Here is a 54,100-nt window from a genome sequence, read left to right on the forward strand (position 1 = left end):
CAATCTGCTTGATGGCATCGGCTTTGCCATTCTCGGGCCACGGCTGCTCGATACCCTGCTCGGCTGCCTGATCTCTTACGGGCTGGTGGCCTGGCTCTGGCCGGACTGGCAGTACAAGCGGCTGCCGACGCTTATCGCCAATTCGCTCTCGGCCAACGCCCGCTACCTCTCGGCGGTGCTGGCGAGCCTCAAGCAGCAGCGAGACGAGTCCATCGACTATCGGGTGGCGCGCAAGAGCGCCCATCTGGCAGACAGCGAGCTGGCCACCGCCTGGCAGAGCATGCTGGTGGAGCCGCAAAAGCGCCGCCGCTTCCTCGATCTCTGCTTTACCCTCACCTGGCGCAACCATGCCCTGCTCTCCTACATTTCGGCGCTGGGAGCCCATCGCGACAAGCTGGAGGCCATCAGCGGGCTGGATGAGGTGCGCCACCACATCTGCCACACCTTGGAGCAGGCCGCCGGACATCTGGCGGGCAACCCCTCCAGTTCCATCGGTGGTCAGTGCCCCATTCTTTGCACGGACAGCAGCGAGGAGCAGCTGATGCTGACCCAGCAGCTCAACCTGATCAGCGAGCTGGCGGATCAGCTGCTGCATCTGGCCAACGAGAGTCGGTTGCTCACCGGGGATCAAGGCGCTACCATGCCCGCCCAATCCTGATAGCCCCATTAGCGAGGAGCCCCCATGTCTGCGTCCGAAAAACATCAGCTGGAATTCAACGGCCAACTCATCGAGACCGATGCCAAGGGCTACCTGCTCAACAGCAACGACTGGAGCGAGGAGCTGGCGCTGGTACTGGCTGCGCAGGAGGGGATCACGCTTGAGGAGCCGCACTGGGAAGTGGTGCGCTTTGTGCGCGCCTTCTATCTGGAGTTCAACACCTCCCCCGCCATCCGCGCGCTGGTCAAGGCGATGGAGAAGCAGTACGGCCCCGAGAAGGGCAACAGCCGCTACCTCTACAAGCTGTTCCCGGAAGGGCCCGCCAAGCAGGCGACCAAGATTGGCGGCCTGCCCAAGCCGGTAAAGTGCATCTGATCCCATGCATCTCATCCCATAACAACGGGGGCCGCAACTGCGGCCCCCGTTGTTTTTCATGCGTCTTTCTCACGCACCGCGCATTCATGCCACGCGCACTTCCAGCCAGCCTTATCCCCGCTTGTCAGCCAGCACGACCAGCTGCTCCGCCAGCCGGTGACCGTGCAGGTAGGAGGCGATCAGCTCGCTATCCGCCTTGCCGATTTCAACCTGCTGATACCAGTGCGCCAGCATGGCGGCAAAGCCGCGCTGGGCCAGCACCGGCTGCCAGTCGTTGGGGCTAAGCATCTCGGCCTGCTTATCGCGGGCGATGATGCCGCGAGTGCAGTTCTCAAGGTGCAGGGAGAGGTTGTCGCCGTAGGCATCGATGCGCTCCTCGGTGATCCCGGCGCTGCGGTTCATGCTGCCGCTGATGGCACGATCGCCGCTCTGCCAGCTGACGCTTACCCCAGCCAGCAAGCTGTTGTCCTTCGTATCAGGTCGCAATACCGCATGAAAGTCGCCGCCCGGCACGCCGCCATAGAAGCAGAGGCTGTCGAGCACATGGATAAAGTCGTCGAACAGGAAATCCCGCGCCTTGCCCGGCAGAGCGAAGCGGTGTTTTTGCCAGTTAAGCTCGGTGAGCGGCTGGGCACGGGCAGCATCCATGGCGGGCAGATAGCGGCGGTTAAAGCCGGTAAAGAGGGCGCAATCTTGCGCAATGGCGAGGTTGGCCAGTCCCTCGGCCTCGGCCAGATTGTCGCACAGGGGCTTATCGACAAAGGTAGGGATCCCTGCCCGCAGGCACTGCTCGACCAGCTCGCGGTGAACGGCGGTAGCGGCGTGGATCATCACGGCGTCGGGGCGACTGGCCAGCATGGCCGCCACATCGGTAAAGCACTCGGCGACCCGATACTGGCGGGCCAGCTTTTCCAGCACTGCCGGATTGCGGGTGCAGAGCAGCGGGGTGACCCGCTCGTCGCTCGCCAGCAGCGGCAGATAGGCTTTCTGGGCGATATCCCCCAGACCAATCATGGCAATGCGCATCTCAACTCCTTTTCACTCGATAACGGACAAGCGGATAACTGCCCGCACCATCGCAGGATTTGTCCCGCAGATCCAGCCTGCCGTTAGCGCACTGGCTGGTGGCGGCCGCTCTGTGCAAACGGCGGCGTTATCCGGGCATGGCAAGATCGCTGACCGACTTGATCACCTCGGCCAGCCACTCGATAGCGAGATTGCCCTGGCTTTTGCGATGTCTGCCAACCACCACCTCGAACTGCTGCGGCGTTCCGGTCAGTTCCACGTTGCGAAAATCGCCGAGGGCGGCGATGGCCGACGGAAGGAATCAAATTGGGACACCCACCTTTTGGAGCGGGAGAAATTGGGACACCCATCTTTGGAGCAAGCCACTACTAGGCTACTTGCAGGCCCAATAAGAGGAGGTATCCGAACTGATGCCTGCAAAAGTTGGCTGGTGGGAGAGATTGCCAGGTTTAGAAAGCAACAGCCCCTGCACAGCCATTTATTGGACTATGTGCAATACCCGGAGCTATCAGCAGGGTGGATGCAAATCTATCACAGCCTTGGTTGATGGCATCGTCGCTGGCCACAGTGGCGGGCAAACTGCTGACATTGATCTCTGTCTCCCACCACTCTGATCCCTTGTCGCCTGAACAGCGTCACCTGCTTCAACCAGCGAACAGCATCGAGTCCCAATCGTTCCAGAATGGGTCCAAATTGGGCCGGAATATGACCCAGCTTGTCGGGCCGAATAGCACGACCAGTCCAATCAACCAGCATCAGGTAGTCGCTGAAGGCATAAGGCAGCTCTTCAGGCTTACCCTGGCGGGCAAACGGCAGCAAAAGTGGTGGCAAAACCTCAGTAGTAGCAGGCGCGTCAAGGCGCTGTTTGATACTGGTGTATTCACTCTGCTCTGGCCGATCGGTCAACGCAGCTCGTATCGGATTGAGGTCAACATACGCCATACAGGCCAACAAGGCGGATTCGGTGAGCAAAGCCTGACTCTTGAAGCGCCCCTCCCAGAAATGGCCCTTGCAACCATCTTCCTGATTGGCCTGACGGGCCAGATTTTCATTGAGTAGCCGAATAAACCAACTTATGGAGTGAAGCCGCTCCCGCCATTGGGCCAGCAATTGCTGCACGACAGCCAGCTCAGGCTCGATCAACATCTCCCCCTGATACCAGCGCCTGACCAAATGCGGCCACTGGAATAGCGCCGCCCAGCGCTCAGCCACCTCCCGCTCACTCCAGTTGGCTGCGGTATCGGGCTCCACCTTGAGCACCAGATGATAATGATTGCTCATCACCGCATAAGCACAAATGCCAATTGCAAACAGCCGCGATAGTTGCCCCAACTTGTCGACCACCCACTGACGCCGATGCTCATAACTCTGGCCAGAATGGGCATCGTCACCACACAGAAAGGCTCGCCGCACACAGCGGCTGACCACATGGTAGTAAGGCGTATCCTGCAAGCTGATTTGACGTGAACGGGCAATGGTCATGGCACATCCCTCAACGGTGACCTCTTAAGTCAAGAACAGCCCTACGCCACTGTCAAAAAGGTGGGTGTCCCGAAAAAATGAAGTGCTCTATGTCGATGCCTGATACGGTTCAGGTGTGAACCGAATGCCTTTGTAATGCCTTGTCGATGTTTTTCCTCTTCCCCGAAAGCGCCAGCTCTCGGGGCTTTTTGCATCAACAGGGTGGGGGTTCCGAAAAAGAGATTCTCTCCCTTTGCTTACTGCTTTATCAGAAGTCATCAGCCTGTCATCTGGCTGACATCCCGCGGTCATTTTCAAGCCATAGAGTTTTTCACTTATTTTTCATATGGATAGATAAGGAACATCATGACTTTCCCGCGCTCTTCTTATGTGGCTTTGGCCGTCTCGCTGGTCTTGCTTGGCGGCTGCCAGTCAGAGAACGAATCGTCTGCCGACAGCCAGGGCAAAACCGCCTACCAATACAGCACCAAAGCGGTCTACAGCCCGCAGCAGCAGGCGGAGAGCTACGAGCCAGCGCCTCAGGGGTTCAGCCCGGTCTTTACCGAGATGGTGGCGCGCCATGGCTCGCGCTCCCTCTCCAGCCCGAAATATGACGTGCTGACCAAGCTGGTATGGGAAGAGGCGCAGCGTCAGGGGGCGCTCACCACTCTCGGGCAGGGGCTGGGAGGCAAGGTCGATCTGGTGACGGCCGCCAACCAGAAACTGGGTTACGGCCTGCTCTCGGCGCTGGGCAAGGAGGAGCACGCCAATCTCGCCACCCGGCTGGCGGCGCGGCTGCCGACCCTGCTCAACAGCAGCGAGCCCCACTGCATCAAGGTGGTCACCTCGGGCAAGGACAGGGCCAACGAAAGCGCCTTCTACTTTATGGAGAGCCTCAAACGCAACGTGAGCTATGTCAGCGACTCGGCGCAGTGCTACCTCACGCAGGATGACCCCTCGAAGATCGACAAAAAGCTGGTCAACAAGTTCGAGCTCTACTTCCACAAGACCACGCCCGAGGGGGATTACGCCCGCTACCTGCCCGCCTATGAGAGCTACCAGCGCTTTATCGGTGACGAAGATGCAGGAGTCGCCCCGGCCCCCGAGCTGGCCAGGGCGCTGGATCAGCTTAAAAACCTGAGCAAGACCAAAGAGATGGCCCGCAGCATGCTGGAGCGTATCTACAGCAAGGGCTTTGTCGACTATCTGGCGGGCGGCGTCGAGTTTGTCGCCGTCAACCCGGAGGATGGCGGCATGACCTATGTGCGCGACGAGGTGGATGCCGCCCTGATGCTCTACAACCTCTTTATCATCGGCCCCGGCATGATCCGCGAAGCACAGGCACAGGGCAGCGAACCCTGGGCGCTGGAGCAGTTCCTCACCCCGGAGGAGTCTGCCTGGTTCTCCTACCTCTCTGATGCGGAAGATTTCTACGAGAAGGGGCCGAGCTTTGCCAACCAGAGCGCCCCCTACGCCATTGCCCAGCCGCTGCTCGACGGCCTGTTTGGCGAGGTGCAACGTCAGGTCGTGGAGGGTGAGCAGAGCCGACGGGCCACCCTGCGCTTTGCCCACGCCGAAGCCATTATCCCCCTCGCCGCCCTGATGAAGCTGGAAGGGAGCCGTCAGGGGGCCAGCCCGGATCAGCTGTTCAGCCAGCAGAACAACGAGTGGCGCGGCGGCTGGGTCTCCCCCTATACCGCCAATATTCAGTGGGATATCTACCAGAACGGGCAGCGGCAGGTGCTGGTCAAGATGCTCTACAACGAAAAGGAGATCGCCTTTAAAACCGGCTGCCAGCCCTACCAAAGCGGCAGCCACTACTACGACTTCGAGGAGCTCAAGCGCTGCTACGGCTATAACGGCTAACCCTTCGCACGCCGGATATGGCAATCACCAGGGGCGACCAGCAGGTCGCCCCAATTCACTCCCCTTCCCTGCCTGCCTGCCAAAGCGGGATATGGCTATAAAGCTGCCTTCCGGCTCCATTTGCTGATCAATCTCAAAAAATGATTAATTTCTGATAGTTAAGTCACTTTAAGGCTCGCCTACACAGTTTCGTTTGGCTTACCATGGTCATTCAGAACCTGCTGACCTGCGATGGGTTGCTGCCAGCGCGGGTGAAGGGAGCATATTGGAAGCTGTAATCCATGGGCGGTAGCATTGCTCATTGCTCATTGCTCACAAAGGTGGGTGTCCCAGATTTCTCCGTATTCTATGGTGAATTATGAGTTTAAATTTCATTGTTATTGATCGTGGTCAGCACAAGCCAACACCTGTTTTTAATACCGCCTATCTTCGGATTGATTATTGGAATGATTATTCCTTTGTCACTATGTTTTATCTAACTGTGTTTGATCAAACAGGGGCCGAGCATGACATTGGGAATATTAAAATTGCATTCAAAGGTCAGACAGAACAAATTAGCACACACTCCACACTAGAAAGAAATTTTTCTAGCCTCACAGATGAATATTTTTCGCTTGGAGTTGATCTGGATTTTTATGAGAATTTAGGTCGATTAGATACGACTATTAAAGATAATATTTTGAGCTCTTTACAGGACATTGTATTTCTACCAGGAAGATTACCTGAACTTGAAAATGAGCGAGTATTAAACATATCTTTATTACGTGGTGTGTCCCTTTCCGATATTCACGGTCAATTTGCCAGAGTTTTGAAAGGATTAGTAGCATTATCGGATTTTCACTTTAACTTTATTCGTAGTGGCGTTAATGGGCTATGTGATTTGCGAATAACTTTCACAGTTAAAGTTGATGCCATTCCGAGCACAAATATTCACGCATTAATTGGCCGTAATGGCTGTGGTAAAACAACCATATTAAATGGCATGATTGAGGCTATAACTGACCCCACTAATAACACTCTTTACTTTACTGAAAAAAAAGGTCTATTTACTGAACCCAAAATACCAAATGGATATTTTAGATCTCTTGTTTCTGTCTCCTTTAGTGCTTTTGACCCTTTTACACCACCAAAAGAACAACCAGACCCAGCTAAAGGAACCAGATATTTTTATATAGGTTTAAAAAATAAAGAAAACAATCAACAGCTAAACACACTTGATGATCTTCGTTTAGAGTTTGTTACGGCATTGATCGGCTGCTTGAGCGCTGAAAAGAAAAAAGACATTTGGATCAACTCTATTAACAAACTAAGTAGCGACCAAAACTTTTCCAATATGGGGTTGAGTGTTCTATGTGATAAATATTTAGAACTTAAACAAATGCATGTCAATCTCCAAGTCGATAGTAATGACTTTAGGGATTTGTTTTATAATAATATATATCGCTATTTGTCCAGAATGAGTTCTGGTCATGCAATTGTATTATTTACTATAACTAGACTCATTGACACTGTCGGTGAAAAATCTCTGGTGTTACTTGATGAACCAGAAGGGCACCTACACCCCCCACTACTATCAGCATTTTTAAGAACATTAAGCGACCTTTTATATACAACAAATGGAGTCGCGATAATAGCTACACACTCACCAGTTGTCTTGCAAGAAGTACCCAAGTCTAATGTTTGGAAGGTTATACGCTCTAGAGAAGCTATAAGTGTTGAACGCCCAGATATTGAAACGTTTGGCGAGAACTTAGGGGTTTTAACACGTGAAGTTTTCTCCCTAGAAATAATTAATTCTGGATACCATTTTTTATTAGCAAAATCTGTCGACACAGGAATGTCATACGAGGATATCCTAACTAAGTATAATAACCAGATTGGCTTGGAAGGACGAACTGTTTTAAAAGCAATGGTATTGAATAGGGAGGCTAACAAAAATAAATGAAAAAAATAGTCCCTCATGAAATTTCGTTTCAAGATATGCTGCTTAAGTGTGCCGAAGGCATGGAGCAAGTCAATGTACAGTCAGATTTTAAAAACCAACTCCCTATTTTTATAGCTCGAGAAAATATCTACCGAGAACTGGGGGGGAATGGAGTACTTTTTAAATATCCTAAAATAGAGCCGCTAACTGATACTACTCTCGTTGTTGGGCATTTGACAAAGTCAAAATTAATTAATCTTTATGAAAACAACTTAAGAAATAAAAATAAGCCTGCTAGAATATACTATGATGAGCTACTTGTCTCATCTGGTGAAAGATGTCCATTTTGTGGTGATATTGGATATACTAGAAATCTAGATCACTTCCTACCAAAGGCTCATTTTCCTGAATTTTCAGTTATGCCTCTCAATTTAGTCCCTTCATGCCGCGATTGTAACATGGGGGAAAAAGGACAAAAATATGCTCAAAGGGAAGAAGAACAAACGATTCATCCATATTTAGACAAAGATATTTTCTTTAAAGAACAATGGGTTTTTGCTAATTATATTGATGAGAATGAAGGTGCGCTAAATTACTATGTAGAATGCCCTATATTTTGGCGACAGGAGGACAAGTATAGAGCAATCAATCATTTTAACAATTTGGGACTTACTAATAGATATCAATTGGAAGCGGGTAAACATCTTAGTGAATTAATTGATCAGAAAAAATCATTTAAAAAAATGATACTAAAAATCAACCCCCAAATAGACCCAATATACATGCAAAATGCTTTTATTGAGGCCAATCTTCAACCATTGATAGATTCTAGTCAATTTCCAAACCATTGGAAAAAAGTTATGTATCAATGCATAGCCAAGTCAAATGAATTCTTTAAAGACTATCAACTACGGTAAGTTAATATTAAAAATTCATTATATAAATAACATCAAAAATTATTTACATATTTTAAAAAGGCGACCATCTGGTCGCCTTTTTATTTTCTATCGCTTTCCAATCAGCAAATATTACCGCGCCGGTCGCTTGGCACCATTCCCTTTGGCCGCTGGCTTGCCGCCTTGAGCGGCGGGTTTGGCGGAGCCGGCACGGGTCGGCGCCTTGCCCTTGTGGGCGGGTTTGCCGGTCGGTTTGCCCTTGCCAGCACTCTTGCCAGCACTATGACCTGCGCCTTGTCCGGCGGGCTTGCCGTTCCCCAGCTTGAGCTCGGAGCCCAGCGGCTTGCCATTGCCCTTGCCGCTCTTGTTGGCGTTGCCGCTAGCGTGCTGGCCGTTGCTCTGGCCCGCAGCCTTGTTGCCTGCGCCGTTGCCACGCTGATGGGCAATGTTACTGTGGCGAGTCAGGGCCGGTTTCATCCCCTTGCCGCTGGCGGCGCGCTCGTTGCGACCTTCTGCTGGCACCAGACAACCCGGGCCACTGCCAATCAGGTGGCCCTTGCCCATGGCGAGCAGGGCTTCACGGATCATCGGCCAGCCTGCGGGGTCGTGGTAGCGCAGCAGCGCCTTGTGCAGGCGACGACGACGCTCGCCCTTGGCGACAAAGACATCGCCCCCTTCTCGGCCCACCTTGTTTAACGGGTTTTTCTCCGTGTAATACATGGTGGTGGCGTTGGCGAGCGGCGACGGGTAGAAGTTCTGCACCTGATCGAGCTTGAAGCGGTTCTCTTTGACCCAGAGCGCCAGATTGACCATGTCTTCATCGGTGGTGCCCGGGTGGGCGGAGATGAAGTAGGGGATCAGGTACTGCTGCTTGCCCGCCTCTTTGGAGTATTTGTCGAACAGCTCCTTGAACTGGTAGTAGCTGCCCATACCCGGCTTCATCATCTTGGAGAGCGGCCCCTCCTCGGTGTGTTCTGGCGCGATCTTGAGGTAGCCGCCGACGTGGTACTTGGCCAGTTCCTTGATATAGCGGGGATCTTCCACCGCGATGTCGTAACGCACGCCGGAGGCGATGAGGATCTTCTTGATCCCCTTGAGGTCGCGCGCCTTGCGATAGAGGTTGATGGTCGGGCTGTGATCGGTGTCCATGTGCGGGCAGATGGTAGGCCAGACACAGGATGCGCGACGGCAGGTCTGCTCGGCCTTGGGGCTCTTGCAGCGCAGCTTGTACATGTTGGCGGTGGGGCCGCCGAGATCAGAGATGACGCCGGTAAAGCCCGGCACCTTGTCGCGGATATCTTCGATTTCTTTCAGGATCGACTCTTCCGAGCGGCTCTGGATAATGCGCCCTTCGTGCTCGGTGATGGAGCAGAAGGAGCAGCCGCCAAAGCAGCCGCGCATGATGTTGACCGAGGTCTTGATCATGTCGAACGCCGGGATCTTCTCCTTGCCATAGGCGGGGTGCGGCACCCGCTGGTAGGGCAGGCCGAATACGCCGTCCATCTCCTCGGTTTCAAGCGGGAAGGCGGGCGGGTTGACCCAGACGATGCGATCGCCGTGGGCCTGCGCCAGCGCGCGGGCACAGCCGGGGTTGGTCTCGTGGTGCAGAATGCGCGAGGCGTGGGCGTAGAGCACCTTGTCCTCTTTCACCCGCTCGAATGCCGGCAGCTTCACATAGGTTTTTTCCCACGGCTTGGGCTTGGGCGGCTGCACCAGCACAGGCTGGGCTTCCTGCGCGGCAGGGGCCGCTTCGGTCGCATCGTCAGAGCATGGGGCCCCTTCCATATAAGGGTTCATGATGGGATCGATGCGGCCAATCTGGTCGAGCTTGCTCGAATCCACCCCTTTCCAGCCCGGCAGCGGCTCCTTGCGGATAACGGCGGTGCCGCGAATATCCTGCATGGTGTCGATGGTCTCCCCCGCCGCGATGCGGTGAGCCACCTCCACCAGCGGCCGTTCGGCGTTGCCGTAGATCAGGATATCGGCCTTGGCATCGAGCAGGATGGAGCGGCGGATGGTCTCGGACCAGTAGTCGTAGTGGGCGATACGGCGTAAGGATGCCTCGATGCCGCCGATAACGACGGGCACCTCCTTGAAGGCCTCCTTGCAGCGCTGGGTATAGACCAAGGTGGCGCGATCCGGTCGCTTGCCACCCACATCCCCCGGGGTATAGGCGTCGTCGTGGCGCAGCTTCTTGTCGGAGGTGTAGCGGTTGATCATGGAGTCCATGTTGCCCGCGGTCACCCCGAAGAAGAGGTTCGGTTTGCCCAGACGCATAAAGTCATCCTTAGATGACCAGTCCGGCTGGGCGATGATGCCGACCCGAAAGCCCTGCGCCTCCAGCATGCGGCCGATGACCGCCATGCCGAAGCTCGGGTGATCCACATAGGCATCCCCCGTCACCAGAATGACGTCGCAGCTGTCCCAACCCAGCTTGTCCATCTCTTTGCGGGACATGGGCAGGAAGGGCGCCGTGCCGTAGCACTCGGCCCAATAGCGGGGATAGGAGAAAAGGTTGGGTACCGGCTGCATTTTGAACACCTGGAAAAATTCGGGTCGCGCATTATACCGGTTGCGGCCAAGGGGGGCGATGGCTTTTTGTCCCCAGCATTCGCACGGGAAAAGGCGCTTTGCCATCCAACACCCGCATCACGCCACCACAAACAAGCACGCCCGCAGGATGAGTGCGGGCGATCTTTGACTGCAACTGCCGCACGGTGAGCCGGGCCAATGCGGGGGGCTCACCGCCTGAATGGTTACTGACTCAAATCCTTGTCGATCCAGTATTTGGAGCCGGAGATGTTGGCATCGAACAGCAATCCCTTCTCGCCGATCTGGTAGATGGCCATGCCGCCGTTGTATTTGGCGGTAAGCTCGGCGCTCTCCTTGCCAGCTACCACGCCCACTTCGGAAGTGGCCTCCCAACCCTGGGTCACGAAGGCATCGAATCTGGCCTTGTCTTCAAACAGGATCACCTGCTGATAGAACTTGCCACCGATACCGGCCGCCAGCCCCGCGCCAAACATCTTCATATAGGTGTGTTTGCCACTCTTGCGATTGATGGCCACCCCGGCGCCCTGATTGGTATGCAGCATCAGGGAGAACTTGCGCGAATCGAATACTGCGTAGCCATACGCCTTGTCAAACAGCAACTTGGCTGAAGGCTGTTCATTGAACAGGCGCACCAGTGCCGTGTCGGCCATGGTGTTGAGCGCCACCCGCGCCTCCTGCGGGGTTTTGGGCTCCAGCATTTCGTCGAGCTTCTTGTCGGCTACCTTCAGCCACTCCTTGCCAGTGGCGATGCTCTTGTCGGTCCAGACCCCGGCGGTATTGAACGCCTCTTCACCCCAGGCAGAGATGGAGGCCCAGCTCTTTTTGGAGAAGTCGCTGACATCCTGCCATACCTCCTTGCTAGTCTCACTCACGGCGGTGCCGAGATCGGCGGCGGCAGCCTTCAGTTTCTCCCAGTCGGCATGGCTGGGTGACACCACCAACGTCAGTGACAGGGCCAGCAACCAGTTACGCTTGTTCATTTTTTCACTCCCGTATTGTCGAGTGTCTGGGTTACCCGGTGCGATCCCCTACAACGGGCTACCCGGTGAAAATCACTCCCGCATTATCGGAAGGGGAATCCGGTTAAGCAATCATTGAGTCCTGTTTATCCCGCCAAAGCGCGACAGCCGTTAATAAAAAGGCTGCTCATCAGAGAGGAGCAGCCTTGTTGAACACTGTGAAACCGGACGGGCTTATTCGACCATCATCACCTTGCAGGTGTTGGTACTGCCGACGGTTTCCATCTTGTCACCGTGGGTCAGCAGTACCATATCGCCGCTTTGCAGCAGCCCCTTCTCCTTGAGCACGGCCAGCGCGTCGCGGCACACTTCGTAGACCGGTTTGGTCTCGTCACCGTCGAACAGCACCGGGGTCACGCCACGGTAGAGGTTGGCCCAGGCCAGGGTCTTGTTGTGGGGGGACATGGCAAAGATCGGCAGACCGGAGCTGATACGGGACATCAGCAGCGGAGTAGTGCCCGATTCGGTCAGCGCCACGATCGCCTTGACCCCTTCCAGGTGGTTGGCTGCGTACATGGTGGACATCGCAACCGCCTCTTCCACCGACGTGAAGGTGTAGCTCATGCGGTGGTTGGAGACGTTCAGGCTCGGGTGCTTTTCGGCACCGACACAGACGCTCGCCATGGAGGTCACTGTCTCGATGGGGAACTGACCGGCTGCTGTTTCGGCAGAGAGCATCACCGCATCGGTACCATCCAGCACGGCGTTGGCGACGTCCATCACTTCGGCACGAGTCGGTAGCGGCGCGTTGATCATCGATTCCATCATCTGGGTAGCGGTGATCACCACACGGTTGAGACGACGGGAGTGACGGATCAGCTTCTTCTGCACGCCAACCAGCTCGGGGTCACCGATCTCGACGCCCAGATCGCCACGGGCAACCATCACGGCATCGGAACCGAGGATGATATCTTCCATCGCCTCATCGGTGGCGACGGTCTCGGCGCGCTCGACCTTGGCCACGATCTTGGCATTGGAGCCAGCTTCGCGAGCCAGTTCGCGGGCGTAACGCAGATCATCACCGCAGCGCGGGAAGGAGACGGCCAGATAATCCACGTTCATCAGCGCGGCTGTCTTGATATCTTCCTTGTCTTTCTCGGTCAGGGCTGGCGCGGAGAGACCGCCCCCTTTCTTGTTGATGCCCTTGTTGTTGGAGAGCGGGCCCGCCACGGTCACAGTGGTATGGATGCGGGTGCCTTCCACGCTCTCGACTTTCAGTTGTACACGGCCATCGTCCAGCAGCAGGATGTCACCCGGCACCACATCATTTGGCAGGCTCTTGTAGTCGATACCAACCTGCTCCTGACAGCCTTCACCCTTGCCCAGGGCTGCATCCAGCACGAACTTGTCACCGATGGCGAGATAGATCTTGCCATCCTTGAAGGTGGATACACGGATTTTCGGGCCTTGCAGGTCACCCATGATGGCAACGTGGCGGCCGAGCTTGGCAGCAATGTCACGCACCTGATTGGCGCGCTGGATATGATCTTCAGGAGTGCCGTGAGAGAAGTTCATCCGCACCATGTCGGCGCCAGCGCGGATAATCCCTTCGAGGATCCCTTCGCGGTCGGTGGCCGGACCAAGTGTGGTTACAATCTTTGTACGTCTAGGCATGAAAGACTCCAATATGAAGTTGAGATAACTTGAGATTCTGCCCCATCAAACCGATGGCTCGATGCACCCGCTTGCAAACCATCCGGGTGGTTTTTGTTATTAAGTTACAATACCACATCAAGACTACACCAAGGAGGGTGGCATAGACAGTCGGGGGCCAAAGCCCCCGACGATTCAGGAAGAGTGTGGTGTTTCAAAGCGGGATTCACGCAATCCCTCTTTTACCTTCTTCAGGTTTTCACGAAATTTCATCCCCCGGCGCAGGGTAAATCCGGTTGCCAGCACATCCACCAGCGCCAGTTGCGCGATGCGGGAAGCCATCGGCATGTAGACATCGGTATCCTCCGGAACATCCATGGAGAGCACCAGATTGCACTCGCGCGCCAGTGGCGAATCCTTGGCGGTCATGCCGATGACGGTGGCGTCGTTCTCGCGGGCCAGCGCGGCGATCTCGACCAGCGCCTTGGTGCGGCCGGTATGGGAGATCAGCACCACCACGTCCCCTTCGCTGCTGTTGATGCAGCTCATGCGCATCATGACGATATCGTCAAAGCTCACCACCGGGATATTGAAGCGGAAGAACTTGTTCTGGGCATCGCGGGCAACGGCTGAGGAGGCACCAAGACCAAAGAAGCTTATCTTCTTGGACTGGGTCAGGATATCGACACAGCGGTTGATGGCCGAGATATCCAGGCTGTTCTTGGCTGCATCCAGACAAGCCATGGTGGATTCGAAGATTTTGGCCGTGTAGGTATCGGGGCCGTCTTCTGCTTCCACATGACGATTGACGTAAGGAGTGCCATTGGCCAGGCTCTGGGCCAGATGGAGTTTGAAATCGGGGAAGCCTTTGGTATCGAGGCGACGGCAAAAACGGTTGACGGTCGGTTCACTGACGTCGGCCATTTTGGCCAGGGCGGCGATGCTGGAGTGGATGGCGGTCTGGGGAGACGCCAGGATCACCTCGGCAACCTTGCGTTCTGATTTACTGAAACTTTCCAGGTTGTTCGTAATTTTATCAAGGGTATTCATCATCACCACCAGACGTTTTTGTAATTTAGCTTCAGTGTCTTTGCACTAAATCTACGGCTAAGCAGGTTTCCAATCAAGCTGATGACTATACAAGACAAGCGGTTATCGCAACTAACGCCTGCCGTACAAAGTATGACTCATCTCTAATTATTTCGTACTTTTCGTTACAAAACGTCACCTCACTGTGAAACCGCTTACAAATGTTGCAAAGCAACAACACTGTGAGCAGGCGCACGTTTGTATCGATCCGGCGGGTGAGTGAGCCTGAGCTCGGATAGAATGGGCCGTCATAATCCAACAATAATGTCGGGACACCACAGTCGTCCCCATCCTGTAACGAAGGAGTTGTTATGCAGCATACCCATGCGCTGGTCGGCGATGTCGGCGGTACCAATGCGCGTCTGGCCCTGTGTGAGCTGGCCACCGGTACTATCTCTCAGGCAAAGACCTACTCAGGTCTGGCCCATCCCAGCCTTGAAGCCGTGGTTCGCCTCTATCTGGAGGAACACAAGGTCGAGGTGGCTGAAGCCTGCATCGCCATCGCCTGCCCCATCAATGGTGACTGGGTCGCCATGACCAACCACAGCTGGGAGTTCTCCATCAGCGAGATGCAGAGCAATCTCGGGCTGGCGCGCCTGCAAGTAATCAACGACTTTACCGCGGTCTCGATGGCGGTACCGGTATTGGCCGAATCGGATCGCATCCAGCTGGGCGGCGCCGCACCGGTAGCTGGCAAACCCATCGCCATCTATGGAGCGGGCACCGGCCTTGGGGTTGCGCATCTGGTCAAGGCGGGCGATCAGTGGTTGAGCCTGCCGGGCGAAGGGGGTCATGTGGATTTTGCCGCCAACACCGAAGAGGAAGATGCGGTGCTGCAGGTGATGCGTGGCGAACTGGGCCATGTCTCGGCCGAGCGTTTCTTATCCGGCCCAGGCCTGGTCAATCTCTATCGCGGGCTGGTGAAATCCGATGGGCGTGAGCCGGAGCCGTTCGCTCCCAAAGACATTACCGAACGTGCGCTGGCGGGCGAGTGTCTGGATTGCCGCCGCACCCTGAGCCTGTTCTGCGTGCTGATGGGCCGCTTTGCCGGCAACCTGGCGCTCAATATGGGTACCTTTGGCGGCGTCTATATCGCAGGGGGCATAGTGCCGCGCTTCCAGGAGTTCTTCACCAGTTCCGGTTTCCGGGTTGCCTTTGAAGACAAGGGCCGTTTCAAATCCTACCTCAAGGATATTCCGGTATTCCTGATCACCCATGAAGGGCCTGGCCTGCTCGGCGCTGGCGCTTACCTGCGCCAGTCGATGGGGATTACCATCTGATTGTAAGGTGGAGTGAAACTGAAACATCCGTGGTTCAGCATCGATTCAGTGTGGATGGCATATAGTAATGGCACGTAACCAAGAGGGTTGTACTTCACAAGGAGTGGAAAGCGACTCTCATCCGCTGGATACGTTTGTCACCTGACAAGCCTGAACTGTTTCAACCGGCCTTTTGGCCGGTTTTTTTTATCTCTGTGCCCCGAAATTACTGGGACAACGCCTTCAGCTGTGCCTTGTCGGGCGGGTTGTTCCAGTCGATGGGGCCGTGGGTAAAGCGGTACTGCAGCCGTGGCAGGCTGGTCTCCAGCCACTCTTCCCTAAAGTAGGCATACCCCTGATTCCAGTCAGGATCATTGGCCCAACCGGTTTGCAGGAAGTAGAGGCGAGTGCCCTGCCCTTCCGGCACAAAGCGCAGACAAACCTGAGTCTTCTGCTGACGAATATGGGGCAGACTGGGCGGAAAATTCCAGCTAAAGCTGAGCAAATCATAGGGCATGACGGCCATGACCCTGCACCCTTCACTGCCCCGTTCACCCAGTGGAGCATCCGGCCTGAAGTAGATTTCGAAGGGGCCATTCGGTTCGGCTACCATCAAACACTCGGGAGCCAGAAAACTGCGCAGACCACTCTCTGTCGTCCAGGCGTGCCACACGTCATCGATATGAGCCGGAACAAAAATGTTGCCTTCAATCTGTTTATTGTCCATAAATCAACAATCCTCACGCCATCCATACAGGGGACTTCGGCAGTATAGCCCCATGACAAATGTATTGGACAGCCCTTAATCACACCCTTGTCATTTGCCCCAGATAACCTTGCCCGCGTGCAACAGGGAACAGTGACCGCCCTTGGGAGAGCATGATGATCAGGCGCATGGAAGAACGTGATATCACCCCGCTGGCCAAGCTGTTTTTACAAGGCCGCAGACAAACCTTTCACTGGGTAGACCCCTCCCTGTTTCACCTGGATGACTTTATCGAGCAGACCCGGGGAGAAGAGATATGGGTGGCTGAGCGAGGGGGGACGCTCTGCGGATTTATCGCCGTATGGCAACCCGATCACTTTGTGCATCATTTGTACGTTGCGAGCGACTGGCATGGTCAGGGGATTGGGCGAGCGCTGCTCGAACATGGTCTGGCAAATAATCCCCGCACGGCATCACTCAAGGTGGCAACCCGCAATACGGCGGCCGTGGCCTTCTATCATCGGCTTGGCTGGCAGCATGGCGACGAGGCCGGGTACTGCGAGCTCACCGGTCCCTGGTGCAAGCTGTGTCGTGAGTAGACAACAGCTCTCCAGACTGTCATGCATGGGCCCGTAAAGGGAAAATATCGATCCGGGATTGCATGGCAGAATATGAGAACACCACGACCCCCGTTGCGCGCGTGATCGCGACCACCGCTCGCACCGAGGATCCCCCGCAGGGCGTATGTGCTTTCTAGACCCGAAACAGCTTGAGCAGGGTATCGAGCTGACCGGAGAGCTGGCGCAAATCGCTGCTGGCTTCAGCCACTTGCACCACCCTGGCCGCGCTCTCGCTATTAAGGGTGGCAATCCGGTTCACGCTATGGCTCACCGCCTCTGCTACCGAGTGTTGCTCTTCCGAGGCTTGGGCAATATACATGTTCATCTCGCGGATCAGACTGACCTGGTTTTTAATTTTCTCCACCGATACCTGTACATCGGCGGCTTCGGCTCCCGCACGAGAGGCCTGCTCCTGGCTCAACTGCATCCCGGCACCGACATTCTGGGTCGCCTGTTGCAGCCGTTTGATGCTGGCACTGATCTCTTCGGTCGACTGACGAGTGCGCCCCGAGAGGGTTCGCACTTCATCGGCCACCACCGCAAAACCGCGCCCCTGATCCCCAGCCCTCGCCGCCTCGATGGCGGCATTGAGCGCCAGCAGATTGGTCTGCTCGGCAATACCATTGATCACTTCGATAATATTGCCGATGCTGCTGCTCTCGGTAGAGAGGGAGCGCATCAGCCCCGCCACCCGTTCCACCTCTCCCACCAGCTGGTGAATCGCCTGATTGGCATGACCGGCCAGATTGTAGCCCTGTTCGACATAAAGGTTGGCCTCATCGGTCGCCGTAGCAGTCTTCACTGCATTACCTGCCACCTCCTGCACAGCCTGGCTCATCTCGGTAATGGCAGTCGCGACCTGATCCAGCTCCAGTTGCTGGGCATCACTGGCGCCCCGAGTATCCGCCGCAAGGGTGTCACAACGTTCCGCTGTCTGCAGCACGCCAGCAGAGAGCTCGTTGATTTCGGCCACCATCTCCTGCAACTTGGCAATAAAGTGATTGATGTTGGTGGCCAGCGCGCCCATCTCATCCTGACGGAGGATCTTGAGACGCCGGGTCAGATCCCCCTCTCCCCTGGCCAAATCGAACACCGCCAGATTCATCTGATGAAGTGGTCTCAGCACATTGCGATGAATGAGTACCATCAACAAGGCAATGATACAGATATCAAGTACCAGGATCTGCCAGACAGTGGTGATCAACTGCTGGCGCAAGTTGGCCTGAATGGCCGCATCACTGGTTTCGACCAGCAATCTGGCCACGGTATTTTTCTGGCCGCTGTCGTCGTAGACCAGATCATACCCCCCATAGGCCGCCGTATCGGCGGGTATGGCCGCTACAGGGGAAATAGTGCCCGCTGCATCGCGGGCAAACCCGGCCACCAGCTTCTCCTTGTTGACCACCAGCAGTGTGCTGAGCATATCGGCCGCCAGCTCGGATTTGAGCGATGCCTCGATAAAGGCCGACTCATAATTCCACAAAGGGCCAGGCAAGGAGAGCTGCAGTCGCTTGATCGCCTGCTCGACCAGCTGAGCCTGTTTGCTGTAGCTCTCTTCCCTCACCGAGCTGTAGTTATAACCACCAAACAGTACCAATAGCAGACTCACCGAGAGGGAAGTCAGTACGGCAATCCTGAACTTCAGACTTTTCCAATCCATGACTTCCTCCCGGTATTAACGGCAGCAGGAACAGTACAACTTACTGGTACTTGGCGTTGATTTTCTCGATGGTGCCGTCGGCTTTCATGGCTGCCAGAACCTCGTTGAGCTTGTTGATGAGTTCATCGGGCGTATCCTTGTTAAACGCCAAACTCATCTGGGTTTCCTTGAACACGAAGACCGGCTTGGGTGAGGCCACCTTCTCCTTGCTGGCCAGATAGGGCGCCAGATACTGGCCGGTTGCCCAGAGATCGATACGACCGGCCTCCAGTTTTTTCACGTTGGCGGTGTCATTGGCTGCCAGCTGCAACTTGGCAAATCCCTGTGCCTTGAGATACTCGGCTGCCGCATCACCGTTGTAGCCCCCCACCGAATACTGCTTGGCCTCTTCCAGTGAAGAGACTGTGATATTGGCCGTCGAGCTGGAGAAGAACACCCAGTTGTTATTGACCAGCGGCCCCACCCATTTGAACAGCGCCTCACGCTCCGGGGTACGAGTCGTGGAGTAGAGTGCGGTGTTGGGAGTGCTGAGGGTATCTTCATACGCCCGCTTCCAGGGCATCAGGGTCAGCTTGTATTCGACGCCGGCACGCTTGAGCAGCTCTTCGACCACCTCGGTCGATAGCCCGACAATCTTGCCCCCCTCCCCCTGCATGTTGAACGGAGGGTAATCCTCGGTCATCACGTTCAGTGGCGCAGCCTGAACAGCGCTTATCGCCATCATGGAAGAGACTGAAAAAATTGCACTTTTCCACAGCAGTTGATAGTTCATTGCAACCTCGCTTTGCTTGCCATTCATCCCTGAACATCCGCCGTTACCGATGGCGGTGCACATCTGACCCGCTGGGGTCATGCCGGCTTTCACGGCTCGCCGCCCACCCATGTGCAGCAGCAAACAGATCCGGATTTTGCCAGTGCGCAACGAAACACAACCGGCGGGGGAGGCTCACGACAAATCGAGGTGGAAACATGCCAGGGCAGCATGAGGGGAGTGTGGAGGGGGCGGATAAACCTCTGCCATACAACAGCGCTGTGGCGAAGCAGAAGCGCATCGTTTAATGACCAGGGTCTGGGAGAGAAATGATAGAAAACGCCAACATCCATTTTCCCATACTGCTCGAGGAGACCTCAGAGCCAAACCTGTCCTTTAGCTAAGGTCACGAAAAGAGATACGTCAAATGAGAGTGCTAACCCCCTCATCTGCTTCCAAATTAGATTCCAGATGAGCTCCGCCGAGCCGAAAAGTGGCGCTAGATAACCGAAACAGAGAAGGCCACCGCGAGGTGGCCTTCTACAAGTCAACGTGAACGTCTGGTGAAACTCAATCCTTGGCCGCGTCCATCACACCCTCTTCGGAGTGCGCAGGCAGGATCAGGTTGAGCAGGATGGCGGCAACGGAGGCCAGGCCAACACCGGCCAGCGCGAAGTCGCCAATCTTCATCTCCAGCGCACCGACACCGACAGTAAGAGTCACGGCGACGATGGCGATATTGCGTGACAGCCCCAGATCCACCTTGGATTCCACCAGCGTCTTGAGACCGATGGCAGCGATGGATCCGAACAGCAGCAGCATGATACCGCCCATCACCGGCATCGGGATGGAGGTGAGCAGCGCATTGAACTTGCCGAAGAAGGCCAGAATGATGGCAAACACCGCAGCCCAGGTCATGGTGACCGGATTGAAGTTACGAGTGATCATCACGGCACCGGTCACTTCGGCGTAGGTGGTCACGGGTGGGCCACCGATGAAACCGGCGAAGCAGACGCCGATGCCATCACCGGCCAGCGTACGGTGCAAACCCGGATCCTTGGTGTAATCCTTGCCAGTCACGCCACCAATCGCCAACACGCCACCGATATGCTCGATACAGGGGGCGATGGCTACCGGCAACATGAACAACGCAGCAGCCCAGTTGATCTCCGGGGTTTCGAAGTGGGGCAGCGCCAGCCAGGGGGCGTTCACCATGCCATCGAAACTCACCTGGCCCATGAACACCGCCGAGACATAACCGGCAATCACACCGCACAGGATGGGGATCAGCTTGATCCACCCCTTGCAGAACACAGCGGCAATCAGGGTGACCGCCAGCGAGATACCGGCCAGCGTCAGCGCAGTCCCCGCAGGAACCACCTGCTCACCACCGGCGCGGCCCATCGCCATGTTGCAGGCAACCTGAGCCACAGAAAGACCGATCACCATGATCACCGGGCCAATCACCACCGGGGGCAGCAATTTGTGCACAAAACCCATCCCTTTTGCCCGGATCAGCGCAGCCAGAATGAAATACATGAAACCGGCGGCAAACAGGCCAAACATGGTGGATGGCAATCCCCAAGTCTGGGTGGCGTAGATGATGGGAGCGATGAAGGCAAAGCTGGAACCGAGGAAAATCGGGACCTGGCGGCGGGTGCAGAGTTGGAACAACAGGGTGCCCACACCGGCGCCAAGCAGGGCCATGGAGGGGTTCAGTCCGGTGAGCAGGGGCACCAGAACCATGGCACCGAAGGCGACAAACAGGATTTGCAGCCCGGCGACACTTTGCTTGACTAAGGAAAACATGGATGTCCTTAATTTTTTGATAACTGATGGGGATATTTATCACTTTTCAGTCATCACAAGACTTTTTCAAGGCACAAAATGAACACAAATACGTCACCTGTTACCTTTTACTGCTTGGGAAGGGCATGAAACTGGCTTTTTAGGCGGGATTCGTTGCTACAAGCATCGAGTATGCGATTTTACGCATTATTGTGACGAACGCCAATCGTTTTTCCATCATGTTTATTGTGTTCATGGTCAAAGATGCCACCGCTAGGGGGCGCTCTATAATGGATCCTGTGAATCAAGATGGACAAGGAGTCCCCATGTCACAGCCCCCATTCAAGGCCAGCCAGCGCAGATTGCTTATTGGCTCGGCCATCGCACTCGCCCTGTTTGCAAACCCGTTCAGTTATGATTTCGCCCACAATGAGTGGCAAATGAATCAGGCCTATGCCAAGTCCTGCTTTATCGCCGGCACTCGCATCACGATGGCCGATGGCTCCACCCGCCCCATAGAGACGCTCCGGGTCGGTGAACGAGTGCTGGATCAACACGGCGGCAGTAACCGGATCCTGGCGGTCGAACGGGTCATACTGGGCAAACGCAGACTCTACGGGATCAATGATCTGCCCCCGTTCTTTACCGCAGAACACCCTCTGCTGACCACGCGGGGCTGGGCAGCCATCTCACCGGCCATGACACGAACCGAAAACCCGCAACTGGCAGTGCTGCCGCTATTTACCGGCATGCAGATAATGTGTCGCCCGGCACCTGTCATGGTGACGGGCAATCTGGCCCTGCAATCCCAGCCGGAATTACTGCTGGTTGAGTCACTCTGCTGGATCGAGGCGCCTCCCACTACCGCACTCTTCAATCTGCTGCTCGATGGCAGCCACAGCTACATCGCCAATGAGCTGATCGTTCACAACAAAGATGGCGATGGTGGCAGTGGGGGCAGCAGTGGTGGGGGCAGCAGCAGTGGTGGTGGCAACAGCGGCGGAGGCAGCAACAGCGGCGGAGGCAGCAACAGCGGCGGAGGCAGCGACAGCGGCGGTGGCAGCGACAGCGATGGGGGCAGCGATGACAGTGGCGGCCAGGGCGAGCATGCCGGCGGAGAGCAGCATGGTGGAGGTGAACGGCATGCTGGTGGAGAAAAACATGCAGGGGGAGAACGCCATGGGGGTGGCCGCGGATTTGGCAATGGCGTTGATGACAACGGTGTAGATACCGTCGATGCCAATGGCAACAAGCTCAGAGGTGACGGCACCATCGATGACAACGGCGTGGATGCCGTCGATGCCAACGGCAACAAGCTCAGAGGTGACGGCACGGTCGATGACAACGGCGTGGATGCTGTCGATGCCAACGGCAACAAACTCAGGGGCGATGGCACGGTCGATGACAACGGTGTGGATGCTGTCGATGCCAACGGCAACAAACTAAGAGGTGACGGCACGGTCGACGATCGTCAGCAAGTGCTTACCGATGAGCAGGAGCGGGCGCTGCTCAACAACGGCTTTCGCCAACAGGGGCAACCATGATGCGTTATCTGCTAACACTCCTCCTGCTCGGCCTCGCTGGCTGCGCCACGGTCGACACTCCGCCGCTTTACCATCAGATGGATAAGGCAGATATTCAACTGGCCAATCAGGCCCTTGCCAAGGCGCTGGAAACCCGCACCAAAGGGCAGAGCCTCACCTGGTTCAATCCGGCTAATCGTCACTCGGGTAGCGTCACGCCGCTGCGCACCTTCCGCCATACCAGCGGGGAGTGGTGTCGCGACTATCGCGAGCAACTCTATATCGGCAAGGCGAGCCAGCAGTGGCAGGATACCGCCTGTCGCAATCAGGAAGGGCGCTGGCGACCATTGCGAATTTAGTGAATGCCACGGGGTAAACGAAAGGGGGTAGCAGCGCTACCCCCTTGTCATCTTTACCGACCCGTTATCCGGACGGTGAATACGCGGTTATACCCGACGATAGGGCAGGTAAACCGGCTCCCACATGTGGTTGAGGATATGCTGCTGCAGATCCTGACCGATCAGTGGGTGGGAGGGATCCCGGCGCACGATATCCTTGAGCACGGCGGTCGCCACATGCACCGAGATGCTGCGCAGCTCGCGAATGCGGGGATACACGGCCCCTTTCGCCAGGTCCACCTCGCTCACGCACTCAGCCAGCGCAAAGGCGGCGGTAGTGAAGACATCGGGTGTGATCTCGCGGATCTGGCTGACGATGGCCGCCAGACCTACACCGGGGAAGATAAAGACGTTGTTGCCCTGCCCGACCCGGAACTCCTGCCCCTCGTAGCTCACATCCTTGAACGGACTGCCGGTTGCAACGATGGCTTTGCCCTTGCTCCAGCGGTAGATATCTTCCGGCAGCGCTTCACAGTTGGCGGTAGGGTTGGAGAGCGGGAACACCATGGGGCGCTCGCAATGCTGCAGCATCAGCTGGATGTGCTCTTCCTGGAAGGCCCCGCCCGAGCCACTGGTACCCAGCAACACGGTAATGGGCACATGACGCAGCACATCGGCCAGATTGGCCTTGCCGGGCACCTCGGTATCCCAACCCGCCAGCAGCAGCCCAGGTTTGGCGTAGCGACGCTTGTACTCGTCGAGCCCGTCCCGGTTGTCGCACACCAGCCCCTGGGTATCCAGAATGTAGATGCGATCGCGGGCCGCCTGCGGATCCATCCCCTCGCGGATCATCCCCGCGCAGATCTGATCCGCGACGCCAACCCCACCGGCGCCAGCGCCATAGACCAGATAGTTCTGCTGGCCCAGGGTCTCCCCCTTGACCTTGACCGCGCCGATGATACCGGCCAGCACCACGGCACCGGTGCCCTGAATATCATCGTTGAATGACGGCAGTGACTGCTGGTAGCGGGCCAGATTGTTGAAGGCATTGGATTTGCTGAAGTCTTCCCACTGGAGCACGGCATTGGGGAAGTGGCGTTTGACCCCCTGCACAAACTTGTCGATGAACTCTTCGTACTCCTTGCCGCGAATACGCTTGTGGGGGCGGCCCAGATACATGGGATCATCGAGCAGTTTCTGGTTGTCGGTGCCCACATCCAGCGCGATGGGCATGCAGCAGGCGGGGTGAATACCGGCTCCCAGGGTATAGAGCGCCAGCTTGCCGATGGGGATGCCCATGCCGCCAACACCCTGGTCGCCGATCCCCAGAATGCCCTGGCTGTCGGTGACGACTATGATGCGGATCGATTTGGCATCGAAGTGGCGGGCCTGACTGCCCATATCATCCACGTTGTCCGGAGTGATGTAGAGGCCGCGCGGCTTCTGGAAGCGGTGGCTGAACTCCTGGCACGCCTTGCCCACGGTCGGGGTATAGATGTAGGGAGTCATCTCCTCCACATGGCGTGACAACAGGGCATAGAAGAGAGTCTCGTTGCGATCCTGCAGGGCACGCAGGTTCTGGTACTTCTCGATATCGCTGCAAGCGCTCTTGAACCCCTCATACACTCGCTCGAGCTGAGCTTCAAAAGTTTGTACCTGAGGCGGCAGCAAACCATCGAGATCAAAATCGGCCCGCTCCTGTTCGGTGAAGGCCGTGCCCTTGTTGAGGTATCGATTGTTAAGCAGATCAGTGCCGGTCAGTGCAACGGGGCGAAAATCCTGTCCCTGTGCATCTTTCCACAGCAGATATTGTCCGGTAGCCATAGTCATTCTCTTTGATTTACGTGAAATTGCCGTTCGGCAGGAGAGCAAGACTCATAATGAAATCAATCATATGACGTTTACTCGATCGGTTTTGTGAGCTTGGGCATACCCTGCGGCCAAAATAGGCGCCTGGCGGCCCCGGCGAGACAAATATCCACGGCAATGAATGAGACTCATGTTAGCATTGCGGGCAACCCAGCCCCTTTCACCGCATCACAGCCGGGAGTGACCTGATGCCCTCGCCTCTGCCAGCCTGCGTCCCCTTCTTTCTGCCATGCGCCTGATCCCGCTGCTTGCTCTGTGGTTGTTTCTGACCTGCCAGTCGGCTCTCGCCGCACCGGGCCGGGTGCTCAACATCATCGTGGGTGAATGGCCCCCTTTCGTCTCCGAGCAGTCAAAACAGCACGGTCCCGTGGCCCACCTTATCAGCGATCTGTTCAAGGAGGCGGGCTATGAGGTGAAGTTCCACTTCGCCCCCTGGGGCCGGGTCTATTCGCTGGCGGCCAACAGCCAGCTCTACGACGCCACCGCCGTCTGGATGCACAAACCGGAGCGGGAGCAGGATTTTCTGTTCAGCGAAGCGGTGCTGCAGGAGCAGTTTGTCTTCTTCTCCCTCAAATCACGGCAGCTGCAAGCCGAGCGCCTTGAGCAGATCATCGGCATGCGGTTGGGGGGCGATATCGCCTATAGCTACGGGCCAGATCTGGACAAGATGGTGGTCGATGGCAAGGTAACCCAACAGAAAGTCACCGACGTGAAACAGAATTTCGGCAAGCTGCTGCGCGGGCGGATCGACCTCTATCCGCAAGAGCTGCGAGTCGGCCTGGCCGAGTTGCAGAGCCAGCTCGACCCCGCCAGCGCGGCACTCATCACCCACAGTCAGACCCCTTTTCTGCGCAACGACAGCTTCGTGATGTTCCCGCGCAAGATGCCCGATTCAGCCAAACTGCGGGATCAGTTCAATCAGCAGTTGCAGCAGGCCATCGCCAGCGGACGTTATCAGCGCTACTTCGAACGGCTTTCCCGGGGGGACTATTAACCTTGGCGAGGCAAAAAAAGAGAGGATAAAACAACGGTGGCGGCCCTTTGTGGCCGCCACCTCTGTGATGCTTGTCAGCTGCTGGCATTAGCCGCTGATGCCCACCTCTAGCTTGAACGGCGTCTTGGCCTTGCTGCTCTCGGCCGCCCCCATCTGGTAGACCCGAATGGTATAAGTGCCCTTGGCGGGCAGGGTTGCCTCAAAGTTGTTCCCTTCCGTAGAGCCGATAAACATCGCCTCCCCCTTGCTGCCCGGCGGCAGAATATTGAAGTAGGGCTTGCCGGTCAGGATCACCACCATGCTCTGGCCCTTGTTGGCCGTCAGCTTGTAATCGAGGGTCTGGCTACCCTGAATGGTGCCGTTGATAGTCGCCCCTGACTCCCCCTTCTTGAACTGCACCTGCTGAGTCTTGATCCCGTCAGCCGCCTGCGCCACGCCCGCAATACCACCGAAGAGCGCAGATGCACATACCGCTGCCAGCCATGCTTTTCTCATCATTTGTCATCCCTTGTATGAATGGAACCCCCTGTTACTGTTGCTCAAGGTGGCCCAAAAAACCATCGCCGTTTGCGGCATCGCTCAATCAATTTGCCATCACCATCGACCCGCCATCAAAAGGGGCGCCGCAGCGCCCCTTCTCTTTACTCTTTGTCGACCATCAGCTTGATTTGCCCGCCTTGGGCTCATCGAGAGTGTGTTTTACCTCTTCATACCAGAGGTCGTGGTGCTCCTTGGCCCAGGTCTCGTCCACCTCGCCGGTCACCATCCCCTCCAGCGCCCCTTCCAGCTGGAACAGGCCCATGTAGATATGGAAGATAAAGCCGCAGATAAGGATCAAGGCACCGACGATATGGATAAAGCTGGCCCACTCCATCTGACGGCGCAGCTGGCCGAAGATGGGGAAGTCGAGGAACAGCCCGGTCGCCACCACAATGCCGCCAAACCAGATCAGCAGCCAGAAGATCGCCTTCTCGCCACCGTTGGAGAAGCCCGCCGAGGGGTGACTCCCCTTGTGCTTGCCGAGCATGCCGCCAAACTTCATGAACCACTGCACATCCACCATGTTGACGATGTTGTGGCGGAACCACTTGATGAGCACCCCCATCAGGCAGAGGAAGAAGAGCGGCCCCACGTAGTTGTGGAACACCTTGGCAAACCAGATCCAGTTCTCCCACACCCCGAGGCTCACCACCGGCTTGATGAAGTACTTGCCGTAGATGATGGCCAGCCCCGACCCGGAGAGGGTCAGGAACATGGCCGCCGTGGTCCAGTGCAGCGCCCGATCCAGCCTGCTCCAGCGCTTGAGCTTGCGCCCGGTGCGCGGTTTGGAGAGCTTGGTCTGCCCCACCACCAGATACATCAGGCCGCACATGGCCAAGGAGCCGAAGATGGCGATGGCGCCGAGCGGCGACACCCACTTGGTCTTCACCTCGAACCAGAGCTGGCCCGGCACCGAGATCAGCACTCCGTGCTCCGGCGAGCGGGAGGTGGTCACCCCCTCCTGCCCATCCTTCACCGCCCGCCAATAATCGGCGCCGGCAAAGCCGACCGCCTCTTTCTCGGCATCGGCGAAACTTGCGGTACTCACCAGCAGCAGGGCAGCAAACAGGGCCATTAGCCAGGTTTTCATGCCGCCCCTCCCTGCTTGTTCAGCTTGCTGGCATCGTGGAACAGCTCATCGCCATTACCCCAAGCCGCATCCTTGGCACCGCGATAGGCAACCCGCTCGCGGAAGATATCGGAGATCACCTGCGCATCCCCTGCCAGCAGTGCTTTGGTGGAGCAGAGCTCGGCACACATGGGCAGCTTGCCCTCGGCGATGCGGTTGGCACCGTACTTCTGGCGCTCCGCCTCGCTGTGATCCTCTTCCGGGCCGCCGGCGCAGAAGGTGCACTTGTCCATCTTGCCCCGATCGCCAAAGGCGGCGGTTTTCGGGAACTGGGGCGCCCCGAACGGGCAGGCAAACAGGCAGTAGCCGCAACCGATGCAGAGATCCTTGTTGTGCAGCACTATGCCGTCGTCGGTGTGATAGAAGCAGTCGGCCGGGCAGACCGCCATGCAGGGGGCGTCGGTGCAGTGCATGCAGGCGACCGAGATGGAGGTCTCACCTGGCAGGCCGTCGTTGAGGGTTACCACCCGGCGGCGCTGGATGCCCCACTCGAGGGCATCGTCGTTCTCGTTCTTGCACGCCGTCACACAGCCGTTGCACTCGATGCAGCGCTTGGTGTCACACATGAATTTCATTCTGGCCATGGGATCAGGCTCCTACTTTGCGAAAACGGCACAGGGTGACCTTGGTCTCCTGCATCTGGGTGACCGGGTCATAACCATAGGTGGTGACTATGTTGACCGACTCCCCCAGCACATAGGGGTCAGACCCTTCCGGATATTTGGATCGCAGATCCTTGCCCTCGAAGTGGCCGCCGAAGTGGAACGGCATAAAGGCGAGCCCCGGTTTGACCCGCGGAGTCACCAGAGCCTTCACCTTGACCCGACCCCCTTCCGGCCCCTCGACCCACACATCCTGACCGTCGCGCACCCCGACGTCGTTGGCATCCGCCGGGTTCATCTCGACAAACATCTCCTGCTGCAGCTCGGCGAGCCAGGGGTTGGAGCGGGTCTCGTCACCGCCCCCCTCGTATTCGACCAGACGGCCGGAGGTGAGGATGATCGGGAACTCCTTGCTGACATCCTTCTCCTGCACCGAGGCGTACTGGGTCGGCAGGCGCCACAGGCTCTTGGCATCGGGCCAGGTTGCGTAGTCGGCCAAGAGATCCCGACGCGGGGTGTAGAGCGGCTCGCGGTGCTTGGGCACCTGATCCGGGAAGGTCCACACCACGCAGCGCGCCTTGGCGTTGCCATAGGGGACAAAGCCATGCTTGATGGCCACCCGCTGGATGCCGCCGGAGAGGTCAGTCTTCCAGTTCTTGCCCTCGGCCTCTTTCTTCTCGGCCTCGGTCAGCTCATCCCACCAGCCGAGCTGCTTCATCAGGTCGGCAGTGATCTCGGGATAGCCGTCTTCCACCTCACTCCCCTTCGGCCAGGAGTCTTCGGCGAGCAGCGAGACGCCCTGATACTCGATGCCGAAGCGGGCGCGGAAACCACCGCCCCCTTCCGACACCGGAATGCTGGTGTCGTAGAGGATGTGGCTGCCGGGGTGTTTCATCTCAGGGGTGCCCCAGCAGGGCCAGGGCAGGCCGTACACTTCGCCGCTGACCGGGCCGCCCTCGGCCTTGAGGTTGGTCTTGTGAAAGGTGTGCCAGTTCTGCTGGTGCGCCTTGAGCCGCTCCGGGCTCTGGCCGGTGTAGCCCACGCTCCACATGCCGCGGTTGTATTCGCGGGTGATGTCTTCCAAGAGCGGCTGGTTGTTCTCCACCTTGATGTGCTTGAACAGCTGGTCGGCAAAACCGAGCTTCTTGCTCAGCAGATACATGATCTCGTGGTCGACCTTGGATTCGAACAGGGGTTCTATCACCTTGTCGCGCCACTGCATGGAGCGGTTGGTGGCGGTGACGGAGCCATAGGTCTCGAACTGGGTGGTGGCCGGCAGCAGGTAGACGCCGTCGGTGCGATCGTTCATCACCGAGGCGACTGTGGGATACGGGTCGACAATCACCATCATGTCGAGCTTTTGCATCGCTTTCTTCATCTCCGGGCCGCGGGTCTGGGAGTTGACCGCATGGCCCCAGTAGAACATGGCGCGGATGTTGGAGCCCTGCTCGATCAGATCGGCGTTCTCCAGCACCCCGTCCACCCAGCGGGAGACCGGAATGCCGTTATTGTTCATCGGCAGCTTGCCGTTGTAGGCCTTGTTGTCGAAACGGGCCTTGATCCACTCGTAATCCACATCCCACACCCGGGCCCAGTGCTTCCAGGAGCCCTCTTCCAGCCCGTAGTAGCCGGGCAGGGAGTCGGAGGTGACGCCAAAGTCGGTGGCCCCCTGCACGTTGTCGTGACCACGGAAGATGTTGGTGCCCGCCCCGCTCTTGCCCACGTTGCCGAGAGCCAGTTCGAGGATGCAGTATGCGCGGGTATTGTTGTTGCCTGTGGTGTGCTGGGTACCGCCCATGCACCAGACCACGCAGCCGGGACGGTTGTCGGCCAGCAGCTTGGCAGCGCCATAGACCTGCTGTTCGTTGAGGCCGGTCACCCGCTCTACTTCCGCCGGGGTCCAGCGCGCCACCTCTTTTTGCACCTCATCCATGCCGTAGACACGGGTGCGGATGAACTCCTTGTCTTCCCAGCCGTTCTTGAAGATGTGCCAGAGCATGCCCCAGATAAAGGCGACGTCGGTACCCGGACGCAGAGAGAGGTACATGTCAGCCTTGGCGGCGGTGCGGGTGCGACGCGGGTCGACTACCAGGATCTTGCAGCCGTTGCGCTCTTTCGCCAGCAGGATGTGCTGCATGGCGACCGGGTGGGCCTCCGCCGGGTTGGAGCCGATAAACATGATCGACTTGCTGTTGTGCATGTCGTTCAGGCTGTTGGTCATGGCGCCGTAGCCCCAGGTGTTGGCTACGCCAGCGACCGTGGTGGAGTGGCAGATCCGCGCCTGGTGATCCACGTTGTTGGTGCCCCAAAGCGACGCCATCTTGCGAAACAGGTAGGCCTGCTCGTTGGAGTGCTTGGCGGAGCCGAGCCAGTAGACGCTGTCGGGGCCGGACTCCTTGCGCAGGCGCAGCACCTCGTTGCCCACCTCTTCGATGGCCTGATCCCAGCTGATGCGCTGCCACTTGCCGCCCACCAGCTTCATCGGGTACTTGAGGCGACGCTCACCGTGGCCGTGCTCGCGCAGGGCCGCCCCCTTGGCGCAGTGACCGCCAAGGTTGAAGGGGTGATCAAAGGCCGGCTCCTGACCGGTCCAGACGCCGTTTTGCACCTCGGCATAGACGCCGCAGCCCACCGAGCAGTGGGAACAGATGGTGCGCTTCACCTCGACCGGCACCTCGGCCGCCACAGTTTTGGCCTCGGCCCGCTGCATCATGGCAGGGGCCAACCAACCGGCGGCCACGGCGCCACCGGCCACCAGACCCGAGTTGACCATAAAGGCGCGACGGGTCAGCCCCTGACCGCGGATGGCCTCATTGCCCTGCTCGCCCGCCTGGGGCTGCTCGGCTCGTTTTGTCAGTTTCATGAGTTCTCCTTCACTGATCCGGCTCAGTCAGTGCCGCGCAGGGTGCGATAAAAGTCGTGAACATGGGGGGTCTCCCGATAGCCCTTGTCAGGCTTGGTATCGTGGGTCAGCACCTCTTTGCCCACCACCCGACCGGTGGCACCGGCCAATACGCCTATAGTGGCGACCACGCCAACTCCCTTGATCAGATTGCGGCGGGACGGGTCTTTCAGCTTTTCATCGCTCATTCTTGTGACCTCTGTTTTTGTAATGTCCGGCGCCTGCGCGCCAGCTTCGCGTCCAATGGGATATCTCGTCTGTTCGTTTTGTTGTGGGTGGTTCGGGGCATTCAGCCCGGCACCACGCAGGCGCCAAACGGCAGGCGCAATTCGTTTTCCAGCTTGAAGAAATCTTCGGCAAGGGCCCCGACCGCCCGGTAGAAGCTGCCCCCTTTCGCCTGTTGCTGATCGCGGCAGCAGGCGAGTACCCAGGGGGCAAGGTGGCGCTCATAGAAGCGGTTGCGCTCCGGGTGTTGCTCGCCAATCAGTACCGCCATCACCTCACAGAGGGCGGCGAGATGATCTTCCGGTTCGCACACTCCGCTCTGGCGCTCAAAACCGAGGGACTGGAGGTCTGCGCGCAGTACCGCCAGCGGCAGCTCCATCAATGAGCCGGTGAGATACCAGGAGGCAAACGGCACAATCTCTCCGCGCCCCAGCCCGATAAAGAGATCCTGATACTCCTCGGCAAGCTCGTTTTCGTGGTGGCTACTCGCCGCCAGCTGCACCAGCCCCAGCCCTCTGGCAAAGGGGCCCGGCATCGGCTGCAACCCTTGCAGCCAGGCGAGCTGTTCGCCACGGGGGGCGGCGCGCCAGAGGCTTGCCAGCAGGGCGTAGAGATCGGCGCTGCTCTGTTCCAGTTCGGTCATGGTCAGTTCGCCGGCCTTTTCGTTATGTTGTTCACTCATCACTGGCCCCTCATACCTTGAGCTGGGAGACGGGATCCGCCGCCAGCGCCGCAAACACATCCTTGACCCGACAGTCCTCACACATCAGCAGCCGCTGGGCGGCCTCGTTCTGGAAGTGGGAGTGACCGGCCAGTTTTTGCTGGATGCGGCGGATCATCGAGGCCGGCGCGAACGGCTTGGAGCAGCGAATGCAGCAGGCGGCCTCTTCGGCCTTGAGGCTCTGCACCGCGCGGCGCGCCTCGGGCACAGGCTGCAAGCGGGGCACCAGCACGATGGCCTGCTCAGGGCACGCCTTTTCGCACATGCCGCACTGGATACAATCCTGCTCGATAAAGTTGAGGCCGGGGGCATGACCCACCGCATGCAGGGCGCGACTCGGGCAGACCGCCACGCAACCCATGCAGAGGGTGCAGTCAGACTCTTTGAGTTCCACACTGCCGTATGGAGCGCCATGAGGCACTGCCAGCGGCTCGCGGCTCCCGTCATTGGCCTGCCAGAGGGCATCGAAGGCAGCAAACAGGTTCTCCCGCTTGTCCCCCTTGAGCGGCTTGTCCAGCAGGGCAACGGCCGACTGGCCGGAAACAGGCTCACCAGCATCTGCGTCAAACAGAGCAATGCGATCGGCAGCAAGGCCGGCACCCGCCAACAGCACGGCGGCGCTCGCCAGCTCCCGCTCAACCAGCGCACGGACGCTTTCGGGGGCATCGTCACCCAGCACAATGCGCACCGCGCTGGCGCCATAGGCAAGGGCGGCGAACCAGCTCTCGATACCCAAACTCGCGCTCTCCTCCACCCAGACTGGCAGCCAGTTGGCGGGCAGTCGTATGAGTTCCGTTTCCACCCAATCGCGCTCGCTTTCACCGGCGATCAGGAGCTGCGGCGCTTCGCCACCCGCCTCCCGGTAGTGCTTGAGCAAGCGCAGCAGGTAGTCGCCGCTGGTATTGGCATCGGGCTGGTGATAGGCAATGGCGCCGGTCGGACAGGCAGAGGCACAGCTGCCAAAGCCCTGACAGAGATGGGGATCGATCTGGATGCGACCATTGATGGGCTTGAGCGCATCGGTCGGGCAGACATCGAGACAGCGGCTGCAACCGGGCACGCCGCGGGCGGTAAAGGCGCAGGCCTCGGGGTCGAGACGAAAATAGCGAGGCTTGTCGAAGATACCGGTCAGCGCACAGAGCTCGGCGAGCCGTTCGGCCAGCCCTTGATCATCAGCCAGATGCAGATAACCAACCGGCGGGCGCTCCAGCGCAAACAGCGGGGCGCGGCCCAGATCGGCCACCAGATCAAAGCGTGGCTGTTCACTGACAGCAGCCGCTTGTTGTGGAAAGCCTTGTTGTGGGAAGCAAAGCCCAGCCAGATTAATCCGCTCGCCCTGACCATTGAGGCCGGTGAGCTGGAACTGCCCCAGATACCCTGTCAGGCTCGGCTCGCGCAGGGTCAGGGCCGCGAGGGATGCGGTGGCATCGAAAATGGCTTCGAGATCGGCCGCCTCGGCATCGTGGACCGCTTCGGTCACCAGCAGAGTGGGCTTCACCCCGGCGGGCAGCAGGCTGGCAGCGCGGCGAATGCAATCTTCCGGGCCGACCAGCAGCAGGCGCCCCTGACTCTGGTAAGAGACAGTGGCCGGGATCAGGTTGTCGGTCTTGACCGTATGCTGCAGGGCATAGGCGCGAGCGCGCGCGTTATGCTCGGTCGCCCCCGCCTCGCGGGCTAGATTTGGGGCCAGATTTGGGCTCAGATTTGGCAATGTTTGTTCAGTGCTCACATACGCTCCTGTGCGCGCCACCTCATGGGATGGGCGCTTCTTGGTAAGCCGAGAGAGCAAGAGGCGAGCCAACTCCCCCGGAAAAAAAGTGACTGACAGGGAGTCAGGATCCTGAGGGTTCCATTTCCCCATCTTTGGTTGGGACATTTTGTCCACCACGGGAAACCAAAATGTCCCGAACGTCGGTGTGGGTTTGAGAATGGTTATCAGCCAGCTCGTGTTGCTCGGCGGCAGGTTCGCTGGCAACCGCCACCGGTTCAGCAGACCCGCTGGCCGGATTGGCCGATTCGCTCTCCGGGGCGATCACCTGATCCACCAGCCAGTTGCGCAGCCCGGCGGTCAAGGCCGCAGGCAGCAATTCGGGCTGGCTGAAATCCTGGGTGTAGTCGTCGAGCCCATCCGGCTTGTGGCTGCGAAACATGGCCCGCAGCGCCTCCCTGTCGGGGAGTTTGGCCTTGCCCGGCTGCGCCGTTTTCAGCGGCGGTTCGCCACTCTCAACCCCCTCAAAAGCAAGGGATTCACAGCTCCCCTTGTCAGTGCTGACTACGGGGCTATCCAGCGATGTATCTGGAGTTTTACCTTCGCCACTGCCTTCGATGGGGGCGGCAATCGCCTCGGGGATAGCCTCTTCCCTCGGCTGCAATGCCTGATGCTTGCGAGACGACCAGCGCTTAAGGAACTCACTCATGGGCGCGATTTCCGCTGTCACTGCCACGCTCGCGGCCATCGGGGCCGGTGGCTTTAACGGCGCCACAGCTGGCTTGATCTACCGTATCGACACCCAGCTGATCCTGCGCCCGTCCCTTGCCCTTTTTGCCCTTACGACGGGCCTCCAGCAGCTCGCCGTGGCGGCCGATAAAGGCCTCCACCCAGGCTTGCAGCGCCTCGGGCAGCGGGCAGGAGAGCACCTGCCGCTCGCCATCCATATAGGCGGCAGCCACGGTCTGGCTCAGGGTCAGGCCATCGGCCACAAAGCCTGTGTCCACGCGGCTTCCGGTGACAAAAAGGCGGGGCGAGCCGGAGCTCAGATTGAAGCGATAATCCCCCCGCTCGTCACGAAACAGGGTAAGGGGCAAGGCACCGGCTGCCTCAGGTTCGGCGGGGTGGAGCGCCGCAATCTCGAAACGGCGGCTCTGCCAGCGGCCAATCTGGCTGTCGATGGCCTTTAACTCCAGTTGCAGCCAGCGCTGCGGGGGCAAGGTATTGGTTGTCTCTTGCACTGTCACGGCTCCCATCAGAAGGTCTCTGCCGGGCCGCCCTCCTCCATGCTCCACCCCGTTCGGAGCGGTTCACAGCAGAACATTCAGGGCGGCCACGGCCAACAATGGGATAAGACATAGCAAGAGTGGGGCCAAGGCGGGATGGATTGTTCCATCTAGGCGTAGGCGGGCAAGATAAACAACAATTCAAATACGCGACCGTTCGAATATGCTTCGCTATTCTAACCTACGTTTCTATTTACCCCTTAGTGTGATAACTGCTTGAATTACACCCACAATCATCAATCCAACTGTTAACCATTTCATTGCCTTAGCCTGTGCAACATTTTCTCTATGTTTCCTCTGTTCCTCTTCATAATTAGATATTGTAACTAATGCTTGTGGTGACAATTTAAACCCATTATTACAGCGTTCCAAATCACCACTTAATAAAAGAGATTTAAGAAGCAGATCATTGTATCTTAACTGACGACTTTTATCTGGATGAAAAACCCAGCGTGCTGTATATAACAACGTAGATAAATTAATAGCACTTGTACAATAACCATGGCTATTATTATCTAGCTCTTTTTCAAGAAGTAGCTTCAGTACTTCGACTCTCTCAGAACGAATCAGTTCTTTTTTATTAAAAAGGAACTGATGCCCTTTTTCCTATTAAAATCTTTATCTTGTCAACTGGTATGAGCCCTTCATAAAAATATTGAAAAATTGATTCATATCGTAAATCATAGGGGCCATAAAAATATGTTATATCTAATTCATATTCACCAAGAAGATAAAATGGAATTGATATAACTCCAAACTCCATATTATTTTCCCAATACATTCCTGTGACGCCACCATGGCATACTTCATGACAGAGCAATGTCCATGAGTTATCACGTGATCTAAAGTAGACTACATAGCAGTCAACTTTTTTGGCATCATCCCCACTTCTTGGTATTCGCTCCGGCGCTGGTTTTTTTAGCAAACGACCAAGAATAAATCGCTCAATTGAATTCAATATACCCTCCATCTATAATCATTCTAAACACATATATCATCATCCATAGAGCATACTTAAAAATGTCTAATTAATAAAGTTTTGCAGCACTGCAAAAATAAACTTAAAAATATACATCAATAACATCTCTTAAATTTAAAACATATTATTCTTCAGTCAGAAATCTGGAACAAAACTTGCTGTATCCCTCCCCTTAGATCCCGGCAACCGGTCGCGAGGGGCCCATGACACCGACCTTTATCAAAAGCAATGCCGCCGCCCAGCTCACCATGGCCGTCGAGGTGATGGATGAGCAGGGCACAATGAACACCCGCCAAATCGCCTGTGAGCGGCCACTGACGGTCTACCTCAACTGGAAGGAGATAGTAACCCTGATGACACTGGGTGCCCGCCCCGAGGCGCTGGTACTGGGTTATCTGAAAAATCAGGGCTTTATCGAGGATATTGCGGCCATCGAGTCGGTGATTGTCGACTGGGAGAGCGAGGCCGCCGCCGTGGTGAGCAGCCAGCAGGCCGCCGATCTCGACAAGTCTCTGGAGAAGAAGACGGTCACCTCCGGCTGCGGTCAGGGCACCATGTATGGCAGCGTGATGAAGAAGCTGGAAGGGGTGGTCTTGGCGGCGCCCGAGCTTAAACAGAGCACCCTCTATGCCCTGCTCAAGGCGCTGTCGGCCCATAACGAAACCTACAAGATGGCGGGTGCAGTCCATGGCTGCGCCATCTGTCGGGGCAGCGAAATCCTCTCCTTTGTCGAGGATGTGGGGCGCCACAATGCGGTGGATACCCTGGCGGGCGAGCTCTGGATGCGCGGCGAGGCTGGCCACGACAAGATCTTCTACACCACCGGGCGGCTTACCTCGGAGATGGTGATCAAGGTGGCGCAGATGGGCATTCCAGTGCTGCTGTCGCGCTCCGGCGTCACCCAGATGGGACTGGATCTCGCCCGCCAGCTCGGCATCACCATGATTGCCCGCGCCAAGGGGCGCCATTTCGAGGTATTCAGCGGCCACGACCATATGGTGCTGGACGAGAAGCCGCCGGTGCTGGCGCCCAGTCCGGCTGGTCGCGGGATGCGGGATTAAGCCATGAATGAGTTTATGAACGTGAAGCAGGTGGCGGAATACCTCGATCTCAACGAGAAGAAGGTCTACCAGCTCGCCAACGAGGCGCGCATCCCCGCCACCAAGGCGACCGGCAAGTGGCTGTTTCCGCGCTCCCTGCTCGATCGCTGGCTGCTCGGCAGCTGCCACGAGGGGGTGATGAACGACCGGCTGCTGCTGGCAGGTTCAGACGACGTGCTGCTGCACTACGCCAGCAGCCGCTTGGCCCAGCAGCTCGGCACCCAGGCACTGGTGGGCTACACCCCGTGCGGCACCCGTCAGGGGCTAGCGATGCTGGCCCGCGGCCATGTGGATCTCTGCGCCATCCACTGGGGGCAGGCCGAGGAGGCGCACCTGCGCCACCCGGCGCTGGTGCAGCAGTATCAGGGCCACCGGCAATGGGTGATCGTTCATGGATTCAGGCGGGTGCAGGGGCTGGTGCTGCGCCAGGGGTTGCAACCCAAGGAGGCGAAAGAGGCGCTCGACTGGCGCTGGGCCATGCGTCAGGAAGGCGCCGGCAGCCAGCGCGCCCTGCAGGAGTGGCTGCAAACCCAGGGGGAGTCGCTGACCCGGCTGGAACGCACCCTTGAGGTCAACAGCGAGCGGGAGCTGGCTGCCGCCATCAGCCGTGGCGATGCGGATGTCGGGCCCGGCGCCCAGAGCACCGCCACCGAGTTTGGCCTCGGCTTTATGCCCTTGTCGCAGGAGTGCTTCGATCTGGTGATGCCGCAGGGGGTCTTCTTTCGTACCCTGCTGCAACAGCTGATCGGCTGGCTGCAATCCCCAGAGGGGCGCGAGCTGGCGGCCCGCCTCGGCGGCTATGACCTGACCCAAAGCGGCAAGCTGGTGTGGAGTCCGCAGTAAATAACCACTCACCCACCGACAAAACAGCCCGCCAACCATGTTGACGGGCTGTTTTTATAACGGGCCTTTTTATAACAGCCTCAATCGCTTGTCTCACGCCCCTCGGCATTGAGCGCAATGCGCCACCCTTCCAGTTTCGCGGGCTCGCTGCCGCTGGGCAGCAGGGCGTGGCTGCGCAGCCGCACGGTAAAGCAGCTCCCCTGCCCCGGGGTGGAGTCCACCAAGAGCTCCCCACCCCAGCGACTGATGATGCGGTGGCTCAGGGCCAGACCCAGCCCGGTGCCGGTAGCGCGGGTGGTGAAGAAGGGGTCGAAGATCTTGTCGATAATCGCCGCTTCGATGCCGCTGCCGTTATCGATCACCCGCACCTCGGCCCCGCGCAACTGACCCAGTTCATCGACCCAGTCGCGGCTCTCGACCCGGATCTCCCCCTGCTCCCCCAGCGCGTGACTGGCGTTGACCAAGAGGTTTATCAGCACCTGCAACAGCTGCTGGCGATCCGCCTCGATGGGCTGCAGGGCCCTGAGATCGGCCACCAGCTCCACCTGCTGCTGGCGCAGGGCGGAACGCACCAGAGTCAGGCTCTCCTCAATGATGGGGTTGAGGTGCTGCCACACCGGCGCGGTCTCGTAATCGCCAGGGCGAGAGTATTGCAGCAAGCTGCGGGTGATGGCACGAATGCGCTCGATCTGGGCCAGCACCAGCGCCAGCTCTTCGCGCACCGGCTCGGCCGCTTCCCCCAGCTCCAGCTTCATCAGCTCCACATTGCCGAGGATCACCGCCAGCGGGTTGTTGATCTCGTGGGCCACACCGGCCGAAAGCTCGCCAAGGGCCGCCAGCTTCTCGCTGATCAGCAACTGCTGGCGCGCCTCGGTCAGCATATGGATATGATCTTCCAGCTCGGCAGTCTTGAGCTCGAGGCTTTGGGTACGCTCGGCCACCTTCTGCTCCAGTTCGTCGGCGCTGCGAGCCATCTGCTGCTGGTGCGCTTCTTGCCTGTCCAGCATGGCGTCAAACTGGCGACCGAGTTGGGCCAGCTCGTGATCGGGGTCGAGGGCCAGCGGGCCGATGCGGGCCGACTCCCCGGCCTGCACCTGCCGCACCACCTTGTGCATCCGCTCGATGGGGGTGAAGAGATCCCGCGCGCCGCGATAGACCAGCAGGCCGGAGAGCAGCAACAGCAGCACTACGCCGGAGCCCAGCTCCACCAGATTGGTGAGGTAGGTGCGGATGATGGGCCACTCGAGAAAGCCGACATAGAGCATGCCGAGCCGTTCGCCCCTAGCTCCCAGCAGCGGCTCGTAGCCAGAGACATACCAGGCGTCGTGGACGAAAGCGCGGTCTATCCAGATATCCCCCTGCCCCAGCACCTGTTCGCGCACCGGGGGCGAGACCCGGGTGCCCACCGCCCGGCCAACCTGACGGCTGCTGCTGACCGGCACATTGGTGCTCACCCGCAGATCATCGAGAAACAGGGTGACCGTACCTATGCTCCCCTCTGGCAGGGTGTTTTTGGCAAACACCTGACCCTTGATCTCATCCACCAGCCGGGTGCTGCCGTTAATCAGCTCCCCCCCCTCCAGCACTGCCCAAAGGGATCCGTCGCGCCCCATCACAGGCGTCAATGACAGACTGATCAGCCCCCGGCTCTCCACCGCTTTGGTGCCATCCCGCCGCCACAGCACGGCCCGCTTGGCCAGTTGCGGTGAGAGGGCGAGCATCTCCTGCTGCGACCAGACCACGAAGTGGCTGACGCTGCGCCCGGCATTCAGGGTCGTCAGCTCCTGCGCCGTCAGAGCCTGAAGCTCGGCGCCGCTACGCAGGCGCAGAAAATCGAGACCATAGTTGGCAGCCAGCGGCATCACCCACTCGTCCAGCCGGGTTGGTGACTCACGCAGCCGCAGCTGAAAAGCCCAGGCATCCCGAAGATGTTCGAGGTGCTCGGCCTGACGCTGCTGCTGCACGCTGACCGCATGATGGGCGACGCCAAGGTCGCTGCGCACCGTGGTGAGCAGGTTCTGCCAGCTGTAGGTGAGGGTCCAGTAGAGGGTGAGCGCAATCATGCCCACCAGGGTGAGCATGATGGGTACCGAGGTGAGCAACAGCAGGCGCCAGCGCACTTTGGTTCGCACGCAGCGGGGGAGCAGAGTCAGTTTCATCGCCACCCCATCCGATCACCCTTTATCATTCGATGGCCCACTCCTTGAACTTGCGATCCAGCGTCTTGCGCGCCACCCCGAGCACCCGGGAAGCGGCCGACTTGTTGCCATCATGGCTCGCCACCACTTGCAGAATATGAGCCTTCTCCACCTCCGCCAATGGCCACTCCAGCGGGTAGCCCGCCTCGCTCCCGCCGGCTTCGGCAGGCTTGACGCTCTGCCAATATTCAGCGGGCGGCTTGCCCAGCAGCAGGCAGCGCTCAATGAGGTTGCGCAGCTCGCGTACGTTGCCGGGCCAGGGATAGGCCTGCATCGCCACCACATCCTCGTGGGTCCAGCTCAAGGAGCCCATCCCCATCTCGGCGGTGAGCTGGCGGGTAAAGTGGTGTACCAGCGCGGGGATGTCGTCAATGCGATCCCGCAAGGGTGCAACCGGCAGCGCCACCACGTTGAGGCGATAGAAGAGGTCCTCGCGAAAGCGGCCCGCCTCCACCTCGACCTTGAGGTTGCGATTGGTGGCGGCGACGATGCGCACATCCACCGATAATTCGCGCTCGGCCCCCACCGGGCGAATGGCCTTCTGCTCCAGCGCCCGCAGCAGGGAAGCCTGCATGGCAAGGGGCATCTCGCCGATCTCGTCCAAGAAGAGCGTCCCCTGATGAGCGACCCGGAACAGGCCGTCACGCCCCTTGCGGGCGCCGGTAAAGGCCCCCTGCACATGGCCAAACAGCTCGCTTTCCAGAAGCTCCGGGGCGATAGAGGCGCAGTTGAGGGGCACAAAGGCCCCCACCCGGCCAGAGAGCTGATGCAGGGCGCGGGCCACCAGCTCCTTGCCGGTGCCGGATTCCCCCTCCACCAATACGGCGGCGTTGGAGGGGGCCACTCTGGCGATCAGGGTCTTGAGCTCGCGGGTCTTGGCGCTGTCGCCGATCAGAGTGGGCGGGAACAGCTTGCTCACCTCCCGACGCAACAGCAGGTTCTCCCGCTCCATCTGACGGCGCTCGATGACCCTGTCCACCGCTTGCACCATCTGCTCCAGGTTGAAAGGCTTGAGGATAAAGTCGCAGGCTCCCAGACGCAGCGCCTTGAGGGCGGTCTCCATATCACCAAAACCGGTCATGAAGATGATGTCGCTGCGACGGGTGCCGGGCTCGATAGCCTCGTGCCACTCGATACCGGAGCGTCCCGGCATCCGGATATCGGCGATGATGAGATCGAAGTGAAGGCGGCAGCGCAAGGCTTCCGCCTCCTCCACACTGGCGGCTGTCTCTATCTGGGCGAAACGCTTGGCCAGCGCCTTGGCCAGAAAACTGCGCATGCCGGGCTCATCGTCAACGATAAGCAGGGAGAGGGCAGACCAGAGACCGGGAGAGGCTGTCATGGAAAAAAGTACCTCGAATACAGGTAAGGTCGAAGAATGTCCCGATAACCGGAACCTTTGTGGGACATTTTGTCCTTCCCGCAGCAAAATCACCAACACCAATTATTAAAAGCGATAACCGGCTCACCTAATTGCCACCATTAAATAACTGTTTTTTAAGGGCAAAGAGCTAATCTCTGTTATCAGAATCAGTTTGGCACCCCGCTTGCTTGGTCGTTTCCTCTCTCACCGACCCTGAAAGTTGCATCACGATGACGATTAAAACCAGCCTCAAACGTTTTGCCCTCTCCCTCGCCGCCAGCCTGCTGATCGCCGGTGCGGCCCACGCCGAAGCGGATACTAATGCCACAAAAGCGCCGATCCGCCTCGCCACCACCACCAGCACCGAGCAGTCCGGTCTGCTGGGCTGGCTGCTGCCCCAGTTCACCAAAGAGACCGGTTATCCGGTGCAGGTGATGGCGGCCGGTACCGGCCAGAGCCTGAAGATGGGCGAAAACGGCGACGCGGATCTGGTGATGACCCACGCCCCCTCTGCCGAGAAGAAGTTCGTTGATGCGGGCTTTGGCATCGAGCCGGTACACCTGATGTACAACGACTTCGTTATCGTCGGCCCGGCGAAAGACCCGGCGGGTCTGGCTAAATTGCACGACGCGGCCAAGGGGCTGCAAGCCATCAAGGAACAGGGCCAGACCTTTATCTCCCGCGGTGACGAGTCCGGCACCCACATCAAGGAGAAGACCCTGTGGCAAGCCGCAGACGTTAAACCCGAGTTTGCCGGTTACAAATCCATCGGCCAGGGGATGGGCCCGACCCTGACCATGGCCTCGGAGCTCGGTGCCTACACCCTGACCGACCGCGGCACCTGGCTCGCCTACCAGAGCAAGCTGGATCTCGCCGTGCTGCTGGAGGGTGACAAGCGCCTGTTCAACCCCTATCAGGTGATCCTGGTCAACCCCAAGCGCTACCCGGACCTCAACACCGAAGGGGCGCGCACCCTGAAGAACTGGCTGGTCTCCGAGCATGGCCAGAAGTTGATCGGCGACTTCAAGGTAGCCGGTCAAGCGCTGTTTGTGGCGGATGCCAACGGGAAATAATGGCAACCCCGACCCCTGCGATGACCTTGATGGCCCTCACCCGGTTCGCTGAGGGAGGCGCCTGATGCCGACATTGATCGACACGACCGTATTGACGGCCCTCGCCCTGCACGATGAGAGAGAGGCGTCATGCCGACCTTGATCGATACCACGCTGGCGGCCCTCACCCTGCTGTTCAGTGGTGACACCGAACTGTGGCAGGTGGTGGGGGTCTCCTTCTCCGTCTCCGGCATCGCCCTGCTGCTGGTGTTGCTGCCCGCCTTGCTGCTGGGCTTTGCCCTGGCCTATCTGCCGCTGCCCGGCCGCTGGCTCTGGCTCTCCTGCATCAATACCCTGCAATCGGTGCCGACCGTGGTGATTGGCCTCTTGCTCTATATGCTGCTGTCGCGGGCCGGCCCCTTTGGCGACTGGAAGCTGCTCTTTACCCAGCAGGCGATGGTGGTGGGGCAGATGCTGATCGCCTTCCCGGTGATCGCCACCATGGCTCACGCGGCGTTTGTCCAGAGCGATCGGCGCGCCTGGGAGACTGCCCTGACCCTGGGGGTCTCCTGGCCCAAGGCGCTGATCGGCCTGATGCGCGAGTGCCGCTTTGGCCTGCTGGCCGCCATCATCGGCGCCTTCAGCCGCATCGTCACCGAGGTGGGCTGCTCCATGATGGTGGGGGGCAATATCCTGCACTTTACCCGCAATATCCCCACCGCCATCGCGCTGGAGACCCAGAAAGGGGCCTTCACTCAGGGGGTGGCCCTCGGCATAGTGCTGCTCACCCTCGCCCTCTTGCTCAACCTGCTGCTGACGGCCTGTCGCGGCCACAGCTATCTGAAGAACTGACCATGCCCCCACTGTGTACCAACAGGAGTACCCCATGGCCCTGACCGCCCACCAGCTAACGATGCGCTTTGGCGAGCGCCAGCTGTTCGAGATTGACCGGCTCGCCATCGCACCGGGGGATGCCATCTGGCTGCATGGAGCCAACGGGGTGGGCAAGACCACCTTGCTCAAAATCCTGGCGGGGCTGCTGGCACCCACACGCGGCCACACCAATCTGCCGGGGCGCTGGCAACAGCGGCTCAACCGGTTGCTCAAGCGGGATCTGGGGCCGGGCCGGGTTACCTATCTGCACCAGACTCCCTATCTGTTCGATCGCACGGTGCACGACAACGTGGCCTGGGCGCTCGATAAACAGCTCGGCAGCGAGATCCGGGTGTTCGAGGCGCTGCGCCGGGTCGAGCTGGAGGGGTTGGCGCGGGAGCACATCAGCATTTTGTCCGGTGGCGAACGGCAACGGCTGGCGATGGCCCGTGCCTGGGCACTGCAACCGGCCTTTCTGCTGATGGATGAGCCCACCGCCAATCTGGATACACATTCGGTTGCCCTGATGGCCGCATTGGCGCAAGATCTGCGGGAACATGGCAGCGGCCTGGTAGTCATCAGCCACCAGAGCAATGCCCTGACCGACCTGTGCGAGCGGCAATGGACCCTCGCCCGTGGCCAGCTGCAAGAGACGACCCCTTTAAAAATCATCGAGCGACATGACTTCAAAAAGCGACAGCCACTCTGATCCCGTTGCCGTATCAGCAGTGATCCTGGCAGGAGGCCGCGCCACCCGGATGGGGGGCGAAGACAAGGGATGGGTAGCACTGGCGGGACGCCCTCTTATCGACCATGTTTTGGCGCGCCTGCGCCCCCAGGTAGATGAGGTATTGATCAACGCCAACCGCAGTCAGGCCCGCTATCAGGCGCTGGCCCCGGTCATCAGCGATGACAACAACGACTATCTCGGCCCGCTGGCGGGCATGCAGGCAGGTCTTGCTGCCGCCCGTCACGACTGGGTGTTGTTTGTCCCTTGCGATGGCCCCGCCCTGCCGCTGGATCTGATGAGCCGCTTTCGCGCCGCCCTGACCCCGGATACCGAGCTGGTAGTGGCCCACGATGGCGACTGGTTGCAACCCGTGGTGGCCCTGCTGCACAAATCCCTGCTCCCCTCCCTCACCGCTGCGTTGGCAGAGGGAGAGCGCAAAATCGATATCTGGTTTGCCCGCCACAATATGGCGGTGGTGAGCTTTGCCGATCAGCCGGATGCCTTTATCAATCTCAATAGCCCTGCCGAGCTGGCCGCCTACGAGGCCCGTCTGCTCGCCCCGGCTATCGACCCCCAACAAGGAGTCACCTCATGACCCCGGCCCCCACCCTTCCCCTGCTCGGCTTCGCCGCCTGGAGCGGCACCGGCAAGACCACCTTGCTGGAGCAGTTGATCCCCCTGCTGGTGGATCGCGGCCTGCGCATCGGGGTGCTCAAGCACGCACACCACGACTTTGATATCGATCAGCCGGGCAAAGACAGCTATCGTCTGCGCAAGGCGGGTGCCCAGCAGATGATGGTCGCCTCCCGTCGTCGTCATGCTCGCATTACTGAAACAACGCACGGCGAGACCGAGCTGGCCGAAGCGGACTTTCGCCAGCTGCTGGCCAGCTTCGATCAAACAGAGCTCGATCTGCTCTTGGTCGAGGGGTTCAAGCACGAACACTTCCCGAAAATCGAGCTGCACCGCGCCGAGATTGGCAAGCCGCTGCTCTTCCCCGAAGACAGCGACATCATCGCGCTGGCCAGCGATCAGCCCCAACAGAGTGGCGAACAACAGCAGACAAGCCTGCCTCGCCTCGATATCAACGATCTGGCGGCCATTGCCGACTTCGTCTGCCGCTGGCTTGACGGCTGCCAGAGCAAGGAGCCGGAGGCGGGCAAGGGCTTTCTCTCGGTCGAGGCGGCCCGCAACGCCATTCTGGCGGCCCTCACCCCGAGCACGGCCTGCAGCGACAAACCGCTGGCCCAGAGCCACGGCGCCGTGCTGGCCGCCGATCTGATAAGCCCTATCAATGTGCCGCCCCACGCCAACTCGGCGATGGATGGCATTGGCCTTCGTAGCGACGATCTCGCCGCCGGCCGCTGGCAACTGGTGGGGGAAGTGCTGGCAGGCCAGCAGCGCCACGAGCCTGTGCTGGCCGGTCAGGCGGTGCAGATCATGACCGGCGCCCCGCTGCCCCCCGGTGTCGATACCGTGGTGATGCGTGAAGAGACGCTGATTGAAGGTGAGTGGGTTACGGTCACCGCACCGATCCAGGCGGGACAGAATGTGCGCCTCGCCGGGGAAGATCTCGCCAAAGGTGCGGTCGCCATCCCGGCCGGTACCTGGCTTGGCGCCCCCCAGCTGGGGCTGGCGGCATCACTCGGTCAGGCATCGCTCTGCGTGCGCACCCCGCTGAAAGTGGCGCTGTTCAGTACCGGCGACGAGGTACAGGCCCCGGGCGAACTGCTCGCCCCCGGCCATATCTTCGACAGCAACCGCTTCACCCTGATGGCCCTTATTCGCGCCGCCGGTTGCGAGGTGATGGACCTTGGCATCATTCCCGATGACAAGACCATTCTGCGCCAGCAGCTGGAGCAGGCCGCCGCCAGCGCCGATCTGGTGCTGAGCTCGGGCGGGGTCTCGGTGGGCAATGCCGACTTTATCAAGCTGGTGCTGGCGGAGCTCGGCCAGATCGATTTCTGGCGCATCCAGATGCGGCCGGGCCGCCCGCTCGCCTTTGGCAAGCTGGGGCAGACCCCCTTCTTCGGCCTGCCGGGCAATCCGGTGGCGGCGATGATCTGCGTGCTGCAGTTTGTCGAGCCCGCCATCGCCCGCTTGCAAGGCAAGCGGTGGCAGCCGCTGCGCCTCTCGGCACTGGCAGACGAGAAGATGAAGAGCCGCCCGGGACGCACCGAGTTTCTGCGCGGCATCTTTCATCAGGACCGTAACGGCCAGCTGCGGGTGCGCACCACAGGGCCACAGGGCTCGGGCATTCTCAGCTCCATGGCCGAGGCCAACTGCCTGATTGAAATCGTACCGGATCAACCCGGGATCGCCGTTGGCGAGCGGGTCTGGATCCACCCCCTGCAGGGACGACTGGCCTAAATCCCGACGGGGCGTCGGCCGGATGCACGGCGCCCCGTCACCCACCTGACAGGAGGCAGACCGTGCGTCTTGATGCCCCCCTCTCCCGACTCGATCTGCTGGTCTATGGCCGCTACCGGATCGTCCATGGCCTGCGCATTGCGCTCGCCTTTATGCTCACCTTTCTGCTGACCCGCGAGCTGAAACTGCCGGAGAGCACCTGGCCGCTGATAACCTTGGTGGTGGTGATGGGCCCCATCTCGTTTTGGGGCAATGTGCTCTCCCGCGCCCTGCAGCGGGTGGTGGGCACCATCTTCGGCGCCAGTTGCGGGGTGGTGGCGCTCTATCTCGAGATCTACTCGCTGCCACTTACCCTGATCTGGTGCGGGTGCATCATGTTCCTCTGCGGCTATCTGGCCCTCGGCAAGCGCCCCTATGTGGGGCTGCTGATCGGCATCACCCTGGGAGTCACCATGGGGGCCATGCCGGGGGATATAGAGACGGCGCTGTGGCGCAGTGCCGATGTGATACTGGGCTCCCTGCTGGCGCTGCTCTTTTGCAGCATCTACCCCCAGCGGGCCTACAGCCACTGGCGCCTGCAGTTGCACCAGATCTTGCAGCAGTCGGGGCGGCTCTATCACACCCACCTATCCCCCAATGTGCTGGAGCGCCCGCGCCTCAAGCACAATCTCTCCCAACTGCTGGCACAGACCGGCAAACTGCGGGCCCTGCTGGCCCCGGCGGCCAAGGAGACACGCCACAGCGTCGCCCTGTTTGATGCGGTGCAGGTCACCATGCGCAACACCCTCTGCACTCTTGAGATGCTGGCCAACACCTACTGGAACGATCGGGAGAGCCACTTCCTGATGCAGAGCACGGCTGCGCTGCAAGCCTGCCATCTGGCCACCGAGGAGGCGATCAACCAGCTTGCCCTGATGATGCAAACCGGTGACGGTCGCGGGGCCGATGCCGCCATCGCCCGCCTGCACGAGGTGGCGACCCAGGTATCGCTGCCGCCCAACGCAGAGGCAGCCATCAATGGCTACCTCTGGCTCAACGTCCAGCTGACCGAACAGCTCACCCACCTGCGCCGCCTGCTGGGGCTGATCCTCACCCCGCTCCATCGCAAGCAGCCGGACTAGACCCAATGCAAAACGCCCCGCAGTTGCGGGGCGTTCTTGTCGGCATAGGCACTGATGATCAAGCCGCCGTGCGGGCGTTCTCGCTCATCTGCTCCAGCTCTGACCGGGTCAGGGTAGAAACAAACTTGCCATCAAAATAGATATCCATCAGCTCGCCACGCTTCTCGCCACGCATCATGCTGCGGCGGCCATCCATATAGTGCACCTCCATCTGGGCGGTACTCTCGTCCGGGTAGCTGATCTCCACCTCGCGCACCCCTTGCGGCAGCATGGCCAGCGGCACCGTCTTGAGGGCCGGATCCAGGTGCTGGTTCACCTTGATCACCGGATTGGCCTTCATGTCCACCACTGCCGGGGATTTGCCGGTGATGGGGTTCTTGCCAGACCAGAACTCGATGGTATTGAAAATGAACAGGTCAGCGGTCGCGGCCAGACCGTAGACAGGGGAAAGCAGCATAAAGACACCGGCCCGACCGTAGCGGTTATCCACCACGCTCAGGTTGCCCTTGGTCACCATGCCGGAAAGCCCCATCTGCCCCATACAGCCGCCCAGCCCCATGCTCGCGACCATAACCAGCAGGGCCATTGCCCGCCCCTTCTGTTGTAAAGCCATCTTGTTCTGTTCCTGCTCTGAAATAAATGAGGCGGCAAGCCTAATCAAGGGGCCAGAAGAGGACAATTCACAATGGCGGGACGATACAGGAGGGGTTCAGATTGGCATATCAAGTGCGCAATAAATAAGCACCGATGGGATTATCATCCGATCGGTGCCTCGTTCAACAACCAATAACCGTCAGGAGCCGATGGCCAGATTGGAGACTGTCTCGGTCACATTGATGGCGCCCTGCTCGATCTGCGCCATTACGCCACTCACCTCGCCGATCTGCTCCTTGCCACGCTGGGCACTGGCGGCCACCTCATTGATGTTGCCAGTGATCTGGGCCGTCAGTTCGCGGTTTTTCTGAACCACGCTGGCGATCTCGCCGGTCGAGAGGGAGGTGCGCGCAGCCAGCTGACGTACCTCGTCGGCCACCACCGCAAAGCCGCGTCCCTGATCGCCGGCCCGGGCGGCCTCGATGGCTGCGTTAAGGGCCAGCAGATTGGTCTGCTCGGCAATACTGCTGATGGTCGAGACGATAGCTTCAATGCTTTTCGACTGCTCATTGAGCTGGCCAATCAGGCCGGAAGTGCGACTCACCTGTTCGGAAATGGCGCTGGAGATGGCAACCGATGCCGCCAGCAGTTCAGACCCGGTTTCGGCAAAGCGGGTGGTCTCCTGCGAAATGGTCTGGGCTATGTTGGCCGCCTCGCTCACTGCCTGGGCGCGCTTGATCCGCTCTGTCACCTCACTGGCAAACTTGATCACCTTGACCACCTTGCCGCTCTCATCCTTGATGGGGTTGTAGGTAGCCTCCAGCCAGATCTCGTTACCGTGGCTGTCACGGCGACTGAACAGCCCCGACTTGAGCTGGCCGTGGGCCAGATCGTCCCAGAAGTGGGGTTGCTCGCGATAGAAGCTCTCATCGCAAAACAGCCTGTGATGCTGCCCCTTGAGCTGCGAAAGGGAGTAACCGACGCAGGAGAGGAAATTCTGATTGGCCGTCACAATCTCCCCCTTGGGGGTGAACTCGATAATGGCGAGTGCCCGATCGAGTGCCGAGATGATCGCTTTCTGACGACTCAACTGCTGATAACTCTCGGTGATATCGGAGGCTATCTTGACGACCCTGACCACCTTGCCCTCAACCTTGACCGGGAAGTAGGTAGCCTCCAGCCACAACTCCCTGCCATGTTTGTCAATGCGCTGGTAGATGCCACTGTGGGAATGCCCCTGACGCAACTGTTCCCAAAACTGGGCATAGGAGGATGACTGGGCGTAGTGGGCATCACAAAAGATCCGGTGGTGTTTACCAATCACCTCCTGCTCGCTATAGCCCACCACACTCAGAAACAGCGGGTTCGCCTCGAGGATCTCGCCACTTGGTGTGAAACTGATGGTAGCGACACCGACTTTTACTGCATCAATAAATGCCTGGGCCTGGGCCAACTGCATTTGACACGCTTGTAATTCCGCTTTGAGTTTGAAGTTGAACATCTTGCCCTGCCCCTCTGTTACCTGTTTACAACTACATCACATCTGCATGAACTTTAGACGAGAAAGCAGAGGGATAACGGGGTCCCATCGATTAAGGTGCCAGATCCCACTCCAGATAGGCCGGATTGGCGACAAAGCCGATCCGCTCATAGAGTGGACGCCCCTGCTCGCTGGCATGGAGCCACACCTTTCCCAGCTGACGCGATCTGGCAAAGGCCGTTATGGCATCGAGCAGCGCCGTGGCGATCCCCTGCTGGCGCCATTGTGTCCGCGTATACATGTTGAGCAGATACCCCTCCATCCCCGCCAGATTGCCGGGATAGGGCGGCCGTTCAAACAATGCCAGCGTCCCTGCCGCCACGATCTGTTTGCCGCCCTCCTGCGTATCGGCCTCAGCCAGCCAGGATAGAGCCCTCTCTTCACTCATCGCCCGGGTAAAGTAGTCAAGGGTGGCCTGCCACAAGGCCGGGTCTGCCTGCGGCGTCACCAACTCACCGACCTCACAAAACAGCTCCATGCGCAGCGCCACCAGTGTGGGAATATCTGCGGCCCTTGCCTGACGAATGATCATTGGCTGCTCCTTTTCTCTCATGGGAAATTTCGCCGGCCGTCATTATGACAAAGAGCGCCTTGTGGCGCTCTTTGTCATTGGGGAAATCACTGATAAATCAATGGCTGCGACGTGTCAGCCAGTGATCCAGGCTCAGCACACCGCCGCCCCAGATGATAAGGATCAGCAGCATCCAGCCCCACAGCTGGTGATCGTAAAAGCCACCCGCCCAGAGGGTCGGGTAGGAGATCACCGCCATGATATTGAAGCCAAACAGCAGCAAGGCGGCCGGGCGAGTAAAAAGCCCCGCCAGCAGGAAGAGCGGCAACAGCAGCTCGGTCGCCGTACCCAGATAAGCAGCCCACAACCAGGGCAGCAGGGGCACCTGATACTCGGATTCAAACAGATAGAGGGTGGAATCCCACGCCGTCAGCTTGAGCCAGCCTGAAGTGATAAAAACCGAGGCGACCCAAAGCCGCGCCAACAACAGCACACCAGCACTGCTCCAGCGCGGCAAATCACCACTCGAGCTGGCCAGCGCCAGCCATTTGTTTGCCATCATGGCATTACCTCCATATCCACCAGCAGACCAAGGGTTATCAGGCGAGTGAGATGTTCACTGGCCGCAGGGTCGGCCGCAAGCAGATCGACCAGCGCCGTACCAGCGAGACAATCCTGTAGCAGCGCCCACTCACCCGCCGTCAGGGGCAAGGGGGCAACCCGGCAATCCGGCTGTTTCTTCAGTGCCAACCAGACGGGGGCATCAAGCACCTCCACCGCTTCACCACAGTGCAGCGCCATCTGCCACAGGGCCAGCACCGGATAATCGCTGGCAACCAGCAGCAGATCCGTGGCTGGCAACAGCCGCAGCCGCTCCCATTGTTGCGGCGATAATGCGGCCAGACGCTCGGCTGGCCAGCAGCGTGATTCCAGCGGCAGCAGACTGGCACGCTCAAGCTGCCATTCGAACTGAGCCAGCGCCTCCAGCCAGGGCAGCCCGGTTGTAGTCGGCAAGCGGGCCAACCATTGGCCAAATCCGGCGCCATAATGCATGACGCTCCCTTCCCTGAGCGGCTCGGCCAATACGAAGCCACGGGCCGCCGCTGCAAAAAAGTCATCCCCGACCATAGCCTTGACGGCGGGATAACTGCTCGCCAGCACCTCGCCAAGGCTCAGGATGAAGTGGTTGCGATAGACCTGCAGCACAGATTCGGCAGAAAAGAGCCGGGAGCTGATGTGAGGGGAAATGGCGTCAGGCGCCCCCAGCAGACCATCGGCAAAGTGCTGTTGCAGCTGTGCCAGTTCAGCCATGGGCCACCTCCCGTGGTGCACTCATGGCACGCGCCTCATCCAGAATGGCGCCGGCCTTCGCCGCCTCTGCCAGCAAGACCGGCAGCGGCGGGATCTCGAGGTCCCACTCAATCAGGGTGGGAATGGCCTGCTTGCGGCAGATCTGGCGATAGAGTTCCCAGACCGGCTCCACCACAGGGGCGCTGTGGGTATCGATATAGAGGGAGCCTTCCGGCAGCAGCTTCTCGGTATAACCGGCCAGATGGATCTCCCCGACGGTGGCGAGATCGATCGCCGCCAGATACTCATCGCAAGAGAAACCGTGGTTAAAGGCACTGACATAGAGATTGTTGAGATCGAGCAGGATGCCGCACTCGCTGCGCTGCTGCAGCTCGGCCAGAAATTCCCACTCGCTCATCTCCCCGGGCAGTTGCAGATAGGAGGAGGGATTTTCAATCAACATGCGGCAACCCAGGGTCTGTTGTACCTGCTGGATCTTGTCGCTCATGTTGCGCAGAGAGGCGCGGTTATAGGGCACCGGCAGCAGATCGTTGAAGTAACGCCCGCCAATGCTGCCCCAGCTGAGATGTTCGGAGATCCGTACCGGTTTGATCGCCGCAGCCAGTGTCGACAACTGCTGCAGATGGTGCGGATCGAGCGGATCGGCAGAACCGAGGGACATGCCAACGCCGTGAAGACTGACGGGGTAGTGTTGCGCCAGCTCGGCGAGCACCTGAAAACCGTGGCTGTGCCGTTCGAAGTAATTTTCACTATGCACCTCCAGCCAACCGACTGCCGGCAGGGTTTGCCGGATCTCATCGTAATGGGGAGTGCGTAATCCGATACCAATCAAAGGGTTCATCGCAAGACTCGCTTTCGCCAACCAGAGAAGATGCAGGGAGCGACCCATTGGCCATCCCCTGCCCGATGTCTCTTACTTGGGTTGCAGCGAACCGCCGACCAGCTTCTCGCACAGCCCTTTGGGCATCACCACAAAGGCATCACCCTGAGCATCTTCCTTGGCGGTACCGGCGCAGGAGCTGCTCTTGGTCGCACAGTCATTTTTGCTGGCCTTGACCACGCCGTAGCACTTCTCCTTTTCATCGGCAGCCATGGCTGGCGCCGCGATAAATTGGGCGCCCAGCGCCAGCAGACCGGTCATGGCGGAGGCGATAGCAGTGCTTTTTTTAACATTCATGTTCATGTTCCTTTTGATGTCGTTGGATGTTGCTGATATCCCCGATTTGTCGCAACCGGGTACCTGCAATAGAACCGGCAAACGGGATATTCCCTTTCAAAAAAAACATAAAAAGAGTTAAAAAACCCAAAGGCAAACACTCAATCAATTGATTTTAAACAGCTATTTCATCATTGAAAATTTCTTGCCGACCACCATTTTATGAACAAAAAAGAGTGCCGTTTGATGCTTTCATCCCGTTAATCTTCTTCACTGCTTCCATCAAAAGAGATGCGTCAGACATAAAAAAGCACCGCCAACAGGCAGGGCTGGATGCAACTTGCAAGAAACAAACAACAAACAAATGGGGACCAGGAGTTGCGGCAAGCAGATAAAAAAAGAGACAGCTTTGGCTGTCTCTTTTTGCACATGGTGCGAATGGGGTTTAGTAGAAGATCCGCTCGCCACGCTCGCTCATTTTGAGCCACACCGGTTTGGTGCTGGTTTTGTTCCAGATCCGGTGCAAATAGCTGTAGAAGCGGGCACGATCGCTGCGAAACAGCATCACGGGGAAAGCCAGAATGCCCACCAGCAATACATAAATGCGACGAAGAATAATCTGAGTCAGGGAAAAGGGATGAAACATGATGTAACTCCTTACTGGTAAGACCACTGAGCAAAGATTACCCCACTCCATGTAGGATTACTACATCACCAACGCATTTTTTTATAAAAAAATGGTGAAAAACGGGAAATACTGAAAACGGGTTACGTCATTAACCAACAGTTAACAAACTTGCAAAAATCGTGCGCTTTGCCACAGTTATCAGGGGAAAAACATGCAGTAGGGAGACACGCATGAAACTGCCGGAAGTGGCACTGCTGGTGCTGATGGTTGCCCTGACACGGGCACAACTGGAGGAGTGGCAACTGAATCGGGAAGATGCCATCGTGCTGGCCGAACGGGGCGTGCCCACGGTCAGCCTGTGGCAATGCGGCACACTGAAGCAACGGATTGCGGATCTCAACCAGCACAGTGCCGAGGTGCAGTTTCAATATCGGGGGCAAAAAATGGCGGATGTGAGCCACTATCTCGAGCGCGAGTGGAAACAGGCTGGCTGCGAACAGTTACTGGTACAGCAAGGATACTGACCAAGCTTCACGGCTCGAAGATTGATAAATCAGGGAAAATAGAGAGAAGATGGAGGCACGTTCCGGAGTCGAACCGGACTAAACGGATTTGCAATCCGCTGCATAACCGCTTTGCTAACGCGCCAT

General features: G+C 58.6%; 50 protein-coding genes, 1 tRNA gene and 1 pseudogene (1 of these 52 running past the window's edge). 19 read left to right on the forward strand and 33 right to left on the reverse strand.

Going from position 1 to position 54,100, the window contains the following annotated elements; translation table 11 throughout:
- Together yccS and G5168_RS03240 are read left to right on the forward strand one after the other, a co-directional pair.
- Positions 1–658: the end of a YccS family putative transporter gene (yccS, locus tag G5168_RS03235; protein WP_421205452.1), read on the forward strand. It extends 1,496 nt beyond the left edge of the window; the window shows 658 of its 2,154 coding nt (coding positions 1,497–2,154); its start codon lies off the left edge, out of view; it ends in the stop codon at positions 656–658.
- Between the two features lie 24 nt (positions 659–682).
- Complete coding sequence (locus G5168_RS03240; RefSeq protein ID WP_019446869.1) at positions 683–1,033, forward strand: TusE/DsrC/DsvC family sulfur relay protein; 351 nt, start codon at positions 683–685, stop codon at positions 1,031–1,033.
- Positions 1,034–1,144: 111 nt separating this feature from the next.
- Here the strand turns inward: G5168_RS03240 and G5168_RS03245 are convergent, their stop codons facing one another.
- The 3 genes from G5168_RS03245 to G5168_RS03255 all read right to left on the reverse strand — a co-directional run bounded on the left by G5168_RS03245 (position 1,145) and on the right by G5168_RS03255 (position 3,541).
- Positions 1,145–2,059, reverse strand: a complete 915-nt coding sequence (locus G5168_RS03245; protein WP_421208563.1) for a Gfo/Idh/MocA family protein — start codon at positions 2,057–2,059, stop codon at positions 1,145–1,147.
- Positions 2,060–2,186: 127 nt separating this feature from the next.
- A complete protein-coding gene (locus tag G5168_RS03250; RefSeq protein ID WP_421251832.1) occupies positions 2,187–2,318 on the reverse strand; it encodes a hypothetical protein in 132 nt (43 codons plus the stop codon).
- A gap of 272 nt (positions 2,319–2,590) precedes the next feature.
- Positions 2,591–3,541, reverse strand: a complete 951-nt coding sequence (locus tag G5168_RS03255) for a transposase (RefSeq protein WP_421251833.1) — start codon at positions 3,539–3,541, stop codon at positions 2,591–2,593.
- Between the two features lie 345 nt (positions 3,542–3,886).
- Here G5168_RS03255 and G5168_RS03260 point away from each other — a divergent pair, with 345 nt between their 5' ends.
- The 3 genes from G5168_RS03260 to G5168_RS03270 all read left to right on the forward strand — a co-directional run bounded on the left by G5168_RS03260 (position 3,887) and on the right by G5168_RS03270 (position 8,227).
- Positions 3,887–5,386, forward strand: a complete 1,500-nt coding sequence (locus G5168_RS03260; RefSeq protein WP_421251834.1) for a histidine-type phosphatase — start codon at positions 3,887–3,889, stop codon at positions 5,384–5,386.
- 358 nt (positions 5,387–5,744) lie between these two features.
- Positions 5,745–7,331 (forward strand): AAA family ATPase, encoded by a 1,587-nt coding sequence (locus tag G5168_RS03265; RefSeq protein ID WP_421251835.1) that lies wholly within the window; start codon positions 5,745–5,747, stop codon positions 7,329–7,331.
- Complete coding sequence (locus tag G5168_RS03270; protein ID WP_421251836.1) at positions 7,328–8,227, forward strand: HNH endonuclease; 900 nt, start codon at positions 7,328–7,330, stop codon at positions 8,225–8,227. Before G5168_RS03265 ends, G5168_RS03270 begins: the two co-directional genes overlap by 4 nt.
- Before the next feature lie 111 nt (positions 8,228–8,338).
- On the opposite strand, the gene G5168_RS03275 is transcribed toward G5168_RS03270, so the two are convergent.
- From G5168_RS03275 to G5168_RS03290, 4 genes are all read right to left on the reverse strand, one after another.
- A complete protein-coding gene (locus tag G5168_RS03275) occupies positions 8,339–10,738 on the reverse strand; it encodes a YgiQ family radical SAM protein (RefSeq protein WP_421251837.1) in 2,400 nt (799 codons plus the stop codon).
- Positions 10,739–10,962: 224 nt separating this feature from the next.
- Positions 10,963–11,739 (reverse strand): beta cell expansion factor BefA, encoded by a 777-nt coding sequence (befA, locus tag G5168_RS03280; RefSeq protein ID WP_323912847.1) that lies wholly within the window; start codon positions 11,737–11,739, stop codon positions 10,963–10,965.
- Between the two features lie 213 nt (positions 11,740–11,952).
- Positions 11,953–13,392 carry a pyruvate kinase gene (pyk, locus tag G5168_RS03285; RefSeq protein ID WP_216978295.1) on the reverse strand — a complete coding sequence of 480 codons (1,440 nt, stop codon included), beginning with the start codon at positions 13,390–13,392 and terminating at the stop codon, positions 11,953–11,955.
- Between the two features lie 174 nt (positions 13,393–13,566).
- On the reverse strand, positions 13,567–14,424 hold the full coding sequence (locus G5168_RS03290; protein WP_005347620.1) for a MurR/RpiR family transcriptional regulator: 858 nt from the start codon (positions 14,422–14,424) through the stop codon (positions 13,567–13,569).
- Between the two features lie 344 nt (positions 14,425–14,768).
- Here G5168_RS03290 and glk point away from each other — a divergent pair.
- Positions 14,769–15,740, forward strand: a pseudogene (gene glk, locus G5168_RS03295) (glucokinase); the annotation flags it as partial.
- Between the two features lie 205 nt (positions 15,741–15,945).
- Here glk and G5168_RS03300 read toward each other — a convergent pair.
- Entirely contained in the window at positions 15,946–16,446 is a 501-nt protein-coding gene (locus G5168_RS03300) for an SRPBCC family protein (RefSeq protein WP_216953138.1), read from the reverse strand.
- 155 nt (positions 16,447–16,601) lie between these two features.
- On the opposite strand from G5168_RS03300, the gene G5168_RS03305 reads away from it, so the two are divergent.
- Positions 16,602–17,024, forward strand: a complete 423-nt coding sequence (locus G5168_RS03305) for a GNAT family N-acetyltransferase (RefSeq protein ID WP_216954319.1) — start codon at positions 16,602–16,604, stop codon at positions 17,022–17,024.
- Between the two features lie 154 nt (positions 17,025–17,178).
- On the opposite strand, the gene G5168_RS03310 is transcribed toward G5168_RS03305, so the two are convergent.
- From G5168_RS03310 to G5168_RS03320, 3 genes are all read right to left on the reverse strand, one after another.
- A complete protein-coding gene (locus G5168_RS03310; protein ID WP_421203055.1) occupies positions 17,179–18,705 on the reverse strand; it encodes a methyl-accepting chemotaxis protein in 1,527 nt (508 codons plus the stop codon).
- Between the two features lie 40 nt (positions 18,706–18,745).
- Positions 18,746–19,477: a substrate-binding periplasmic protein gene (locus G5168_RS03315; protein WP_227342193.1), complete on the reverse strand. Its 732-nt coding sequence runs from the start codon at positions 19,475–19,477 to the stop codon at positions 18,746–18,748.
- 549 nt (positions 19,478–20,026) lie between these two features.
- A complete protein-coding gene (locus G5168_RS03320; RefSeq protein WP_005347636.1) occupies positions 20,027–21,265 on the reverse strand; it encodes a uracil-xanthine permease family protein in 1,239 nt (412 codons plus the stop codon).
- Between the two features lie 305 nt (positions 21,266–21,570).
- Here G5168_RS03320 and G5168_RS03325 point away from each other — a divergent pair, with 305 nt between their 5' ends.
- Positions 21,571–22,788, forward strand: coding sequence for a hypothetical protein (locus tag G5168_RS03325; RefSeq protein ID WP_421251838.1), 1,218 nt, complete (start codon positions 21,571–21,573; stop codon positions 22,786–22,788).
- The gene (locus tag G5168_RS03330) at positions 22,785–23,126 is read left to right on the forward strand and encodes an RT0821/Lpp0805 family surface protein (protein ID WP_227342189.1); all 342 of its coding nucleotides are present in this window, start codon (positions 22,785–22,787) and stop codon (positions 23,124–23,126) included. Before G5168_RS03325 ends, G5168_RS03330 begins: the two co-directional genes overlap by 4 nt.
- A gap of 87 nt (positions 23,127–23,213) precedes the next feature.
- Here the strand turns inward: G5168_RS03330 and G5168_RS03335 are convergent, their stop codons facing one another.
- The gene (locus G5168_RS03335; RefSeq protein ID WP_058055721.1) at positions 23,214–24,929 is read right to left on the reverse strand and encodes an NAD-dependent malic enzyme; all 1,716 of its coding nucleotides are present in this window, start codon (positions 24,927–24,929) and stop codon (positions 23,214–23,216) included.
- A gap of 274 nt (positions 24,930–25,203) precedes the next feature.
- Between G5168_RS03335 and G5168_RS03340 the strand changes: the two genes are divergently transcribed.
- Positions 25,204–25,968, forward strand: a complete 765-nt coding sequence (locus tag G5168_RS03340) for a substrate-binding periplasmic protein (RefSeq protein WP_227342187.1) — start codon at positions 25,204–25,206, stop codon at positions 25,966–25,968.
- A gap of 87 nt (positions 25,969–26,055) precedes the next feature.
- Here G5168_RS03340 and G5168_RS03345 read toward each other — a convergent pair whose 3' ends face one another.
- From G5168_RS03345 to G5168_RS03390, 10 genes are all read right to left on the reverse strand, one after another.
- Positions 26,056–26,466: a hypothetical protein gene (locus tag G5168_RS03345; protein ID WP_013723543.1), complete on the reverse strand. Its 411-nt coding sequence runs from the start codon at positions 26,464–26,466 to the stop codon at positions 26,056–26,058.
- Positions 26,467–26,626: 160 nt separating this feature from the next.
- Positions 26,627–27,598 (reverse strand): formate dehydrogenase subunit gamma, encoded by a 972-nt coding sequence (locus G5168_RS03350; protein ID WP_005334792.1) that lies wholly within the window; start codon positions 27,596–27,598, stop codon positions 26,627–26,629.
- On the reverse strand, positions 27,595–28,221 hold the full coding sequence (gene fdh3B / locus G5168_RS03355) for a formate dehydrogenase FDH3 subunit beta (RefSeq protein WP_005334799.1): 627 nt from the start codon (positions 28,219–28,221) through the stop codon (positions 27,595–27,597). The genes G5168_RS03350 and fdh3B overlap by 4 nt, the downstream gene beginning before the upstream one ends.
- 4 nt (positions 28,222–28,225) lie before the next feature.
- Positions 28,226–31,102, reverse strand: coding sequence for a formate dehydrogenase subunit alpha (locus tag G5168_RS03360; RefSeq protein ID WP_374508730.1), 2,877 nt, complete (start codon positions 31,100–31,102; stop codon positions 28,226–28,228).
- A 23-nt stretch (positions 31,103–31,125) separates the two neighbouring features.
- Positions 31,126–31,329 carry a transcriptional initiation protein Tat gene (locus tag G5168_RS03365; RefSeq protein ID WP_058393425.1) on the reverse strand — a complete coding sequence of 68 codons (204 nt, stop codon included), beginning with the start codon at positions 31,327–31,329 and terminating at the stop codon, positions 31,126–31,128.
- A 101-nt stretch (positions 31,330–31,430) separates the two neighbouring features.
- Positions 31,431–32,048: a TorD/DmsD family molecular chaperone gene (locus tag G5168_RS03370; RefSeq protein WP_058058400.1), complete on the reverse strand. Its 618-nt coding sequence runs from the start codon at positions 32,046–32,048 to the stop codon at positions 31,431–31,433.
- 10 nt (positions 32,049–32,058) lie between these two features.
- Positions 32,059–33,816, reverse strand: coding sequence for a 4Fe-4S dicluster domain-containing protein (locus G5168_RS03375; RefSeq protein ID WP_421251839.1), 1,758 nt, complete (start codon positions 33,814–33,816; stop codon positions 32,059–32,061).
- Positions 33,817–33,919: 103 nt separating this feature from the next.
- Positions 33,920–34,504 carry a DUF3306 domain-containing protein gene (locus G5168_RS03380; protein ID WP_111900506.1) on the reverse strand — a complete coding sequence of 195 codons (585 nt, stop codon included), beginning with the start codon at positions 34,502–34,504 and terminating at the stop codon, positions 33,920–33,922.
- Positions 34,497–35,051 (reverse strand): DUF3305 domain-containing protein, encoded by a 555-nt coding sequence (locus tag G5168_RS03385; RefSeq protein ID WP_421251840.1) that lies wholly within the window; start codon positions 35,049–35,051, stop codon positions 34,497–34,499. The genes G5168_RS03380 and G5168_RS03385 overlap by 8 nt, the downstream gene beginning before the upstream one ends.
- Before the next feature lie 610 nt (positions 35,052–35,661).
- Entirely contained in the window at positions 35,662–36,039 is a 378-nt protein-coding gene (locus G5168_RS03390) for a hypothetical protein (RefSeq protein ID WP_421251841.1), read from the reverse strand.
- A gap of 224 nt (positions 36,040–36,263) precedes the next feature.
- On the opposite strand from G5168_RS03390, the gene G5168_RS03395 reads away from it, so the two are divergent.
- Complete coding sequence (locus G5168_RS03395) at positions 36,264–37,121, forward strand: formate dehydrogenase accessory sulfurtransferase FdhD (RefSeq protein ID WP_202001990.1); 858 nt, start codon at positions 36,264–36,266, stop codon at positions 37,119–37,121.
- Positions 37,122–37,136: 15 nt separating this feature from the next.
- Positions 37,137–38,003, forward strand: coding sequence for a helix-turn-helix transcriptional regulator (locus G5168_RS03400; protein ID WP_013723539.1), 867 nt, complete (start codon positions 37,137–37,139; stop codon positions 38,001–38,003).
- An 80-nt stretch (positions 38,004–38,083) separates the two neighbouring features.
- Here G5168_RS03400 and G5168_RS03405 read toward each other — a convergent pair whose 3' ends face one another.
- Both G5168_RS03405 and G5168_RS03410 read right to left on the reverse strand, forming a co-directional pair.
- The gene (locus tag G5168_RS03405) at positions 38,084–40,162 is read right to left on the reverse strand and encodes a sensor histidine kinase (RefSeq protein WP_421251842.1); all 2,079 of its coding nucleotides are present in this window, start codon (positions 40,160–40,162) and stop codon (positions 38,084–38,086) included.
- A 25-nt stretch (positions 40,163–40,187) separates the two neighbouring features.
- Positions 40,188–41,543 carry a sigma-54-dependent transcriptional regulator gene (locus tag G5168_RS03410; protein ID WP_421251843.1) on the reverse strand — a complete coding sequence of 452 codons (1,356 nt, stop codon included), beginning with the start codon at positions 41,541–41,543 and terminating at the stop codon, positions 40,188–40,190.
- Between the two features lie 251 nt (positions 41,544–41,794).
- Between G5168_RS03410 and G5168_RS03415 the strand changes: the two genes are divergently transcribed.
- From G5168_RS03415 to G5168_RS03440, 6 genes are all read left to right on the forward strand, one after another.
- On the forward strand, positions 41,795–42,637 hold the full coding sequence (locus G5168_RS03415; RefSeq protein ID WP_201997972.1) for a substrate-binding domain-containing protein: 843 nt from the start codon (positions 41,795–41,797) through the stop codon (positions 42,635–42,637).
- A gap of 129 nt (positions 42,638–42,766) precedes the next feature.
- The gene (locus G5168_RS03420) at positions 42,767–43,468 is read left to right on the forward strand and encodes an ABC transporter permease (RefSeq protein ID WP_201997971.1); all 702 of its coding nucleotides are present in this window, start codon (positions 42,767–42,769) and stop codon (positions 43,466–43,468) included.
- Between the two features lie 34 nt (positions 43,469–43,502).
- Entirely contained in the window at positions 43,503–44,198 is a 696-nt protein-coding gene (locus tag G5168_RS03425) for an energy-coupling factor ABC transporter ATP-binding protein (RefSeq protein ID WP_005362120.1), read from the forward strand.
- Positions 44,170–44,814, forward strand: a complete 645-nt coding sequence (gene mobA / locus G5168_RS03430; protein WP_111900511.1) for a molybdenum cofactor guanylyltransferase MobA — start codon at positions 44,170–44,172, stop codon at positions 44,812–44,814. Before G5168_RS03425 ends, mobA begins: the two co-directional genes overlap by 29 nt.
- Positions 44,811–46,589 carry a bifunctional molybdopterin-guanine dinucleotide biosynthesis adaptor protein MobB/molybdopterin molybdotransferase MoeA gene (locus G5168_RS03435; RefSeq protein WP_227342171.1) on the forward strand — a complete coding sequence of 593 codons (1,779 nt, stop codon included), beginning with the start codon at positions 44,811–44,813 and terminating at the stop codon, positions 46,587–46,589. The genes mobA and G5168_RS03435 overlap by 4 nt, the downstream gene beginning before the upstream one ends.
- Before the next feature lie 62 nt (positions 46,590–46,651).
- Positions 46,652–47,710 carry an FUSC family protein gene (locus G5168_RS03440; protein WP_227342169.1) on the forward strand — a complete coding sequence of 353 codons (1,059 nt, stop codon included), beginning with the start codon at positions 46,652–46,654 and terminating at the stop codon, positions 47,708–47,710.
- Positions 47,711–47,768: 58 nt separating this feature from the next.
- Here the strand turns inward: G5168_RS03440 and G5168_RS03445 are convergent, their stop codons facing one another.
- The 8 genes from G5168_RS03445 to G5168_RS03480 form a co-directional block, all read right to left on the reverse strand.
- Positions 47,769–48,323 carry a DUF3332 domain-containing protein gene (locus G5168_RS03445; protein WP_227342168.1) on the reverse strand — a complete coding sequence of 185 codons (555 nt, stop codon included), beginning with the start codon at positions 48,321–48,323 and terminating at the stop codon, positions 47,769–47,771.
- A 180-nt stretch (positions 48,324–48,503) separates the two neighbouring features.
- A complete protein-coding gene (locus G5168_RS03450) occupies positions 48,504–49,805 on the reverse strand; it encodes a methyl-accepting chemotaxis protein (RefSeq protein WP_227342166.1) in 1,302 nt (433 codons plus the stop codon).
- A gap of 91 nt (positions 49,806–49,896) precedes the next feature.
- On the reverse strand, positions 49,897–50,376 hold the full coding sequence (locus G5168_RS03455; RefSeq protein ID WP_227342164.1) for a GNAT family N-acetyltransferase: 480 nt from the start codon (positions 50,374–50,376) through the stop codon (positions 49,897–49,899).
- A 97-nt stretch (positions 50,377–50,473) separates the two neighbouring features.
- Positions 50,474–50,917 carry a DoxX family protein gene (locus tag G5168_RS03460; protein ID WP_158112124.1) on the reverse strand — a complete coding sequence of 148 codons (444 nt, stop codon included), beginning with the start codon at positions 50,915–50,917 and terminating at the stop codon, positions 50,474–50,476.
- On the reverse strand, positions 50,914–51,666 hold the full coding sequence (locus tag G5168_RS03465; RefSeq protein ID WP_216953114.1) for a DNA-binding domain-containing protein: 753 nt from the start codon (positions 51,664–51,666) through the stop codon (positions 50,914–50,916). The genes G5168_RS03460 and G5168_RS03465 overlap by 4 nt, the downstream gene beginning before the upstream one ends.
- The gene (locus G5168_RS03470) at positions 51,659–52,507 is read right to left on the reverse strand and encodes a DUF692 domain-containing protein (protein ID WP_421251844.1); all 849 of its coding nucleotides are present in this window, start codon (positions 52,505–52,507) and stop codon (positions 51,659–51,661) included. The genes G5168_RS03465 and G5168_RS03470 overlap by 8 nt, the downstream gene beginning before the upstream one ends.
- A gap of 72 nt (positions 52,508–52,579) precedes the next feature.
- Positions 52,580–52,843: a DUF2282 domain-containing protein gene (locus tag G5168_RS03475; protein WP_005334862.1), complete on the reverse strand. Its 264-nt coding sequence runs from the start codon at positions 52,841–52,843 to the stop codon at positions 52,580–52,582.
- 424 nt (positions 52,844–53,267) lie between these two features.
- On the reverse strand, positions 53,268–53,468 hold the full coding sequence (locus G5168_RS03480; RefSeq protein ID WP_005334863.1) for a YbfA family protein: 201 nt from the start codon (positions 53,466–53,468) through the stop codon (positions 53,268–53,270).
- Positions 53,469–53,680: 212 nt separating this feature from the next.
- Here G5168_RS03480 and G5168_RS03485 point away from each other — a divergent pair, with 212 nt between their 5' ends.
- The gene (locus tag G5168_RS03485; protein ID WP_219264285.1) at positions 53,681–53,974 is read left to right on the forward strand and encodes a hypothetical protein; all 294 of its coding nucleotides are present in this window, start codon (positions 53,681–53,683) and stop codon (positions 53,972–53,974) included.
- Between the two features lie 50 nt (positions 53,975–54,024).
- Here the strand turns inward: G5168_RS03485 and G5168_RS03490 are convergent.
- Positions 54,025–54,098 (reverse strand) — tRNA-Cys (locus tag G5168_RS03490).
- Between the last annotated feature and the right edge of the window lie 2 nt (positions 54,099–54,100).

Source organism: Aeromonas sp. 600724, assembly GCF_049175135.1.
GTDB classification, from domain to species: Bacteria; Pseudomonadota; Gammaproteobacteria; order Enterobacterales; family Aeromonadaceae; genus Aeromonas; species Aeromonas veronii_A.

Bases quoted from the DNA above. Each gene is read 5' to 3' on its own strand.
- G5168_RS03310 (WP_421203055.1), bottom strand. From the start codon at position 18,705: ATGGATTGGAAAAGTCTGAAGTTCAGGATTGCCGTACTGACTTCCCTC.
- G5168_RS03435 (WP_227342171.1), top strand. From the start codon at position 44,811: ATGACCCCGGCCCCCACCCTTCCCCTGCTCGGCTTCGCCGCCTGGAGC.
- G5168_RS03335 (WP_058055721.1), bottom strand. From the start codon at position 24,929: ATGGCTACCGGACAATATCTGCTGTGGAAAGATGCACAGGGACAGGAT.
- G5168_RS03460 (WP_158112124.1), bottom strand. From the start codon at position 50,917: ATGATGGCAAACAAATGGCTGGCGCTGGCCAGCTCGAGTGGTGATTTG.
- fdh3B (WP_005334799.1), bottom strand. From the start codon at position 28,221: ATGGCCAGAATGAAATTCATGTGTGACACCAAGCGCTGCATCGAGTGC.
- G5168_RS03340 (WP_227342187.1), top strand. From the start codon at position 25,204: ATGCGCCTGATCCCGCTGCTTGCTCTGTGGTTGTTTCTGACCTGCCAG.
- G5168_RS03400 (WP_013723539.1), top strand. From the start codon at position 37,137: ATGAACGTGAAGCAGGTGGCGGAATACCTCGATCTCAACGAGAAGAAG.
- G5168_RS03370 (WP_058058400.1), bottom strand. From the start codon at position 32,048: ATGAGTGAACAACATAACGAAAAGGCCGGCGAACTGACCATGACCGAA.
- G5168_RS03290 (WP_005347620.1), bottom strand. From the start codon at position 14,424: ATGATGAATACCCTTGATAAAATTACGAACAACCTGGAAAGTTTCAGT.
- befA (WP_323912847.1), bottom strand. From the start codon at position 11,739: ATGAACAAGCGTAACTGGTTGCTGGCCCTGTCACTGACGTTGGTGGTG.
- G5168_RS03455 (WP_227342164.1), bottom strand. From the start codon at position 50,376: ATGATCATTCGTCAGGCAAGGGCCGCAGATATTCCCACACTGGTGGCG.
- G5168_RS03260 (WP_421251834.1), top strand. From the start codon at position 3,887: ATGACTTTCCCGCGCTCTTCTTATGTGGCTTTGGCCGTCTCGCTGGTC.
- G5168_RS03360 (WP_374508730.1), bottom strand. From the start codon at position 31,102: ATGAAACTGACAAAACGAGCCGAGCAGCCCCAGGCGGGCGAGCAGGGC.
- mobA (WP_111900511.1), top strand. From the start codon at position 44,170: ATGACTTCAAAAAGCGACAGCCACTCTGATCCCGTTGCCGTATCAGCA.
- G5168_RS03350 (WP_005334792.1), bottom strand. From the start codon at position 27,598: ATGAAAACCTGGCTAATGGCCCTGTTTGCTGCCCTGCTGCTGGTGAGT.
- G5168_RS03485 (WP_219264285.1), top strand. From the start codon at position 53,681: ATGAAACTGCCGGAAGTGGCACTGCTGGTGCTGATGGTTGCCCTGACA.
- G5168_RS03470 (WP_421251844.1), bottom strand. From the start codon at position 52,507: ATGAACCCTTTGATTGGTATCGGATTACGCACTCCCCATTACGATGAG.
- G5168_RS03395 (WP_202001990.1), top strand. From the start codon at position 36,264: ATGACACCGACCTTTATCAAAAGCAATGCCGCCGCCCAGCTCACCATG.
- G5168_RS03410 (WP_421251843.1), bottom strand. From the start codon at position 41,543: ATGACAGCCTCTCCCGGTCTCTGGTCTGCCCTCTCCCTGCTTATCGTT.
- G5168_RS03380 (WP_111900506.1), bottom strand. From the start codon at position 34,504: ATGAGTGAGTTCCTTAAGCGCTGGTCGTCTCGCAAGCATCAGGCATTG.
- G5168_RS03385 (WP_421251840.1), bottom strand. From the start codon at position 35,051: ATGGGAGCCGTGACAGTGCAAGAGACAACCAATACCTTGCCCCCGCAG.
- G5168_RS03465 (WP_216953114.1), bottom strand. From the start codon at position 51,666: ATGGCTGAACTGGCACAGCTGCAACAGCACTTTGCCGATGGTCTGCTG.
- G5168_RS03275 (WP_421251837.1), bottom strand. From the start codon at position 10,738: ATGCAGCCGGTACCCAACCTTTTCTCCTATCCCCGCTATTGGGCCGAG.
- G5168_RS03315 (WP_227342193.1), bottom strand. From the start codon at position 19,477: ATGAACTATCAACTGCTGTGGAAAAGTGCAATTTTTTCAGTCTCTTCC.
- G5168_RS03345 (WP_013723543.1), bottom strand. From the start codon at position 26,466: ATGATGAGAAAAGCATGGCTGGCAGCGGTATGTGCATCTGCGCTCTTC.
- G5168_RS03480 (WP_005334863.1), bottom strand. From the start codon at position 53,468: ATGTTTCATCCCTTTTCCCTGACTCAGATTATTCTTCGTCGCATTTAT.
- G5168_RS03330 (WP_227342189.1), top strand. From the start codon at position 22,785: ATGATGCGTTATCTGCTAACACTCCTCCTGCTCGGCCTCGCTGGCTGC.
- G5168_RS03265 (WP_421251835.1), top strand. From the start codon at position 5,745: ATGAGTTTAAATTTCATTGTTATTGATCGTGGTCAGCACAAGCCAACA.
- G5168_RS03445 (WP_227342168.1), bottom strand. From the start codon at position 48,323: ATGGCTTTACAACAGAAGGGGCGGGCAATGGCCCTGCTGGTTATGGTC.
- G5168_RS03245 (WP_421208563.1), bottom strand. From the start codon at position 2,059: ATGCGCATTGCCATGATTGGTCTGGGGGATATCGCCCAGAAAGCCTAT.
- G5168_RS03415 (WP_201997972.1), top strand. From the start codon at position 41,795: ATGACGATTAAAACCAGCCTCAAACGTTTTGCCCTCTCCCTCGCCGCC.
- G5168_RS03325 (WP_421251838.1), top strand. From the start codon at position 21,571: ATGTCACAGCCCCCATTCAAGGCCAGCCAGCGCAGATTGCTTATTGGC.
- G5168_RS03240 (WP_019446869.1), top strand. From the start codon at position 683: ATGTCTGCGTCCGAAAAACATCAGCTGGAATTCAACGGCCAACTCATC.
- pyk (WP_216978295.1), bottom strand. From the start codon at position 13,392: ATGCCTAGACGTACAAAGATTGTAACCACACTTGGTCCGGCCACCGAC.
- G5168_RS03450 (WP_227342166.1), bottom strand. From the start codon at position 49,805: ATGTTCAACTTCAAACTCAAAGCGGAATTACAAGCGTGTCAAATGCAG.
- G5168_RS03420 (WP_201997971.1), top strand. From the start codon at position 42,767: ATGCCGACCTTGATCGATACCACGCTGGCGGCCCTCACCCTGCTGTTC.
- G5168_RS03255 (WP_421251833.1), bottom strand. From the start codon at position 3,541: ATGACCATTGCCCGTTCACGTCAAATCAGCTTGCAGGATACGCCTTAC.
- G5168_RS03300 (WP_216953138.1), bottom strand. From the start codon at position 16,446: ATGGACAATAAACAGATTGAAGGCAACATTTTTGTTCCGGCTCATATC.
- G5168_RS03270 (WP_421251836.1), top strand. From the start codon at position 7,328: ATGAAAAAAATAGTCCCTCATGAAATTTCGTTTCAAGATATGCTGCTT.
- G5168_RS03320 (WP_005347636.1), bottom strand. From the start codon at position 21,265: ATGTTTTCCTTAGTCAAGCAAAGTGTCGCCGGGCTGCAAATCCTGTTT.
- G5168_RS03475 (WP_005334862.1), bottom strand. From the start codon at position 52,843: ATGAATGTTAAAAAAAGCACTGCTATCGCCTCCGCCATGACCGGTCTG.
- G5168_RS03405 (WP_421251842.1), bottom strand. From the start codon at position 40,162: ATGAAACTGACTCTGCTCCCCCGCTGCGTGCGAACCAAAGTGCGCTGG.
- G5168_RS03305 (WP_216954319.1), top strand. From the start codon at position 16,602: ATGATCAGGCGCATGGAAGAACGTGATATCACCCCGCTGGCCAAGCTG.
- G5168_RS03365 (WP_058393425.1), bottom strand. From the start codon at position 31,329: ATGAGCGATGAAAAGCTGAAAGACCCGTCCCGCCGCAATCTGATCAAG.
- G5168_RS03425 (WP_005362120.1), top strand. From the start codon at position 43,503: ATGGCCCTGACCGCCCACCAGCTAACGATGCGCTTTGGCGAGCGCCAG.